This window comes from Streptococcus parasanguinis, from assembly GCF_023109675.1.
Taxonomy (GTDB): Bacteria; Bacillota; Bacilli; order Lactobacillales; family Streptococcaceae; genus Streptococcus; species Streptococcus parasanguinis_I.
Genome location: NZ_JALDUR010000015.1, coordinates 1 through 41,610, shown reverse-complemented (window position 1 = coordinate 41,610; position 41,610 = coordinate 1). Strand labels below are relative to the sequence as shown.

Sequence of the window (41,610 nt, the reverse complement as noted above, 5' to 3'; positions counted from 1 at the left end):
GGACTTTTTGTGTACACTCAAAAAGCTCTATAATCTCTACAGTGGTTTTTACCCACTACAGAAATTATAGAGCCATTAATAATTGAGCATCTTTATCTGAGATGGAATAGTTATCCAAATCAATCTCTATATTAAACCAATTGTTATCAACTAAAAACTGACTAATTTTTCCTTTATACTGTGTATCGTTTTTTCCGAGTTCACTTAACAGATTTTCGATTAAAGATTTAATTGAATAAGTCATACATTACCTTTCTAACTTATCACCAAAAAGTTCATTTGCTCGCCAATTCATATAGTCAAAAACACCATTATTAACTTGACCATATTGTTTTGCGATTTCTCCTTTGTTTTGTAGATAAACCCAAGCACTCTCAGGCGATTTATCACCTCTTGCTGACATAAGCTCACTGATTTCAGAAACCCCAGATAATACTAACTGTGTCGTGTACCAGTGTCTGAAAATATGTGGGGAAATATTATGCTCCTGCAAAAGCTGCCCAAAAAAGACAACCTCTGCATCATCAGATTTTAAGAAGATTGGGATCATTTCGTCGCGAATAATCTTACGAAATCGTTGATAGTATACATCGTATGATAATGCTTTTCCTCGTCTGTTAAGATTTAAAGGTCCATAATCCTTCTCATACTTCTTACCTTCCAGATAAGTCATATAGTCATTATAAGTGTCTAAAAAGACCTCCAGAAAGATATAAGGTACTGCTTGAAGTCTTTCCTTTTTAATCCGTCCAGTTGGCTTTAAATCGCTTCGGAGAGGTATTTCTTTTCGTAGATCGATCTCAATCTTAAATACTTGCCCATCACTTTGGTGAAACAAAATACCTGGCCCTAGAGGACTATCTTCACGTCTTACATTGCATGCTTCTGATGGTCTTAAGCCAACAAAGGCTCCCAAGGCCACAACCATGAGTAAATCTTTATGATAGTGTGCTATGTGAGAAAATAACATCTCAAAAGCACTATTTGGCATATCACGAAAAATAGCTTTCTCAGTGTTGCTATCATCTACGTATATTTCAAAATTTGGTTCTTTACGTTTTATAACCCGTCCTCTACTATTCGTAAAAGTTGTCGTAGCATACAATTCTTCTGCTTTTAACTTAGCCTTTCCCTCTCGCTCACTTAAATAAAGAGTTAAGAAGTCAAGAACTGCATTTACGCATTTTTCAACGGTGCTTTTCTTTCTTTTTCCTCTATCTCCTGGTAACTGAGATAATCCATAAAGCGTAAAAAATTCTCTAACCATTTCAAGTGTAAGTTGATCTATACTTTTAAGTCCAGAAGTACCAAATATAAAATTTAGAAACTTAACAACGTAAGAAAAGCGTTTATTCCCATCATCTGAAATCGACTTGATTCTTGAAGTAGATTTAACATAACGATGAAAATCAGTAAATTGTAAGTTGCCGTCATCGTGCTTCAGAACGATAAATTGCTTTGTCACGATGTTGTTATCACCTAAAACCAGTGAATGTTTATATACAACAAATCTCATGTTATCTCCTTGTTTAATATGACTGAAGGTTCTGACTGGATTTTAGGATGTCAATACACAAAAAAACGATCAAATCAGTACCATTTTCCTTTGTGCTCTAAACTGCATAAAGGGAATATCGATGAGTACTTTCATTGATCGTTATTATTATTTAAATTAATTCAATAACAAAAGTAACTTCATCTAAGTAATCAGAGCAATTAATTAGCTCAGCAACAACGATAACCACAGCAACTCCTTCTAAACGATGAAAGGAATATCCGCCGTGGCTATCTATTTACTTTTTTTCTTTTACTTTTGTAAGTTACTTTTGTTATTTTTACTTTTTCTGTATTATATCATATTTTGATTAAATTGTCATCTGAGATAGTGATTTTAAAAAAACTGGAAATTTTTTCAATTGTATATTTTGACAATAAAAAACACTTTTATATCAATTTAATGATTTTAGAGCGTTTTTAGCTTATTTGATTTTAAAGTTGTCGTCTATTCCTCAGGATTACTTGAAGAACAGGAAAAATTCGACAACAAAGTAGTCGATCTATTCAGTTATAAAACCTATGAAGGTCTTTCTGCTGGAACTGGCCACTCCTACTTTGGAGATGTAGATTATACTCTTACTTATTCAACTGAGAATATCCCTCATGATTTCTTCTCAGGTGGTGCTAGCAAGCTTATATATTATAGCACGAAAAGGATAGAGTGTTTTATAAAATTATACTATAAAATGAAAGAGAATTACACACTCAACTCAAACAACTTATAAAACTCACCTCTCCTATCCATCAAATCACTGAAAGAACCATCTTCAACAATAACGCCATCTTTCATAAAGAGAATTCTATCGTATTTTTTCAAAATGTTCTCATTCAACTTGTGGGTTACTACAAGTGCAGTCAAATTTTGAATATCCAAGATTGAACTTTCAATTTCAGTAGTTACTTGATTATCCAAAGATGAAGTAGCCTCATCCAATAATAAGATTGGTGTTTTTCGAATCAAGGCACGCGCAATACTAAGTCTTTGTTTTTGTCCTCCAGATAGATTTGAGCCATTCTCTCCACATAAAGCTTGTAGACCAGATTCATTTTCTAAAACATAACTTTCTAAACCTGACTGCTGTACAGCTTGCTTTATTTCCTCATCGGTGAAGAATTGATTAAGAGTAATATTTGCTCTTAAAGTATCATCAAAGATATAAACGTCTTGTTGAACAATTGTCATTAAGTTATAAAGACTCTCTGCTGAAATAGCTTGTATATCTTGATTATCAATTGAAATATGCCCTCTTGTTACATCATAAAAACGCAACAATAGATTGAGCAAAGTTGATTTCCCACTCCCTGACATTCCTACAATTGCAATTTTTTCCCCTTTTTGAATCTTCAAAGATAAATGATTAAAAATCTTTTCTTCAGTATTAGGATAAGAAAAATCTATATTTGAAAAAGAAATAACATCATCGAAATATTCTTTCGTTTTACCAGTTTGAAGTTCGATTACATCTTTTACCTCAAATGCATCTAGTGTTGCCTGACCTTCACGGAATTTACTCATTCCCATACCAACTTCATTTAGTGGCATTACTACAAAATTGACCAGTTGAACAATAGCTGTTACACTTCCAATTGTGGTATAGCCATTAAAAACAAGATACATTCCTCCACCAAAGGCTACTAAAAAAACAATCATCCCCGAAAGCTGCGAAATAACATTAGCTAAGACATCAAATTTTCCTTTCATAAAATATATCTCATCCAATTTTTCGCTTTCATTTCTGTAATCTTGACGGATAGCCTCTTTCACATTAAAACTTTTTATAACTAGAAACCCTGCTAAAATATCTTTAACCTTAGCTAAATACTTCTGATCGGCAATCATGGCACTCTTTTGAAGATAAGCTGATTTTTGTCCAATGAATCCAGAAATCATCATTGGAATAATGCTAGCAATGATAACCAATAAGGTCAAATACCAATTACCTATAAACATAGCTAGGAGCGAAAAAATCATTAAGGAAATGTTTTTTGAAATATTAAAATACTGTTGTAGATAATCTTGCTCAATTTTCCTCATATTTTCGGTTAATACAGAAATAAATTTCCCTGATTTTTCTTTAGAAAAGTCTCTATAATCCCTATCTAAAATAGATTGGAACACCTTATTTTTGTATCTTGACATGATTTGCCTAACAAGTTTATTTTTCAATCGAAGAGATATAAAGTTGAGCCCTGCATATATGAAAATAACAATAGCTCCTACTAGTACCGCTTGAGTTAAGGCTTCTTTATTTTGAGACATGCCACTATCAATAATACCTTTAATAGCATAAGCAAAAGCAATATTAGTTAAAGGGACCAGTATATTAAATATCATGAAAGCATAAAAAGCCTTCTGATGGTTCTTTATCAATTGTTTCATCCTTAATCTACCTCATAATTCTTAATTTCATTTAGAAAATGTGACATAAAATATTCTTCTAAGTCAATATTCTCTCTCCTAATCTCTTTCATAGAAACCTGTTCTACCATTTCTCCATTTTTGATAAAACCAATTTTATCTGCTATCTGTGAAATTTCCGATAATATATGACTCGATATTAGAATAGTAATTCCATGCTCCTTAGAAAGCGACAACAAAAGATTTCGAATTTCTTGAATTCCTATTGGATCTAAACCATTGATTGGCTCATCTAAAATTAACAATTTAGGTTTTGTTAGAAAGGCACGAGCTAAACCAAGCCTTTGCCTCATTCCTAACGAAAAATCTTTTACTTTTTTAGTCGTATTTTTTAATCCGACCATTCTTAAGGCTCTTATTATATCTGATTCAATAATATTTTTCCCCATATACTGAGCGTGAATTTCCAAAATTTCTTTTGCAGTGCAATTATCATAAAAAATTGGTGATTCAATAATACTTCCAATCTGACTTAGGATTTCTTCTCTGTGTTCTTGTAGATTTTTCCCAAAAATTTCAATACTACCTGATGTAATTGTTGATAAGGATAACATACATTTCATTAACGTTGTTTTTCCAGCTCCATTCGGTCCTAAAAGACCATAGATTTCTCCTTCAGCAATTTGAAGGTTGATACCACTTAAAATTTCTTCTTTATCAATTGTTTTAAAAACTTCTTTTATTTCAACAATATTTCTCATTTCTATCTCTCTTTCTATATCTGGCTTTAAATACAAGAATTTTTCTCCCGGAGAATAAATACTAATTTATACAGTCTCTTTTTTTATAGAAATCATTAAGGAATTATCACTTTCCTTCAATTAAACTCGGGTATGCTACTTGATACTAATATCTTGTCTTGAAATATCAAAAATTGAAAATGAAGTAATCATTAAACTTATGAAACTTGCAAATATCAAAAAGAATAGGTTATCAGCAATATTATTAGATAAACTTCCTGGACTGGCATTCGAAAGTAATGCTGCTAAACCAAGTCCAGTAAGCATTGTTATAGCTGTCGAATGCTTAATCATACCTAAAACAAATGGTAGTAACCCTATTAGTACTGTTGCAAACGTTATTCCAGCTAAGTTAAATAATTGACTAGCTACAGGGATATAACTAGATTCAGTTACAACAGCCATGAATCTAATGAATAATTGAATCACAAAATGTGCAAAAAAATGGGCAATAAATGCTATTAGAATGACTGAAATAATTTTTCCCCATAGTAACTTTATTTTAGAAATAGGGTAAGAAAACAACTGAAAAATTGTTCTTCGTTTGAATTCATCAATAATAATCGTAGATAATAAATAAGATTCGAAAATCAAAAATGCTGATTTTGTAAATAAAGATGAAAACAATGATGCTACAATTGCCCAACCTTCCCATTTCCCAGTAATTCTAATAAGATTAGAATCCTGTCCAGTGAATTCTCCTAGTTTATTGTCAGTACCTAACCCCATAATAATGATTGCTGTAATACCTAACACTATAAATATAGTACACAACCAGGCTAAAAATAATTTAGATTTAGAAACTTTATTTAATTCAATTTTAATAAGCGACAACATAGATTCTTTCCTCCGAAGTGTAAATAAAGAATAAACTATTCAAACTAATCTCAACAAATATTTAAAAATAAGCTTATTTTTAAAACAATATCACTATACATACTATCGGTATGTATATACTAAAAAACAAACATACCTGTGGTATGTATAATAGATTTTTAATAACACACTTAAAGTATGTTATTTTTTAATTATCAATTATGTAAGATAATTTATTCAATTAATAATACATAAATAGAAATTAGTATTAACAAGAATGTCATAGGACTACTTATTTACTATTTTTTAAGTGATCAAATAAGTTGAAAATAACCTCCATCATTTCATCAGAAATTAACTGTACCCCTAGACCTTCAAAAGTAAGTTTAATGAAATTCATTTTACGCTTTAATTCCTCTACTGAAAAAACGGAAATTTGAAAACCAATCCAAATATTTAGAGTCAAAACAATTAAATCTGCTAGCTCTTCTGGATAGTCTGTTTTAATAGACCCATCTTCAACACCTTCGTAAACTTTTTCTCTAATTTCCGGTAAAAAATCAGAAAATAGACCTAGATACTGCTCTCCTAACAAACGTGGACTTCTTAGCATAATTGAAGCAGAGTAAACGAGCCTTTGGTGTTCAAAATTAGAGAAAGAGTCCATCAAAGAATTTTGTATCTTTTCTAATCCAGTATTTCCTCTCCAATTATAATTTAAAATTTCTTGATTATTTTCGCTAATGATTGTTTGTAGGATATCATATTTAGACTCAAAATGATGATAGATAACACCTTTCGTCAATCCACCTAAGCCATCAATGATATCTTGTATTGACGTATTATCAAATCCTTTTTCTAAAAATAAATTTTTGGAGACCTCTAGTATTTTTTTTCTAGTTTCATGTGAGTTTCTATTCCTTGCCATTTTAGTCCCTTTCTATCATACTGATGGTATGTAATTCTATTGTAGTGGAAGTAACTAATAATGTCAAGTTCTTTATTGGAAAATGAAAAAAGCCTTAAAATCAAGGCTTTTCTATACTTTCACAAATAATCCTAATAAAATTCCATTCAACTTCTTCTAAGCATCTTTTCTAAAAAATAAATTGACAATCTCATCTTCTGAAAAGCCTAGCTCACCAAGTTTTTCAAACAAAATTTTAACTAGCTTGTTAGATTCTTGATATCTTATCTCTTTTATTTCTTGCTCGCTTGCTATGACAAAATATCCTAATGTTCCACAGCTAGTAACCAAATTCTGTTCTTCGAGAACTTTCATTGCTTTTTGGACAGTTGCCGGATTACACTTCTCGTTTTCTGCTAATCTCCTTATTGAAGGAATTTGTTGTTCAGGTGCATAATCACCTCTTAAAATAGTCGTTCTTAATTTTGATGCAATTTGTAAATATAGATGGTGTTTCATTTAATCTTTTTATTATTACTTTCCCTAACAAACTTCCAATATGCAGAATAAGGGATGGCTGTAGCTAGTAGAAGATAGTATTTATTTGCAAACATATCTGCTACTCCTTTTGCATTGAAATGAATAGGAACTTTCTCAGGGAGAAATCCACAAATAATGACTATGATGACCATCATTCCCAACAAAACCAAAATATCTTTTAACAGTCTATTTTTCATCTTATTTTCCTCCTTTAACTAGATAAAATTTAACTTGGTCATTTTTATATAAACTCTAAACGAAATAGCCAGTAAAATTACTGATACTGCTTGCAAAACAAATATAATCGGAAGATTAAAAAACCAATTAAGCAAAATAGGCGTAATAAGCGTAATCATACTAATAATTCCAGTTACAATAACAGGAAGACTTTGTTTGACAACTATCATCTCACTGTCCCAATCATAGTTAGGATATTTTTTATTTAATGAAATTCCGATTACCATTATAAAAAGGGAGTAACATATGGGAACAATAACTAGATTCATAACTTGAATAGGATTCATATCAAGTTTCAGCATAAATACAGATACAGAAATCATATATCCAATCAAATGAAGTGTAAGGTTGACAGCTATCTTAGCATTTAAAATCGTTTTCACTTCAACTGGAGAACTTTTCAAAATCCAAATATTTTTACCTTCTAAAGATATAGATGAAGCTGCTGGACAACTGAGTGAAAGCATAGATGCAATAAAGACGGGAGCTAAGTTTGAAAGATACTCATTTATATTTTCAATTCCTGCAGAATTTCCTATTTGACCTACAGAATTAAAAAGGAAACATATACTAAAGACACATAAAAGAATTACTCCAAGCCCAGCATTCAAGACTGCCATATAAGAACTTAAAAATCGTCCAAGCTCTTTTTGATACAAGGAAAAAAATACCGATTTTCTTTCATAAGATACTTTGTCATTAGCATAACTTGATTTTGTATTGGCAAGTGTATTAAGTAGTCCATACTTCAACGAAGCAATTTTGACAAATAGATAAAAGACGACTATTGAAAGAACTATATAAAATCCCATCCCATAGTACATTGGAAAATTGTAGTATGACATAAATAGTCTAGAAATTGGATACAGTCTAGTAATTTGCTTAGCCAGAGTAACCCCAATACTACTTTCATCACCTGATTGCAAAGCTGATAATGCAAAATATCCAATTATACCTAGCATCGCAAATGAAAAAATAAGAGAGATAACATTTTTTCTTTTAAAAAAAGATGAAGCGAAAACAATAACGAGTCCCATGCATGCCGCTATACACATGGGAATCAAAGGGACAAAAATTATAGAAGTAAAATACAATATAATCTGTAGGAGGTTTAAACTTCCGTTCAAGCTCCATACAATTCCACCCGGGAGCATAAATATCAAGCCTATTAAAAAATTCAATAAGTACATAAACATAAACTTGCTGGTGATAATATACGAACTTTTAACAGGTAAGGATTGGAGAATTTCCATATCTCGACTGCCAAATAAAATGCCATTCGAATAAAATACTGTAAAAAATAATATTGAAAAACTTGAGACAGAGACCATATATGCTGGAATCAAGTTCTGCTGTCCGACGTGTACCAATGTTTTCGCTGTTATTATATTATAAACAAAGCAAAATAAGGAAAGAGTTATTATGCCAAAACTCGCAATAGCCATTGAACTTTGTTTTTTATTTCGTGAATCTCTAATCTCATTAATAGGAAAGAAATTAATCAATTGCGCTTTAAGCAGTATCCAAATGTTACTCATTGTTCTGCACCTCCATGAAAAATGCCTCCAATGATTCATCACCTTTGACGTCTCCCGTATTGCCACTTGCAATTAACTTTCCATTTTTGATAATGGCAATCTTATTACATAATTTTTCCGCAACATCCAATACATGGGTTGAAAAGAAAATAGCACCTCCATCTGAAACACACTCATGCATAATTTTCTTTAGTAGGAAAGTTGCTTTGGGATCTAGCCCAACAAAAGGTTCATCTAAAATCAACAGTTTGGGAGAATGTACAAGTGCAGAAATAATGGCTGTTCGTTGCTTCATTCCATGTGAATATGAAGAAATAATCCCCGAAAGATGCTCAGTCATATCAAATAAATCACCGTATTTTTGTATTCTCTCCTTGCGTATTTTTGTAGGAATTTCAAACAAGTCAGCAATAAAATTAATATATTGAAGTCCTGTCATATGTTCATACAAATCTGGATTATCTGGGATATACGCCATCATTTTTTTACAAATAACAGGTTCTTCTTTAATAGAATGACCGTTGATAATTATACTTCCTTCTTCAAAATCATGGATACCGACAACTGCCTTTATCGTTGATGTTTTTCCCGCACCATTTGCTCCAATAAAACCATAAATATCTCCAGGCTGTACTGAAATAGACAGGTTATCCACAACCTTCTTATCCCCATAACTTTTACTAAAATTCTTTATCTCTAACATATTTTCGTCTCCATTGACAATTTGTCAGTCATATTTTGAAATAATACCGATAGCTTGTTTTGATTTAGCTATCGGTACATAGTTCTCTTTACAAACATTCTATCTTTTTTTAATTGCTAAAGAGTTCTTTTGTATTTAGATTTTGTTCCAGCATTATCTTAAATGCATTCAAGTAATCTTTGACAGTTTCTTTCTTTGAAGTTTTTATACCTATGTTATTTGAAACAAAAACATAGGCTGTCATCAGAAATTCTGCTGTTTCTGATGGATATTTTACAGAAAATACTTTTTCTGAGATGCCTTGATTTATTATCCTCTCAAAATATATAGTCAGTTTTTCAATGAGCTTATGAGATAACTTATCTAACATATAACGATTTTCTTCAAGATCAACCGTCTTTTGTAACTCAGTTCCTTCCGCTGAAACGTTATCTGTAGAGATTATTGTGGCATCTATAAAGGCTCTTGTTTTTTCAATAGCAGTTTTGTCATCATCATAGACAATCACGTGAATATCACTCAATAATTTCTCTGAATATCGTTCCACGAGACAATACAGAATATCTTCTTTATTCTTAAAGTGATAGTATAGCAAACCTCGTGATATATTTACCTTATCGACTATATCCTGAGTTGTTGTGTTCGCATATCCTTTCTCCATAAAGAGGAGCATAGCAGCGTCCATAATCTCAGCCCGTCGAATTTCCGGATCTTTTACATCTCGCATTTTATTCCTCCTGCTTATAAATTATACTACTCTACTGACAAATTGTCAATTATAAAATTACCTTTTTGAGGATACCAAAAAAACCTTGACACTAAGGCTTTTTCGTTAACATTTTTTCTAAGCTCGTACAAGCAGTGATGCTGCCTCAACATGGGTTTTAGAGGACTAAATGGAGTCTGAATTGCCTGATAGAGATGTAGTATTGATTAAGCAATCAACAAAAAATGTACAAAACAAAAATAAAGTACACTGCTTAATGAGTGTACTTTATCCTTCTAATTCGGTTTTATCAATAGTTTAGCTCTAGTTAAGTCGATTAGTTAAATGAATTTAGACTATTGCTTTTTATAACGACTATAAATTGTATGTTCAATACTATAATTTATCTTTCGAATCTACTTCTTCATAATTTATCGGAATTAAAGCTACTTCACTGCTTAGAGTAGATTGTTTTTCATTTTCACTTATTTGAATGGCATTTTTGAGTGAAAAAATAACTTCTCTTACAAGATTTAATAAATCTAATGCAAACTCTTGAAGTTCAGATTCAGTTAGATACAGTCTCGTTTCATTATTATCTTCACTTCCATCAAAAATATTCAATGTTATATTAGTAAACCTGTGCTCTAAATAATTTCTAATAATTTTCAATCGCTTTGAGTTTGGATTAGCTGTTAAAGAATTATCACCATTATCAAAATCTTTCGCTATCCAAAATATAGATGACAGGCCAATGTTCTTATTCAAAAATTTATTTAAATCGCTATTAGACATCCAAATTGAATGAAAATTTACTTGTCTAGTCTTAATTTTAAGAGAATAATATTCATTTATAAACATTGCAACTTTGTCTAATAATGAATAGAGTGTTTTAAAAGCCGCTTTTAATCCTTCAAGTCTGATAGAGTATTGTACGTAGTCTAGACAATCAATAAGATTAACATTCTCGTCAGCATAATGAACCGAATCAACCTCAATGCTATTAAAACAGAGATAACGGGCATAAACATATTCTTGCTTAATTTGATTAAACATAGAAATGTATTTGTTTAAATCTTTATCCGATTGAAACAATAAACTTGGTAGTAAAAGATTGTCATCATATCTATTTATATCGTCAGCTTGTAAGTCATTAAGTGGATTAAGATACAGCCCGTTGTTCCAACACCATTCACGATACTTTTGTGAATTAGGATTATAATCAATGTTTTTACAAGAGCATTCATCTAAAACTTTATAATCAAGATATTGTTCGTAAAGTTTAATAAATTGCTTTTCTGCGTTTTTAACTCTGTTTGGATCTGAAACAGTTATACTTGTTTCTATTAAATTTTTAATTTTTTTAATAAAGTGAAGATGTTCGTTATCATTCAAAAAATTACGATAATGATGTAGACAAATAGCCAAGTTACCACTAGCCATTGTGAATCTTGGATTGATTTGTATACATTTACAATACATCTTAATAGCTAACTGTTTTCTACCACAAGCATCTAATAGATTCGCGTAATTGGTGTATAGTGAACATAATAATGGGTGAATAAAGCTATTGTTCTCAGGATTTATATCAATATTATTTGAAATTTCGATAGCTTTTCTAAAGTAATAAATTTGTTGAACTGTACAATCGGTATCTATGTTGAATACTAGGTTATCACTTAGTTCAAATATATCACCATATGCTGTCCCAATAGAATAAAGTAAATGAATTTTGGAAATATCATCAATAGTATTTTCCATATTTTTACCAATTTCTATTAGTCTATAAATCTCATCTATATCTTTATTTTTAAAAGCATTGTCGAAATCCATTGACAATTTAAGTACACTATGGTTAATTAGATTATTCGTTAACATCTTCATCCCAAACTAAATATTTCGATTTTAAATTTGATTTTCCTTTATTTTCTTGTTCTTCAACTAACATATCAGATAAAAACTCTTTTATCATTTCCCAATTAAAATTCTCTTTAAAACCTCTACTACCATCAGAAGGAACATTTAATGAAAATGTTGCAAATACAGTTTCACAAGTTCTTCTTGGAAATTTTGCTAAGTAAGAATCAAAAAATGAATTTGAATACCTATAATAATGGCTATGAATAAAGTCTTTCCATGTATTTAGCATAGTCTCTTCGTCTACAATATCTATTACGGAAACTTCTTCAAGTGGTCGGTCTTCAATATTTCCCCATGCTTTTTTCATTAAATTAACAGCATCTACATCGCTCTTAGGAGCACTGTATCCAAAAATAGTTAACATATATGAATGATCGACAAAGTAATCTAATGCTTTCCAACACCAATTTATGTATCCATCGGAAGAATAGTCTTTGTTTTTTACGGGATACAATAATTTTGTTGGATTTAATTTTTTATAACATGTTGGGCAATAGTAATCTACTGTTCCAAACTCAGTATGTTCTTCACAAAAACCGATAGCTACATTCCCATGTAAACAAAGAATTTGTGGCAGGTTCCGAGTAATTTTTGAACAGCGAACATAAGCTTGTATAAGTAAAGGGTCCCAATTAAACGTAGCTATGCAATCTTTATTAGTTAAACTTAATATTAAAAGATCATAAATTGTTGGTTCATCAGGTAACTCCAACGAAGCAAAATAATCATAGAGTCTTTCTTCTAGCTTTCTAACTATTTCAGAGCACTCTTCTCTCTCAAATAATTCTGAATAGATATCTTCTAAATTTTCGCTCTTTGTCTGTAATTCAACACCAGCAAGAATTTCTTCTAAATTAAGTTTTTTTAGCAATCCATTCATAACTGAAGAGCTTTTCCCATTTTTATCACCATCTGGAATTGCTGCAATAGTAGCACCAGCGCCTAGAATAACTGTATGCGATCTCATCTCATTTCTCCTGAAAGTCTTTTGACACTATTATACCACTGTATCTACTTTATCTATGCTTCAAATACTATTAATATAGCCATAAATATTTTAAATAAAGTGTACAATTGAACCGTCACTCCTTCTACTGTTACTTGAGTAAAAAATGTACAAATCAATTTCTTAGATTTGAGGATGTTATGTACTAGAAAACATACAAAATACCACCCCAGAATAATGTACAAAATAAAAATAAAGTACACTTTTTAAAGAATGTACTTTATGCTTCTAATTCAGCTATAGCAATGGTTTAAGTCTTGTTTAGTCAATTGTACATAAACTTTTAGTTTTCCTATCTATACTAGATCCCTTTTAACCACAATAAAATCAGCAAATCTCATGGATTTACTGATTGTTTTCTTCTGTAACTTATTTTTCTACATATCGAAATGAAATCTTACTACCACAGAGCCAATTATAGACTCGATCATTGACTTGAACGTTCATAGCTTCATGAGCATATTCTGGCATGATTAAATGCTCTTTTGGACATTCTAAGCGATTATAAATAGCAAACTGCGTTTCAGGATAACAGACATCATCATCTAGCCCGGTAATCATGTGAACTTGTCCTTTGATGCGATGAGCGAAATTTTTCACATCAATATAGGCTAAAGTCTGCATCAAACGATCTTCCGTTTCATGGAATGGATCATGGAACTTGAAATAACGGAAAAGCTCGTCATAGGCCTCACTGGTATTTCCGATCTCTAATACCCGTCTGAAATCTGATAAGAATGGGTAAATGGCGACTGTTCGTTGAATCCGTTGATTCAATCCAGCAGCAACCAGAGCAAGGGCACCGCCTTGAGATGCTCCGTAGCTGGCAAGTTTGCTGTCGTCTACTTGAGGGAGGCTGGCTACAATTTCAATTAACTGGTAAAGATCTAAATAGACATCCTTATAAAAGAGCTCATCCGGACCTTCCACGGCTCCGCGGATAATCTGTCCTTTAACCGTATTTCCAAGTGGTGAGCGATCTCCGTCGGTTGAATAGCCTGACTGCCCTCTCACGTCCATAGACACAACACCATTGCCGGCTACTGTATAAGCTAACATATCAGCCCAATCCCAACAACGTCCCATATAGCCATGAAAATGGAAAATAACGGGAACTTTTTGATCCGTTTTTGGGAGAACAACCCGCGCATAAACAAGTCCATCTCGTGTTCCTTTAAAGGTTAATTCATAACAAATCTCATTTGGAATGCTGAAATCTCGTTCTTCGAGCTTGTATTCAGGCAGTTCAGTAATTTTTGCTAGGACTTGATCCCAAAAAGCATCAAAATCTGCGGGAACCTCATCCCGCCCCTTGTAATCTTTCATTGTTTCTAATAATTTGGGATCTTTCATAAAATCCTCCTTAAGTATATGTAATCGTTACCAAAAATGTACCATATTTACTTAAGGATTGCAAGAGACAAATAAAAATTACATAACCGAAATTATGTAATTTAATTATAGATTCAAAAACAGACTTAATTGTTTTACTAGATCTGGATTAGTGGGTAAAGCTGAATGATGAGCCTTACGACCATTTAAATTCACTTCTGTATAGGCCTGATTGTCAAAAATAGATTGTGCTGCTTGTGCGCTAGAAAGAGGGACGATGCCATCTGATTTTCCAGCAAAGCTACCGATAAAATTAAGGACTTCTACTTCTTTTCCCAGGCGATGCTTCCATTTTTGAAAATCGTCAAACATTTCTTGATTGAATTGGTAAGGACTGCCAATAATAGCTAACTTGCTGACGGTTACCTTCTTTTTCTCTAAAAAGCCACTTTCCAATAAACCAGTCAAAACCAGTCCACCATTAGAATGCCCGACTGCCTTGAACTCTGTAAAATGATAGTGATCAAGAAGGTAGGTTAGAGCTATCTTAAGGGATTCAACTTGCTGCTTGATATTGCTGTAGCCATCTCGATTGTTCTCAAAGCCAATCACAATCATAGGATTCGGCTCTTTCGTATTCAGTCTTCCTTCCATCTCTATAGACTCATCTTTGTTGACTTTTATTTTTAAGAGACTCTGTTTTTTTCTAGAAAAGCGATGGAGCATACGGATGGTTCCGTTGAATCGCTGGATACTGGCTGAACTCCCAGGTACAAAGATGATTGGTCTAATCGGTGGTTTCTTCGACCCTTTAGGAAATTCAAAGGCCTTTCTGTGCGAAGAAAACAATCTTGCAAAGAAACGAATGACTTGTTGAAATAGTTTTTTTAACATCTTTCCTCTAGTAGTAGTTTCTAAAAGAACCCAGAACAGTGTGTTCCAGGCCCTTATTAGAAACGATTATTTCCGTTTTTTCTTATTTTTGCGCATTTGTTTGGCCATCTTGTTCATCGCCCGTTTCATCATAAATTCACCGGCTTTTCCTTTGAGACCACCGCCAAACATTTGGCTCATATCAGGCATTCCAGCGCCTCCACCAAGAGCTGACAAGTCAGGCATGCCACCTTGTCCCATCAAGCCTTCGAGGGCAGACATATCAGGCATTCCACCAGGCATATTCTTCGGCATGTTATTTGGATTGAGCCCCATTTGTTTCATCATCTTATTCATATCGCCAGAGAGGACGCCTTGCATCATCTGTTTGGCTTGGTTAAAGTCCTTGATGAATTTATTGACTTCGACAAAGCTATTTCCTGAACCAGCAGCAATCCGACGACGACGGCTTGGATTTAACAAATCTGGATTTTCTCGTTCAGCTGGGGTCATGGATGATACAATTGCACGTTTGCGAGCAATTTCTCGTTCATCAACCTTAAGGTTCTTCATAGCTGGATTGTTGGCCATCCCTGGAAGCATTTTGAGCAGATCTTCCATTGGTCCCATGTTTTGAACTTGGTCTAACTGATCGATGAAATCGTTGAAGTCAAAGGTGTTTTCCCGCATCTTCTCAGCGAGTTCAAGAGAGCGTTTCTCATCGTATTCTTGAGAAGCCTTCTCGATCAGTGTCAGCATATCCCCCATACCGAGGATCCGGCCAGACATACGGTCTGGGTGGAAGGTTTCGATATCCGTGATTTTTTCACCAGTACCAGTAAACTTGATTGGTTTCCCAGTAATCTGACGGACAGAAAGGGCTGCACCACCACGGGTATCCCCATCGATCTTGGTCAAGATGACCCCAGTCACTTCGAGTTGTTCATTGAACTCACGCGCCACATTGGCCGCTTCTTGACCGATCATGGCATCGACAACCAAGAGGATTTCGTTTGGCTCGGCAAGGGCTTTGACATCGCGCAATTCGCCCATGAGTTTTTCATCGATTTGCAGACGACCGGCTGTATCGATCAAGACATAGTCATTGTGATTGGCTCTCGCCTGCTCCAAACCTTGACGTACGATCTCCACTGCAGGGACTTCAGTACCAAGTGAGAAGACAGGGACATTGATCTGCTGACCAAGCGTCTTCAACTGGTCAATGGCTGCTGGTCGATAGATATCGGCCGCAATCATCAAAGGACGCGCATTTTCTTCCTTGACCAATTTGTTGGCCAATTTCCCAGCAAAGGTTGTTTTACCAGCCCCCTGAAGACCGACCATCATGATAATGGTTGGAATCTTTGGAGATTTGATAATTTCTGCTGTTTCTGAACCCAAAATGGCTGTCAATTCTTCATCGACAATCTTCACGATTTGTTGGGCAGGGTTCAAAGTTTCAATGACCTCATGACCAACAGCCCGCTCGCGGACGCGTTTGATGAAGTCTTTTACAACAGGAAGGGCAACGTCAGCCTCTAAGAGGGCTAGACGAATCTCTTTGGTTGCCTCTTGGACATCCGCTTCAGAGATTTTCCCTTTCTTACGAAGATTTTTAAAGACGTTTTGTAAACGTTCGGTTAAACTTTCAAATGCCATTATTTTCTCCTATTTTTTCAATTCAGTGGAAATCGTCCAAAATGTTGCAAACATTCTAGTTCTTCGGGTGTGACTTCTTTCATGATTTCATTTGGATATCCCCAACAGCTAAAACCTATTTGCATAGCTTTGGAGATATCATTGGGCGAGATAATCTGTAGTCGAGTAGGAAATTCTTCCTCTGCGACTAATAGTTTGCAAGGTATTCCTTGATAAATGACGAGACTGCCCATAATCACTCCCGATTGTCAATGCTTGATAAAATTTCAACCTGCTCTTGTAGAAAAGTATCTTCCGGATAGCGTTCTAAAATCTGATCAAAAATCTGGCTGCGTACAATGTAATCGGAATACATATGGAGTTTCATTTCGTAATCTTCCAAAATCTTTTCTGTACGTTTAATATTGTCATAGACCGCTTGACGGCTCACTCCAAACTCTTCTGCAATCTCAGCCAAGCTGTAGTCATCTGCGTAGTAGAGCTCGATGTAGTTCATCTGCTTGTCCGTCAAGAGCGCTGCATAAAACTCAAAGAGCGCATTCATTCGGTTGGTTTTCTCAATTTCCATACCTTTCATTATATCAAAAAATCCCGCTAAAGACTAGCGGGACTTGATGCTTTTTGAGCTTGAAGTAAGAGGATTCATCATTAAAGTTTCAGTGCCAACATATTGACCGTCATCCCTGCTGCAGTTCCCATCAAGAAGATGGTATCTCCTTCCTTCACATAGCCATGATCCAATGCATAGGCTAGGCCGAAAGGCACGGCTACCGAAACCATATTTCCATAATCACTGACAATATTGAGGTACTTGTCTTTGCCGACGCCCAATTTGTCCATGACGAGTGGTAAGGCGCGACTTGCTTGGTGAGGAATAATATAGTCTACAGCATCTTTAGAAATGCCTGATTTCTCTTGGAATTCTTGGAACATTTCTGGAATAACACGGGCAGAAAGCAAAAGGATCTTCTTCCCTTTCATGTCAAACATGAAATCGGTCTTGGTTGCTTCAGAGTATAATTTCGGATGATACGCTGTCAAACCACCACGAATCTCGGTATCATGAGCTCCCTCAGACCAGGTACGTTGCATGCTAGCAATGATTCCTTTATCTTCCTTTGTTGCTTCAAAGATAAAAGCTGCAGCGCCATCGCTAAACAGTTCAAAGCTTTCTTTTTGTTTAGGATTAAGCCCTAGGCTCCCTACTTCACTAGATACAATCAGAACCCGACGGTATTCGCCACCTTCAATCAGATAAGAAACAGTGCTCAAAGCTGATACAAAACTGGTACAAGTTGTATTGATATCCATAGCAGGAATCGTTAGTCCCTTGGCCACGCGCTCATGGATCAAAGCAGCTGTACAAGGGATGGGCTGAACGCCAACCGCACTAGCCGAAACCAGGCAGTCGATGTCTGCCATTTCAAGACCCGCATGGTTTAAAGCAGCTTCGATCGCACGGGCTGCAAGATCAATCTGTGTTTCTTCTCCTTCTTTCACGCGGTAACGAGTCTGGTCTTTGAAAGTCACTGTATGAACTGGAAGCGCTGTTCCATAGCCTTTAATTTGCAAATGTCTTTTTACAGTAGTCATAGGATTCTCCTTTTATTGAAGTCGTTGAACACGTTTTAATTTACGTGTTGGGTCCCATTGGTAATCGATAAATTGAATACTTGGGAGAATGAATTGTTTCTGCTGAGCTAAGAGTTCAAATTGAGCAAAGATTGCTTGCTCCATAGACTCTGTCCGGTGACTCAAGGCAATGGTAATGGATCCATCTGCCAACTGAGTTACTTGATAGTCCAGAATATTTTCGACGAATAAAATGCACCGGCGAATAAAATCCGGATAGATCATCTGGCTGCTGCCATCTTCTTTTTTGAAATAGAAGATATCGTCCGATCGTCCTTCAATCTTTGCGATTCGAGTAAAGACGGAACCACAAGGGCAAGGGGACTTTTCTTCCACCAAAATATCATTGAGGCGGTAGCGATAGATGGGTTGGCTCGTTCGTTTGAAATCCGTAATAATCGGATAAAAGCGGCTATCATCTAGATACTCTTTTTCGACATACAAAATATCTTCGTTGAGATGTAGATTGCCTTCTGAACAGGTACAAGCTAAAAACCCTTCTGTCGCTTGGTAGACCTGATCAACCTTGTCTAGTTGAAAAGCTTTGGCGATGGTCTGTGCATCTCGATCTTCTAGGATCTCTGCGACAGAGACAACCTTGACGGGTTGGATCGCAAGTTGCAGATTGCTGACATAGTTAGCTAACTCAATCAAGGTCGAAGCTGGTGCAACCACAATGGTTGGTTGATAGTCTTTGAGACGCTCTAAATGCTCCTTGCTATCCTTGAAAATATCAAAATATTCCAAGCGAATCAGGCCTGAATTAATGGTTTGATAGAGTTCATTGTCCGCTCGTAAGAAAAAGGCAATGCAATGACCAAAGAGTTTTCCTTTCGGTAGCATCTTGGCTAGAATCGCTGCAGCCCACATACTTCTTTCTTTTTCTGTGGTGACAAAGACTCCTCGGTGGCCGGAAGTCCCCGAAGACAAGCCCACTGCTACTTCTCCATTCATCTCAGTAAAATCTCGTGTTTGTTCTCCGCGAATCGCCATCTCTAAAGCCTGATCTCGATCCACTCCCAGGGTATTGAGTTCATTGAAATGTGTCATCATGAAGGTTTTATCCATGGTTCCAAAGGATTCGGGAGAATGGGTTTGAAAATAGGGGGATTGAGAAGTGATAAATGCAAGGTAGCGTGCCAATTGTTTATCTTGGTATCGCTTCAAGGCCTCCTTAGAACGGAATCGATGGCACCATCTGGTTTCAATAAAGGTTTTCAGAAAGACTGTTTTTTTCATTTAAAATCCTTTCAATCCGATCTTGCGGGTCGTGGCTGACCACAACTTGAATGCCATCTTGCAAGAGTGTTTCCAGCAAATCAGCTCCTTTTAAATAAGCCTTCTTATCATCCTGAACCAAGGAAGGAATCAGTCGCATTTGCCCTGTGTAAGGCAAGAGGTCTACTCCCCAAGAAAGATCTGCTCCGATGAAGAGTTTAAGCTCATCCAGATAAAGACAGCCTTGCCCTCTCGCATGTCCATCGATAGATGATATAAGAATGCTCCCATCACCAAAAAGATCCGCAGTCGGGCGATATGGGAAAGTAGGATGCCTTTGATCTGCTTTGAGACAAGTCACCCGATCTTTGAAATCAGCTGGCAAAAACTCTTTAAAAATCAGATCTTTAAATTTCGGTTTTTGGTACACCTCATAGACTTCCTGGGTAACAAAGAAATGAGCATTTGGAAAAAGTGCTGCTCCGCCAAGATGATCCGGGTGCAGATGCGAAAGAATCACATAAGTAATTTTTTCCGGATCAATTCCCCTCTCTTGCAATAAATAATCGATTTGGTCTTCTTTTTTCATTTGCATTGGGGTGGCTAGACGGTACCAGAAATATCGAGCTTTTTTCTTAATCTCGTAGTGATAACCGGTATCGTACAAAATATAGCCTTTTTCACGATGATGAATCAAAAAGACACCTGCTGGAAATTGCATTTTTTCATTCGGAATCCCTTTAAATAAGAGACCAGAATGACTGCTGCAATAGCCTGCTGGAAAATAATCAATGTGCTTGATCATGTTGGACATAGTTGTCAATCCCTTCTTCAATGGTCATTTTTGAATAGTAGCCAAGTTCGGTTTGAGCCTTTTGAATATCGAGGGTTTGGCTATATCGAAGGAGATAATAGGTATAGCGAGTCAATGGGGGTTCGGCTTTCAGATGAAAAAATCGATACACCCCTTCAAGGCTATAAGCCACACCTGCTACTAGACCTGCTGGAATTTTCCGATAGCGAATCGGTTCTCCCAATCCTTTTAGTGTGGTTTCGATCAAATACTTAAAGGTCTTTGGTTCCCCATTTGTAATATTATAAACTTGCCCGTGTGCTTCTTTTGCTTCCAATGCCAAACGAATGGCTAGAGCGACATTTTCCACACAGGTCATATCCATGAGCTGTTCTCCCCCTCGAATCAAAGGAATTCCAATTTTTCGACTGAGACGTAAGACACGAGGCAAAATGCTGGTATCTCCCACACCAAATAATCCTCTAGGTCGCAAGATGATACTTGGCACATCTGAATAGTCAGAAAAAAGTTTTTCAGACGCCAATTTACTTCGGATGTAATTGTTGAGGTGATTTTCTTTGGGAGCATCGCTTTCCTTAATGTTTAATTGGTCTTTTCCAGCTGCGTAAATACTGGGAGAAGATACGTAAACCAAGCGTTTTACCGCATATTCACGGCACAAGTCAAGGACATTTTGAGTACCAACTACATTAGCCTGATAGAAGGCCTTCCAAGGTCCCCAGGCAGTGGATAAAGCTCCAGCGTGAACCACAGCATCAACAGACTGAAAGGTTTGTCTTAATTCCTCAATAGCGCTCAAATCCCCTTTGATAAATTGGACGCGCTCACCTTCCAGAGCCTTCCCAATTTTTTCGTTTCGGCCAAAGGCTACAATGGAATAATCGTGAGCCAACAACTCATCGATCACATATTTTCCAAGGAAGCCAGTCGCACCTGTTACAAGAATTTTCATAGTTTACCATCCGTTCCACGTCTTAATAATCGTTGAATCTCAAACTCCAAGGTATCCAACGGCTTGTAGGTTTTTGAAAGTTTGTTTAGTCTTTCTAACTTTTCCCAAGATTCTTTTTCTAATAGAGCCTTAAAACCTGCTTGAATCTCTTCGGTGCGATTGCGATGTGCTTGAAAGGCAATTCCTGCTTCTACTCCTCGAATCGCATAGTCAAATTGGTCATAATCATGTGGCAAGATCAAGGCTGGTTTTTTAAATTCGATACACTGATAAAAGATTCCAGCTCCTCCATGGTGAATGACATAGTCCATCTGCGGAATATATTCTTTGTAGGGTAGATATGAGACGACCGTCACATTTGGCGCTACTTCTTCTTCAGAGAATTCCTTTGCTCCATCTCCTAAGGTGACGAAAAAGTGACATTCTGGATGCTCTTTGGCCAACTGCTTAGTTTGCTCTAGCAAGTTCTCCTTCGCCCAAGGCAACTGGGTTCCACATGTCACGAGTACCTTCGTCTTGTCCTCGTAAGGACTGAGATCTAAAGGATAATCTTCAGCTTTTTCAAGAGAAGTTCCCAAAGGGCCAAGCCACGCATATTGATGAGGGAAGTGTGTCTTCAACTCTAGCTCCATCATCCCAATTCCAAAGATGGCATAAGGAGAGTAGATGGTCTCCACTCCATTTTGATTGTACAACTTGAAATTGTAACGTTTTAAGCGTTTGCGTAAGAGGAAAGCCCCACAGTATTTTCCAATGCGCGTGAGTTTTCGGCATAGTGCTTGTACCTTCTCTTCCTTCTTTGTGCGCGCGACTCCCATCCCTCCGAAGAAGCAAGGAGGACCATAAGGAGTTTCGATGGCAAATTGTGTCGCCATGGTGGTAATCCAAGGAATTTCCAACTCTTCTGCCACAAACCCTGCTGATAGAGTGATAAAGTCAGCAATCACAATATCTGGACGATTGACGCGCCACTCCTCTAACAATTGATCCGATACATGATTAATCAAATCCAGACTCTTGGATAATTGCCGATAAGCTGAAAAAAGATTGAGTTTCTTATCGTTATTAGCCGCGCGTTCAAATTCTTCTACTTTGTCCTCTAGAATTGGAACGACAGTGAAGCCAAGACTTTCTGAAACGGCCTTTTTCTGAGGTCCTGTGAAAACCCGGATCTCCATCGAAGGATCATCTAACAAGGGTTTAACGAGATTTAAAGTTGGGTACAGATGCCCGCTCAAGGGAACAGCTACCACATCTATTTTAATTTTTTTCATTTTTTCCTGCCTTATATCTCTTATTAAGCTTTAAAACCTGCTTCTATCTATTAATTCGTAAAAAAATAAAAAATTGAAGAAAAAATAAAAATTTTTTTAAATTTTTTTAAAATATTTCCATTTTGCCTTTACTATCACTATTTAGAAAGAATGTCTTCAACCTAAAAAAGCTCCCAAATGCCAAAGAGAGAAAGTCTCCCAAACATTTGAAGAGTTTTTTTATTACTGTGAATTGCGAGCTTAGTTATTTTCCAAATAAAATTCGAACCGTTCACCGACATACTGACTTTTTACATACTCAAAAGCCGTCCCATCTTCAAAATAGGAAACCTGTGTCAGACCTAAAATAGCTTGCCCTTTTGAAATCTGTAAATAGTCCGCAATCTTATCCTTGGCCAATCGCGCATAGATGGTCTGGTGCGACTTTCCAATCTTATAGCCATGACGCTCCAGGGTTTGGAAGAAATGGCTGGTAACCTCTTCTCGATTGAAATTCTTAATAAATTTCTCTGGAATAGAGGCCACTTCATAAACAACAGGGATCCCATCAGCATACCGGACCCGTTCCATCCGAATAATGGTCTCTGTCTTATCAATGCCCAATTTGTCCACTTCTTGGAGGCTAGGAATGGTTTTCCTGTAAGAAATCACTTGGCTAGAAGGTTCCTTGCCTTGCGATTTCATAATTTCTGTAAAACTGGTTGTGCCCCGCATTTTTTCTTGAACGCGCGTGCTGGTGATAAAGGTACCACTTCCTACCCGTCTTTCAAGCACTCCTTCTTCAACCAGAAGGGTAATAGCCTGCCTAAGCGTCATCCGACTCACCTGAAATTTCTCAGCCAGATCGCGTTCGCTGGGAAGACGCTCCCCGATTTTCCATATTTTTTGATCAATCTCAGACTTAATCTGATCATGAATTTGAATGTAAGCTGGAATCATAACCTTGCTCTTTCTCTGTGTTATCTCTATTGTAGCGTAAAATTCCTAATTCTTCAATCAGAGATTGGTAAAGACAAGGCTTTTGTGTTAGAATAGAGGAAAGTAAATTTCTTTAAGAAGGGGATAAGATGACAAACCTATCAACTGATTTGCATGATGTTGAAAAAATCATCGTGCTTGACTACGGTAGCCAATACAATCAGCTTATTTCACGGCGTATTCGTGAAATTGGAGTCTTCTCAGAGTTGAAGAGCCACAAGATTTCTGCTGATGAAGTTCGTGCAATCAATCCAGTTGGGATCGTTCTTTCAGGTGGACCAAACTCTGTATACGAGGAAGGTTCTTTTGATATCGATCCTGAAATTTTTGAACTCGGTATTCCAATCCTTGGAATCTGTTACGGGATGCAATTGTTAACCCATAAATTGGGTGGGAAGGTCGTTCCTGCAGGTGATGCTGGTAACCGCGAATATGGTCAATCTGAACTGACTTTGACAGAATCTTCTGCTCTTTTTGCCGGCACACCAGACAAACAATTGGTCTTGATGAGCCACGGGGATGCTGTTACAGAAATTCCGGCTGACTTTATCCGCACTGGTACTTCTGCTGACTGTCCATTTGCATCGATTGAAAATCCAGACAAGAAAATCTACGGAATCCAATTCCACCCTGAGGTTCGTCACTCTGTTCACGGTTATGACATCTTGCGTAACTTTGCCTTGAACATCTGTGGGGCTAAAGGTGACTGGACCATGGACAACTTCATTGACATGCAGATCAAAAAAATCCGTGAAACCGTCGGAGACAAACGTGTCCTTCTTGGTCTTTCAGGTGGTGTTGACTCTTCCGTTGTTGGGGTTCTCCTTCAAAAAGCCATCGGCGATCAATTGATCTGTATCTTTGTAGACCACGGTCTTCTTCGTAAAGGCGAAGCTGATCAAGTGATGGATATGCTTGGTGGTAAGTTTGGTTTGAACATCGTTAAAGCAGATGCTGCAAAACGTTTCCTTGATAAGTTAGCTGGTGTATCTGATCCAGAACAAAAACGGAAGATCATCGGTAACGAGTTTGTTTATGTCTTTGATGACGAAGCAAGTAAGCTCAAAGATGTGAAATTCTTGGCACAAGGAACTCTCTACACTGACGTGATCGAGTCTGGTACGGATACTGCTCAAACCATCAAGTCTCACCACAACGTTGGTGGACTTCCAGAAGATATGCAGTTTGAACTGATCGAGCCACTGAACACTCTTTATAAAGATGAAGTTCGTGCGCTTGGTACTGAGCTTGGTATGCCAGACCACATCGTATGGCGCCAACCATTCCCAGGTCCAGGTCTTGCGATCCGTGTTATGGGGGAAATCACTGAAGAAAAACTCGAAACTGTTCGTGAGTCAGACGCTATCCTTCGTGAAGAAATCGCTAAAGCTGGTCTTGACCGCGATATCTGGCAATACTTCACTGTTAACACTGGCGTTCGTTCAGTAGGTGTTATGGGAGACGGCCGTACTTACGACTACACTATCGCTATCCGCGCTATCACTTCGATTGATGGAATGACAGCTGACTTCGCTAAAATTCCTTGGGAAGTTCTCCAAAAAATCTCAGTCCGTATCGTTAACGAAGTTGACCACGTTAACCGCATCGTCTATGATATCACAAGTAAACCACCTGCAACTGTAGAGTGGGAATGATTTATAAACATGATTTGAAGTGAAATGGTTGTTTTAACAGCACTTTAGGTTATTATAAAAGGTTAAAAATCAGTCAAAATTGATTGGTTCCCCACCAAAAGCCCCACCAGAATTTTTTTTGGTGAGGCTTTTTTATATTATGTGACTTTCAGTCCGTCTCGCTCCGTTAGGTGCGAGACGGACTAATAGTCACATAAATAAAAACGGGAGAACTGACGCATCAGTCCTCCTAGACATAAACAAGTACGCCCCATTTACAGAAGATATTAGATCATCATGCTACGCAACAAAATGTTGCCTGAAAATTCTTGAAATTTTATTTTATACGAGTATAATAATAACCAAATTAACATAAGGGAGACATACGCCTATGATTGGTGACTTTTTAAAACAGCGTAGATTATCAATGGGGTTTACTCAAGAATTTGTAGCAAATCAATTAAAACTAAGCCGACAGGCTATCTCAAACTGGGAAAATGGCTCTCGTGATATCAATGTTAAAGACTTAATAGCTTATGCAAAACTACTAGAAATATCCTTCGAAGATTTAGAAGTTAGTTTAAATCAACCAAGTTCTTTGACTAAAGAAAGCTTCTCTAAAACAGCAGATGACATTTTACCTAAGCACTTTAATATGAAATTGCAAAAGAAAAGTCAGGGTAAAAATTCTACCACTCTAAAAAATCACATCAAGATTGAAGGTGATAAAGTTATTGGTGTTCATATTCTATTGTCTAGCTTATTTCTGAATAAGCATAAATTAGTTATTAGAAATTGTCCCACTGCTTTTGACTTTTTAAATATTTTGTATGAACTAGGGAATAATCATTGGTCTGACTCATATACCTGTGAAGACACCATTGAAATCCAATCTACAAATACACCTAAAGACATCATCTCTCTTAATAAAATTAGTCGAGCCAGCATCGGTATTATCTCAGCTTTGACCTATCGCTATCATCGTCTGTTGTTCACATTCCCTGGAGGAGATGACTTTTGCTTTAGACCTATTGACTTACACCTTGACATTCTCTCCACCGTAGCGAACTACACCTATAACGAAGAGAATAAAATCTTTTATTCTGAGAAAAATGACTTACTAAATAAAAATATCACATTGAATTGTTACGCTGATGGGAGTAAAAGTGTTGGTGCTTTCTTCAATGCTATTAGTTTGGCATATGTTTATCCAAATGAAATTAGAATCAACGGACTTTCACCAGACCCTACTGTGTGCTACCTCATTACATTACTAGAATCAGCTACTAATCGAACTGTAGAATATTTAACATCTGATAAAATTTTAATCCCTAAAGTAGATTCTATTGATATAGTCAATACTGAAATAACCTTACCTCCTGATATGTCTATGCTTATATCCTATGTTTTACTATTCTGGGATGAGCTAGAAAATATCATTTTCGATAATATACTTATCAAAGATATTCCCCAAAGTTACATTGAACTTTTTACAAAATTAGGATTAAAAATTATTGAAGATAAACACACAATTCAATTCAAAAAAGTATTTCAAATAGAAACCGAGTATTTTGAATTTCTAAGATTAGGTGCTGCACCATTTATCACCACTGATTTAGGTCCCATTGTATCAGAATTTCTAGCATCTCATAATATATCTTCCATTCTATTTGATGAAGTTTTTATTCATAGAGCCAGTCATGTGGCTGAATTAGAGAAGCTAGGTATACGAATTAAAGTATTAGATAATGGTGCTTTAAAAACACTAGACAAATTATCACTCACGAATTATCAATCCAACACATACAATCTCAAAGATATGCGCGCTGGAATGGCGATATTGATGGGAATAGTACAATTAAATATTGAATCCGCTGTGCTATTAAACTTTGACCAAGTTATGCGTGGCTTCGGTAATATTCAAACCATATTAAATATTCTAGGATATGATGGTGAACTATATGGATAGCTTACATTTTTACTCATCAAATGAATCTAAATATTTTCTAACTTATCGTCCTGAAAAAATATGCTTCTTAGGAGCATGTACAGCACGAAATTTATCACTCGGTATTGACTATTTTTCCAACAGTCAAATTAAAACTTTTTCTCCTTACGAGACCATTTTTAATGCTCCTTCCTTGCTAAAGGATTTAGAAGTTATTGCACTTGAATTGGATCATCATATTTTAATAGATTCCAAACAAAAGGTGTTCTATGATGAAATTCGTTTTTGGAATAAGTCGGAAAGTTACGAAGCTGTTCTACATCAAAATTTAAACATTGACAATTATGTCAAAACAGCACTAACTGAGTCAGATTTATTAATACTATCTCTAGGTTCTGTTGAAATGTGGTCTAAAGTCAACCATATTATGAATAGACTTCCAAAGAATCAATTTCTCAATCCTGAAATTAAGAATGTCTATCTATCGTCCGACGATATACTTAATTTTGCTAAACAAATTATGCGAGTTGTACAACTTATTAACCCTAAAATTAAGATTCAATTTTCAATTCCCTATGTACTTCTTAAAGCTTCTGAAAAGTTTCATAATCTGCATTTGGCTACGACTGAAAATTATCGTATTATCAAAGAAGCCATTATGGAATTAGGGGACGACTATTACTTTCCTGAATATGAACTATTCAAATACTATGTCGAAAAAAATAATCATCCTTTCCAAGAAGATGGAAGACATCCCTCTGTCAAGCTAATTGCAGATATATCTAAACACATTGTAAAAGAAATTAACAAGGATTATCTATTAGATATACCCAACAAACCATTTGCAATCAACAAAGTCGATAGCCGAGGTAAAATCAATGGCAAAGAATACTTATAGTGACGATTTACAACGTATCTTTAAAGCTCAGACTCTCCCATCATCGCCTTTGATAAGAGAAGAAAAGAACTTATTTACTTTTTCACCCATTCAAGATGAGCTAGAGTATTTTAAAGAAAAGAAAGATGGTTTATATGTAAAAGAACAAGTTTGTTTCCGAAATGTCTACCCTGCTAACTTAGTAAACCCTATCTCTACCCCATGCCAAACTTTAATTAGTTTATTTTCCTTCCATGAAGAGAAATATGGACAAATTATTGAAACCTTTATCACAAAATTTTTAAATAAATGGATTCCTTTCGATAACATTTATATTATATGTCCAAAAATGACTGATATCCTTGGTCAACTGTACAACGTTACTAATCACATTATCGAAATTGATAAAAATCGACTTCAGTGTCATGTTCCTTTATCAGGGAATCATTACTACATTAAAATTTGTAGTAATTACCACGATGGTTTGGTAACATTAGCAAATTTTGTTCTAATCAATTTTCAAGGAGGATTTCAGTCTCAATTAGACAGTGTCTTCTTTCCTTTACGATTAGATATGATTCGTGAACAGGCTAAGTCTATTTACGAGTCACAAACTTTTCTGGCTACCTACAATAGGTTATATAGACTTTCTAATAGCCATGAACTAGCACATTTTTTCATCAGTCAACTAGAAGCATTAAACTTTTTATTCCCAGAAATTGGAAAATTTGGCAATCATAGACACAGCTATGCCCTAAAAAAGGTAGCTAGGGAAATTTTTTTAGAGTGTGATATTCACAACATCTCAGTAGAACTTATTTTTAATGAGTTTCCATCGATTAAAATCGAATTACTAAAACAATACAAGGAATACTCTCGAAATATCAATAAAGCGTTAAAGAAAGTCAAAAAGAATAGGGATACAATGGGGGCAGACTATGCCTATCAAACATTAGGGATCCCTTATAAACTCTACAAAAGTCAGATTGATCCCACTTACAAACTACCTGAATTGCCGAGCAACTTTGCTTATTATAGAGATTCGCATAAAAACCTCTATCAAAATCCAATAGAAAGTTATAAATAATCATGGCAAAATTACTTATCTTACACCCCTATCGTGAAACTTACACCGATATTTACTCTTGTCTTTCCAAAAATCATCACTATACACTCCTGATTGATGATAGCAAAGTAGAATCATTTGAAACGAATAAACCAACCAATGTCACTCTAGTTACTACCCAACATTATCCTGAAAAGAGAAAAGAAACCTCACAAGGAATCCTACAACGATCTCATTTCGATGCGATTGTTGCTTTAGATGAGTTTGATATGGTATTGGCTGCAGAATTACGAGAACAATTTCATATTAAAGGACAATCAGTCAGTCAAGCTAAAACTTTCCGTGATAAGAGTAAAATGACACAGAAAGTTAATGAACTAGGTTTTAAAATCCCCCATTCCCGGAAAATCTCATCTTATGAGGAATTGAAAAACTTTTTCAAAGAACATGAAGATATTATTCTAAAACCTTTGGATGGAGCTGGTTCTGTTGATACTTTTCATTTAAAGAGAGAGACTGATTTGGTTTCCTTTCATTCTGATCATTTTTGGAAAGATAAGACTGTCCTTGTTCAAGAATACATCTATGCAGATGTCTATCACATAGATGGCTTTGTTTATCAGGGGAATATCATCTACTGTGAACCTTCCCAATATATCTACAATCCCTTGCTCATTAAAAAAGGTATCTCAGCTGCAGCGGTTTCCTTAGACCATACTTCAGAACAGTTCAATAAGCTTGTTGACTATGCTTCTACACTAAGCCATGGACTTTATCCCAATGGAACATTTCTTTTTCACTTAGAGGTGTTTTACGATGGACACGAAATCATTTTTTTGGAAATTGCTTCACGCATTGGTGGTGCACGGATTCGTCAAAATCTACAATATAAACTGACCTACAATCCTCTTGAGCTTCTCTTGACAGCCATCTGTAGTGACACCTTACCCATACTTCCAACCGTATTTCCAGTTACTGGCTGGCTCCTAACTGCCAAAATGGAAGGAGTCATCCAACAACTCCCAGAACTAACGGAAACGATAAAAGAACAGTATTCTATCTTTGACTATATTACTTACACGCAAATTGGTAAACAGTTGCATTCTGCTTTTCACAGTGCAGATGCTGTTGTCGGTTTTTCTTGTCATGGTTCAACATTCCGAGAAACAAAAAACAATCTCTTAGGAGCTGAGACTTGGGTGTTAGAAAACACGAGGTATAAAAAATGAAATATTTTATTTATCGCTTTTCTCCTGCAAGTATTGGTATTAAAGCAAACGAAAATTTAGGTATTATCTGTCCTAGCAGACAAGAAAAAAATTATCTTTCAGTTGGATTTTTAAAGAACCAAATTTTTTGTATAGATGATTTTAGTCAAATTAATCTACTCTTTTTTTTCAAAGATATACAGAACATAGAGGATATTTTCACACTAGATGAAGGACTCATGCATATTGTCGGTATCTTAAAATCGCTTTTTACCTCCGATGAAGAGGCTTGGAAAATCGCTTATACTTATAAAGACAAGAAAATCATGCGCACTCAGCTGAGTGAACAAATCAGTCAGCCTCAACTATTGAACCCAAATGATATTCTTCCTAATACCTTTCTGATTAAACCTAGATGTGAAGCTTCTGGCAAAGATATTCATATTATCTCTCAAATACCAGAGTATTATACAGCTGAGAATTTTCTTTTAGAAAGTCAGGAACAATTTGATACCATGTTTACTTGTGATGGTATAGCTATTAATGGAAAAATCCAATACTTTTTTACACATGAATATATAGGAAATATCCTAGATATTAAAACAACCTTCATCAATATCGTCCGTACAAACTCTCACTATAATAATCCCCTCTTCATTCAACGATTAAAAACTGAGACCCAAAAAGTATTGGACAGTTTAGGAACTGAGAAAATACATCCTTTCCATGCAGAGTTCTTTTATAACTCCACTACTGATGAGGTAAGCTTTTGTGAAATTGGAAAGCGGTTTGGTGGAGGAAATATTCCTTTGCTTATCAAATGTGCATTTCAAATTGATATCCTAGATACTTACTGGAACCTTATAAATAGTGTTTCTATACCAGCAGAGATTCCAACATCGCCCAGTAAAATTGCACTGACTTTAGCTATTTTTCAGAATGGCCATCATCAAGCTCCTCCAAAGCTCCCTATCCCTATCGAATTTTTTAGAGAATATCCTGAAAAGATAAACTGCCCTGCTCATTCACTAGATGATTTACGCTATCTCATCACTACTAGTGTAAAGAATGAGAAGGAATTTACACTCATAAACGAGCTACTTGAGGAATATAAGTATGAACAAAGAGAATAAAAATATCCTACTACTGATTATCAGGGGACAAACAACAAACTTGGGTAATATTATTTTTGATTATGCCAATAAATTATTAATCGCAAACCTTACCGTTCAATCCTCATTCTTTATGATGCTTTATCAGTCTAGCGAATCCATTGTTCGCTTACTATTTAATCTATTTGCAGGATATGTTGCTGATTTTAGCGATAGAAAACGCATGCTCATTCTAACAGATGTGATTGCTGCAATTGCAACTTTCTTACTATTTTTATTTTATAATCCGCAAAATATCTGGATATTGGTTGTTGTCAATATATTACTGGCTATTTTATTTAGTTTTAACGGCCCAGCTTATAAGGCTATTATAAAAGACCTTCTTTCCAGCGATGGAATCTTTACCTATAACTCTATTTCTAAAATAGTGGCTGAGATTGTTGGAGTTGGAGCACCGCTAGCTTCCGTCTTTGTTATCCATCAATTTGGATTTAGATATGGTATGCTGATTAACTCTTTCTCTTTTATTATTTCAGCTTTGTGTGAATATCGTTTTCACATTTTACATCACCATAATACTATCCAATCAAAATTTTTTACTGGATTAAAAGAAGGTTTTACCTACCTCTATGAAGACAAAACACTCCTAACCATTTTAATTTCTTCCGCTTTTCTAAACTTCTTAGATGCGATCTATTCCTTCTATCTTCCATTCACAGCAACGTTTTCTCAATTTCATCAAATTTTTGCCTATATTCTCGTTTCTCAATCTATCGGAAGTATCATAGGAGCTCTTATCATCAGTCTAAACAAGAAAAAAATTGAACCGAGATACTTTCTTCATTTCTTATTGCCAGGTGCAGTCTCCTTAATACTTATTAATCTTTTTCAGTCCTCGCAAATTATCTTATTGATTTTATTTTCTCTGTTCTCTACAACTGTTTCAATGTTCAATGTGAATTTAATGTCACATCTCCAAGTTTCTATAGATTCCAATTTCTTAGGACGCATTTTTAGCATCATATTCACTATTAGTGGTATCTTTGCTCCTTTCGGAACTATGTTTGCATCATGGATTGATTTTAAAAATTGGCAAATATTTCAATATATAGGTATTGTTCAACTGTTGATTTATATAATCAGTTTACTAGCACTTAATAAGAGTTACCAAAAAAGTTAAATCATCCAGCTACGCAGCACAAAATTAGGAAGATTATTCAATTCCAAATTGAAAATCTTTTTGAAATAAGCTATAATAAATTTAAGTAGTGATAGGAGATAGGATAGTGCCTACAATCAGTTTAACACGTGATATAAAGCTAACAAATGAAGATTCTTTAAAGATTTTCAACAATCAACCATCTGAAAAATTATAAGAATTATTGAAATCTATTTAATCATAAGATACTACCACTCTAACGGAAAATAAACTCATTTCAAAATATTTATAACTCATCGCTCTTATAATCATGACCACCCGTCTAACGGGTGGTTTGTCCCAGAGCTATAAGCCCAAATTACCAGCCAGCGCCTAAAGTCGCTGGCTTTCACGTTGTTCAAGCCTTATTGCTCTTGACTCGTCACTTGCCTCTCAAAGAGGCGGCTTTAGTATTACTTACCACTATCCCTAAAGGGATCCTCATATTCTTTTACACTTAATTTATCTAGTGCTATATCATGCTTTTCCTGTTCTTGAATATATTTCTTAATTGTGGCTTCATTAAGCCCTACTGTACTCACATAATAACCTTCCGCCCAGAAATGCCGATTCCCAAACTTGTACTTGAGGTTGGTATGCCTGTCCAACATCCTAAGTGTACTTTTACCTTTTAAATAACCCATGAAACTCGAAACACTTATCCTCGGTGGAATACTTCCTAACATTGGCTTGAACACCTTTATTGTATCGAGTTCGGAGTTTTTTTGGCATAACATTCGACGCGCACTCGCATAGCGAGTGATTTTTTTGTCTCGCACCTAGCGGAGCGAGTCGGACTAATAGTCACATAATAAAACGCATAATTTCAAGTTTTTCAACACCTGAGACTATGCGTTTTTTAGTTCTAAAAAATTTTCGCCCACCTTGAACAACTAACAAAAGTTATAAGTAGACTATATTTTTAAACTCAAGATCTAACAACCATTTCGATTAGTTAAATCTTTCAATCTTTCTTCTCCAGTTTTAAGCATCTCTTTCTCTACCTGACTCCACTCCCCAAACAGTAACTCTTGAAGAACTTCTGCTGCTGAAGTTGTATTTTCTCCTGAATCATATACACAACTTCTATCTCGTTGATAAATTTGAATTCTTTCAAAGATAGCCAGTTCTTCCAATTGTCGTGTATTATCAACTAGATGATTTACAATGAAATCATGATGTTCTTTTGGAGTTGCGCGTGCTTGATTTGGATTGATAGCGTACAATTCTTCGTATCGGATAAGGGTGCTCAGATAGAACAATTCGGGCTTTGTCGCAATTATTGCTAATTGTACTTCATATCCCCTACTTTTCAAGAGTTGTGCTGTTTTCTTTGGAACGTCAATCGTTCGTAAAGTTCCCTCTATCAAAAGATTGTATCCCAAATGACTCAATTCTGTTACTAAAGACTCTACCATTTTACCTGCAAAATATTTGGTGTATTCTACACTATCTTTGCCATATTCTTGCTGAAGTTCTAAATAGTGTGGATGCTGAGAACGAAAACTATCGCCATCTGTGATAACAATATTTCCTTGAAAATCTTTCTGTTTAATACGATGAATTGTAGTCTTGCTAGCACCACTTTGCCCTCCAAGCAAAATCGCTATAGGGGTTGCTTACTGGACTTTTTTCCTCTTGTCAGAGAACGAAGATTCCGTGCTAAAGCGTGTTTGAATTCACTATCAGTATAATCTTGAATTTCCATTAGGCTACCATCCGTTTTTCAGATATCTCTAACATACGTTCAATTCCATCGAAATAGCCGCTATACCTCTCTATTTCATCAAAATTTTCTACTAAATAGATATTCGTATGAATCAAGTCAGATAGATCATCACTCATTAAAATCCAAGGGTTAGATTCATCATCAATGCTAATCCCCTGACTATCTTGATAACGATAGAGTCGAGATAATAGATTAACACCTCTTTCTTTCACAATTTCAATTTTTAAAGTCAATTCATAATCTTCAACAGGATTTAGCATTTTATCTTCTCCTACAATATCTACATAAGATACATTAAACTTTTGACAAATGATGTCTATATTAGCTCCGTAGAGACTGAATTAGTTCCATTTTCATAACGACTCAAGCTATTTCGAGAAATTCCTATAATTCGAGCAAATTCGGGTTGTGTTAAGTCATGAGTTTTACGTAAGGACTTTATGTTCTTTCCAATCATGGCAAACTCCTTTATTTTTAAACTTTCATTATAGCATAAAAAAGCAGAACGCACCAATTTTGGTGCGTTGTTTCTTGTTTTTCTAGCCTAAACTTTACTTCTAAAAAAGCCACCTTAAAGAGTAATTCCTTTTGCGGTGGCTTTTCAAAATACTATACATTAAAATACTCTTGTTTAATTTTTGTAAGCAGATTGTTAGCAACCGAAGTTACACCAACATGCATCAGTTCAGGATCAGAATAATCTAGTTTACGAGCATAGCCTTCTGCAACAATCTGAGCAATACGCTCATCCAATTTATAATTAGAGGCTTTTAATAGTGCTTGAAATAATTCTGAACTATATAGTTTAATATTATTTTCCAATGATACTACTGCCATTTTTGTAACTCCTCTCCTGTTTTTGATTGATAAACCTTCTCTATTTTCATTATATCACAAAAAGATTGGTTGTGGATGGATAATTGTTTAAAAGAATATGGTTTTCTAAATTCAGCAAGCATTTCTTCTTTTGTAATTTCATTCTGACGAAAACGAGCTAAAGCTTGGGTTGGATTGTCATCAGTCTGAACACCATAGATAAAATCAAAATGGTGTTGTAATGAATCTGGATTTTCCCGATTTTGAAAGACAAATTCCGCAAAATCTAAATCTGACTCTGACTTTTTATGTTTTGCAAAATAGTGACAATGATAGTCAGGGTTCTTAAAAATTTCTATAAAATTTGAAATACGAAATTCTACTATAATTCCTACTTCTTCTTCTGAGTCAAAAATATTATTATTAGAGGTGCTTCGATTTAATACTTCAACTTGCTTGTTAATAAATTTTCTAGCTTGTTCAAAGTCAGGCGTGATATAGAAGCCAGGACCAAAATCTAGCTCACTCCCTAAGTTAAATTGAACATTGATACCTTTTTTTAAGGATTCTAAATGTCTCAATAATGTAGCATGAAACCACTGCGTCTGACCTAGTTGCTTTTCCTGCTTGGTAGTCAACTCCAAAATATTTACTTCCTTCTCTAGTCTATACTAAAAGTATAACACAAGACTTTATTCAAGTAAAAGAAAATTTTATGAAACTATTCACTTTCTTCCGTCTTTCCTAAACCTCTCTAAATTCTTCTCCAATTGTTCCTTATAAAGTTGATTCTTATCTTCCTTTAATGTGTCGTCCAAAGTTTCTTCTCTATAAGTTGATTCTGTTTTTATCTGTTCTGATCCTTGATCTGGAGTAAAAATGATATCTAGCAGTCGGTCTATTTTTTCAAGATCTTGGACAGACATATCAGATAGTCTATGAATCAGCTTTTTAAATACATCACTATTGTCGTGATTTTTCTTAAAAAATGTTGTAAACATCTATAACCTCTCAAAAAAAGCAGCCTATCAGGACTGCTTAGTGTAATTCGGAAATCGCATCATAAATTGACTGCAATTTCTTATTGTCTTTATTCTTTGTGTCAATCAACGTATGTAGCTCTTCAATTTTCTTTTGACTGCTTTGAATATCGCTATTGTTATCCGCAATAAGTCTTTTAAGATGTTGCTGATAACTTGTAGTGATATCTGTCTCTTTTCCTGTTCTAACCTCTGTAACTTTGGGTTTAGAACTAGAATTTGATTTCGTCATAGGTGCTTGTTTGCGCTTTTGAAAAGCTGCTTCATAATTTACATCATTACCTCCTTGATGATTTCCAAATAAGGCCGCAATTTTATCTGGATCTTCTTGATTTTCTGATTTACTTTCTAATGGTTGATTAAAATTCCAATCTTTTGTCATTCACTCATTTCATCCTTTCTAAATTCAGAATCATCGAATTGTCTTTCTCTACCGAAGGCATGGTCAAGAGCTTCTTCAAAACTCATGTGACTAATGCTTTGACGCCTTTTGAACGTTGCAAACATCGCTGTCTCCAGTTGCTCTTTGTAAGCAGCGAGTTTTTCTGTCTCTCTTGCTACCTTGCTTTCTTGCCTAGTGACCTTTTCTTCTAAGCGTTCAATAATGGTCATATACGATCCTCCTTCATTCTAATATTAGCTAAAACATCTTGATTTTGTTATCACAATTCTAAACATTGAGAGGTTAGTCTTACTGATTGATTCCTCAATGTCTCTTTTGCATTCTCGATCATCAATTGTAAATCTGATTTCTTTTCTCTAAGGACATCATTCCAGTCTACTTTTTCTTTCCCAGATTCATTATCAGGGAAATCCAGGAAAACAGGAAATCCTGATTGATATAACTTATCAGAAAAATCTTTTCCTGCATCATCACAATCTACCGCAAGTGTCAATAAATTTGGATGATTATCAAAATAGCTGGTGGTATCACGAATTGTATTGATCAAAGGCAATAACTTTGAAGGTATTACTGTATCTAAAAATTCCAACTTCTGATTTTCTTCAGCTATCAGTCGTAAAGTTTGATAAGCAACAACAGACCTTTTTAATCCCTCCATAGATACCAAACGAACATCAGATAGATTTTGTTGATGAAGTTCGTAATAGCTCATCAAGTCGATGAACGATTCACAAAAGACCAGTCTATTTGGTTTACCAATGTCAAAGGATATTCCAACATGTCCATGGCTTCCTTTTAAAATCGTTTTTAACCTTTCTCTAGGAAGAGAGTGATTCTTATAAATCCCTTGTAAGCTTGCTGCCTGCAGTTTGTGACGATGATCAAAACTTTTAAAAACAATAACAGGTTCAACAGTTTCATTTGTTTTCCAACTGGCTTGTGCTATCAAACCTTGTTGAATCATCTTTTGTACGATTTCTTCTGAGATTCCTCTACATTCTGTTAAATAATATCTAGCCAGACTACAGCTAGAATCTTCTATTCTCTTTAAAGGATAATAAAATGGTCTATCTCTATTTTCTTGAACAGCTTCTTTTTGAAAAGGTTCTTCAGAAAGAAAAGTTAGAGCTTCTTTAAAGGAAGTTCCCTTAACAAGTCGAACAAAATCAATGACATCACCTTGAATATCTCTTGAAAACCATTTAAAAGTATTGGTATTCGAAAAAATTCGGAATGAATCGTGTTCAGGATGTTCATAGACACTGCTCGAAACTTGTTTAAAGGAGATACCTAAACGATTGGCTACATCAAGAATTGAAATTTGCTTACATTCTTCTATTTCCATGCAATATCATCATTTTGTTGTAGTATTTGGCAGTGATGGAACAGATGAGGATTCTTCTAAAGTTTTGGGAGTGGCCTTATCCAAATCATCTAACCCAGATTTCCAAACCTGCACTTGATTGACCAATAACTTACCTGGTAGTTTAGAATAGGATAACTTAACTGTTCTTGTTTCTGTCTGATTAGTCTTTAATTGGTTGGCATTCTTTAAATCAGATACATAGGTTACATTATAAGAGACCATGGCAATAGCTTGATTCGTAGTCTGATTGACAAGATATCTGCTTTTTCAAAATGATAATCCAAAATATAATCCTTATACACTTGGTTCATGGCATCATTTTGACTTGACAATTCTTGAAAATAAGCCGATTCATTCATATAAGGTTGAATGCGTGTATTATTTTCTCCGAGCTTTTCTTTCGTATAGTACTGAGTCAAAAATTCTTTTACAGTATCCGATGACAAAATTCTGGCTTTATCTTCTGCTTGTTTGTCCTCTACAAGTTTAGCTGCAGTCAATTCGATTTCTTTGCGACTTTGTTTAGCAGTGGAATGTTGACCAACAGTATATCCCATCATGAGAATAAAGCTAGTTGCGGCTACTGCTCCAACACTAATTAAGGCTTTAGTTTTGACTTTATTTAACATCTTAGACCTTCTTTCTATAAAAACTAGGTCAAGCATACCAGATAAATCTTGAAAAAGTATCACAATAGAAAAAGGACTCTACATTGAAAAAAGATCCTTAATTTTTTATAATACTATCAAATAATTGTCTCAAATTCACCGAGCTTACCACGGGAAAAACGAGGCCTGAGTAAAACAAGCGCACGGTATTTATACCCCCAAAAAAACCGAAATGTGTTGAAAGCGTATGATCAGTTTTATCATGACTAGATAATAGATGATGAAAATCAGGAATAGCCAAAATCTTATTCTTATGAAAACTCTTTTGAACTTGTGAAAAACTTATGTTAGTCATGTTTTAGAACTCTTTTCACGACAACCAACTCCCTATCCTTGATTTCCCAAATCTGATCAAAGCGTGATAGCATCTTTTCTTGACGGTGAAGTGTAAGGACGACAGCACTTGATAAGCTAAGTACCTTGTCTAATTCCTTTTGAAATTGGCTGGCATCCAAAGCAGAAAAAGGCTCATCCATGATAATTAGCGGACTATGACGATTTTTCTACCGATTGAGATACATGTGCTGTTGCTGACCACCTGACAGGGACTGGGGTGGTATCTTTTCAAACTTTTCATCCCTAAAATTAGCCTCAAAAGTCTTGAAAATAGTGACATTATTTTCATAAGATGAGATAAAGGTGTGCTCCTGTTGCAAAATCATACCAAATTTTCCCCAGAGTTGATGAACAGGGAGATGATCAAGTGAGATTTCACCTTGAAAATCTCGGTCAGTCCCGTTTAAAATATTGAGCAGACTACTCTTTCCAGAACCATTTTCGCCGATGAGGGCAATCTTGTCCCCCTTGCGAATTTCAACGTGGGGAATAGTCAAGCTAGACTCCCCCAGTCGCTTGGTGATATGGTTTAGCATCAGGGTCTCGAAAGACATCTGAGGTGCCTGAACAGCGGACGGACGGCTGACAATTGCTTGAAAACTTTGCACCACAGGTTTGACCGACTCCAGCATTTGCAAGTCGTATAGGATTTCCTGAATTGGCTCCGAAAAAGCAGTGATATAGCCAAAGCCATGTTTTCAGCTATCGAACAACTTTGTAGGCTATTTCCAAAAGAGGCTCTTAAAACCTTCACTTCAGACAGGGGAAAAGAGTTTGCCTGCTATCCTCTGGTGGAGAACTTAGGAATTTCCTTTTTCTTTGCGGACGCCTATTCATCCTGGCAGAGAGGAAGCAATGAAAACGCAAATGGCTTACTAAGAGAATATTTCCCAAAGAAAACAGATTTAGCCACTATCTCTGATGAGGCTTTGAACAAGGCCTTATATGATATCAATCACCGACCACGAAAATGTTTAGCTTACAGAACTGCTTGTGAAGCTCTAGAGGATGAGTTCAAGTATATGTTGCACTTATTCTTGCAATTTATCATTTATAAAAATATGTACTTTTCATTTATTAATCTACTATATTTTATCACAAAAACACACTGAGATACTCATCCCAGTGTGTTTATTTCATTTTAGGATAACTTCATCAGTAAACTTAAAGATTGATCATTTGTGAGTTCTGAAAGTAATAAAATTAATCTTTCATATCCAAGTTCTTTCTTCTGCTTGATTAAAGAATTCATAATCGCCACCAAATCCTCTGGCGTAAAACTTCTTAAGTAAAGTGTAACGTAACTTCTTTTTTTATTAGAATACAAGCTAACATGAATTGCATTATGTTCTTTTTGTCTAATTTTCATTTTTCCTGCAGACTCCCTAATATAGAACTCATACACTGTCTTTTTAGGATAGCAATCAAATGTGTTTTCGAATTCTCGACGATTTTTATAGAGAATATGACTAATGATGGTATAATTTTTAAGAAACATAGTTGTTTCCTCCTTAAATGTTATTATAATTAGAGTATGCCATTTTTTTATAATAATAAAAATAAAAGTTTTAAAAAAGATAAATGTATTGTTTTGCTTATTGAATCTTTTGTAGACTTATTTCTTTCTCACATTCCCCATTTTTTTGTGCTTCTAATTATCTGTGTGTTTAGCGTTGACAGAAACGTATGTGTAAGTCACGCTAAACACTCAGTCCGAAATAAAACCGTATAACACAAAAAAGAAAAAATTTGTTTTTTAGAAGTATCAATTTATGGCATACTATAGATATCTAAAGATTGATTAAGTAGAGACGTAACTAAATAGCTACGTTTTTTTTAATATTTAAAAGGAGGTAGCTATCGTGGAAATAGCAGGTTTAAGCTGAGTTAAGAAAGAACCAATTTTTGTATTTCACTAACTAAAAAAATAAATGTATAGATAATAAAAGTAATGTCAATAGCAGTAAAAAAATTTTTTGATCATAACAAAGGAAAGTATAAAAGTATAAGAACGAAAGTAAATAATAAAAGTCTAAAAATAGAATACAAAAAACTAGCTTAACTCAGTTGCTAAATTCAAAGCATTTAAACCTGAAAAAGAGTAAAAAGAAAAAACAACAGATTTTTATCTGTAAGGTGGAACTCTACATTTTATTTGAATTGAGTCAACTTGTCATGTTGTAAAATGGCCTGGTTATCTTCTTAGCCATAAATTAAGAAGCGCCCTTAGCAAAGGGAAGATACTAATCAGTGAATACAAGCTTTATGTCACTGCACTACTTCAACTTGAATTAAAAAAGACCTTAAGAATTTGTACTGACCCCAAAAAGTTAGACAAATAATTTAAGTTAAGGATTTAGTCCTGTATTGCACAGGACTAAGTCCTTT

General features: G+C 35.2%; 38 protein-coding genes and 6 pseudogenes. 8 read left to right on the top strand and 36 right to left on the bottom strand.

Annotation, left to right across the window (positions count from 1 at the left end; translation table 11 throughout):
• Positions 1-64: 64 nt before the first annotated feature.
• The 24 genes from M1G14_RS09440 to M1G14_RS09325 form a co-directional block, all read right to left on the bottom strand.
• Positions 65-244 carry a hypothetical protein gene (locus M1G14_RS09440; protein WP_247926537.1) on the bottom strand — a complete coding sequence of 60 codons (180 nt, stop codon included), beginning with the start codon at positions 242-244 and terminating at the stop codon, positions 65-67.
• A 3-nt stretch (positions 245-247) separates the two neighbouring features.
• Complete coding sequence (locus tag M1G14_RS09435; protein WP_075228594.1) at positions 248-1,516, bottom strand: site-specific integrase; 1,269 nt, start codon at positions 1,514-1,516, stop codon at positions 248-250.
• A gap of 738 nt (positions 1,517-2,254) precedes the next feature.
• Positions 2,255-3,937, bottom strand: a complete 1,683-nt coding sequence (locus tag M1G14_RS09430) for an ABC transporter ATP-binding protein (protein WP_247926536.1) — start codon at positions 3,935-3,937, stop codon at positions 2,255-2,257.
• Between the two features lie 2 nt (positions 3,938-3,939).
• Positions 3,940-4,677, bottom strand: coding sequence for an ABC transporter ATP-binding protein (locus tag M1G14_RS09425; RefSeq protein ID WP_201037127.1), 738 nt, complete (start codon positions 4,675-4,677; stop codon positions 3,940-3,942).
• A 135-nt stretch (positions 4,678-4,812) separates the two neighbouring features.
• On the bottom strand, positions 4,813-5,553 hold the full coding sequence (locus tag M1G14_RS09420) for an ABC transporter permease (protein ID WP_247926535.1): 741 nt from the start codon (positions 5,551-5,553) through the stop codon (positions 4,813-4,815).
• 271 nt (positions 5,554-5,824) lie between these two features.
• A complete protein-coding gene (locus M1G14_RS09415; RefSeq protein ID WP_025197151.1) occupies positions 5,825-6,460 on the bottom strand; it encodes a TetR/AcrR family transcriptional regulator in 636 nt (211 codons plus the stop codon).
• Positions 6,461-6,616: 156 nt separating this feature from the next.
• Positions 6,617-6,958 (bottom strand): GntR family transcriptional regulator, encoded by a 342-nt coding sequence (locus M1G14_RS09410; protein ID WP_025197150.1) that lies wholly within the window; start codon positions 6,956-6,958, stop codon positions 6,617-6,619.
• Positions 6,955-7,176: a DUF1648 domain-containing protein gene (locus tag M1G14_RS09405; protein ID WP_025197149.1), complete on the bottom strand. Its 222-nt coding sequence runs from the start codon at positions 7,174-7,176 to the stop codon at positions 6,955-6,957. The genes M1G14_RS09410 and M1G14_RS09405 overlap by 4 nt, the downstream gene beginning before the upstream one ends.
• An 18-nt stretch (positions 7,177-7,194) precedes the next feature.
• Positions 7,195-8,754, bottom strand: a complete 1,560-nt coding sequence (locus M1G14_RS09400) for a putative ABC transporter permease subunit (protein ID WP_075228599.1) — start codon at positions 8,752-8,754, stop codon at positions 7,195-7,197.
• Entirely contained in the window at positions 8,747-9,457 is a 711-nt protein-coding gene (locus tag M1G14_RS09395; RefSeq protein WP_025197147.1) for an ABC transporter ATP-binding protein, read from the bottom strand. The genes M1G14_RS09400 and M1G14_RS09395 overlap by 8 nt, the downstream gene beginning before the upstream one ends.
• A gap of 109 nt (positions 9,458-9,566) precedes the next feature.
• On the bottom strand, positions 9,567-10,184 hold the full coding sequence (locus M1G14_RS09390) for a TetR/AcrR family transcriptional regulator (RefSeq protein WP_025197146.1): 618 nt from the start codon (positions 10,182-10,184) through the stop codon (positions 9,567-9,569).
• 375 nt (positions 10,185-10,559) lie between these two features.
• Positions 10,560-12,041 carry an LA2681 family HEPN domain-containing protein gene (locus M1G14_RS09385; protein ID WP_247926534.1) on the bottom strand — a complete coding sequence of 494 codons (1,482 nt, stop codon included), beginning with the start codon at positions 12,039-12,041 and terminating at the stop codon, positions 10,560-10,562.
• Positions 12,028-13,050, bottom strand: coding sequence for a hypothetical protein (locus M1G14_RS09380; protein WP_247926533.1), 1,023 nt, complete (start codon positions 13,048-13,050; stop codon positions 12,028-12,030). Before M1G14_RS09380 ends, M1G14_RS09385 begins: the two co-directional genes overlap by 14 nt.
• 408 nt (positions 13,051-13,458) lie before the next feature.
• On the bottom strand, positions 13,459-14,442 hold the full coding sequence (locus M1G14_RS09375) for an acetylxylan esterase (RefSeq protein ID WP_247926532.1): 984 nt from the start codon (positions 14,440-14,442) through the stop codon (positions 13,459-13,461).
• A gap of 105 nt (positions 14,443-14,547) precedes the next feature.
• Positions 14,548-15,315: an alpha/beta hydrolase gene (locus tag M1G14_RS09370; protein WP_247926531.1), complete on the bottom strand. Its 768-nt coding sequence runs from the start codon at positions 15,313-15,315 to the stop codon at positions 14,548-14,550.
• Positions 15,316-15,381: 66 nt separating this feature from the next.
• Positions 15,382-16,953, bottom strand: coding sequence for a signal recognition particle protein (gene ffh, locus M1G14_RS09365; RefSeq protein WP_070465910.1), 1,572 nt, complete (start codon positions 16,951-16,953; stop codon positions 15,382-15,384).
• Positions 16,954-16,970: 17 nt separating this feature from the next.
• A complete protein-coding gene (locus tag M1G14_RS09360; protein ID WP_129299261.1) occupies positions 16,971-17,186 on the bottom strand; it encodes a 2-oxoglutarate:acceptor oxidoreductase in 216 nt (71 codons plus the stop codon).
• 2 nt (positions 17,187-17,188) lie between these two features.
• The gene (locus M1G14_RS09355; RefSeq protein WP_003001435.1) at positions 17,189-17,521 is read right to left on the bottom strand and encodes a putative DNA-binding protein; all 333 of its coding nucleotides are present in this window, start codon (positions 17,519-17,521) and stop codon (positions 17,189-17,191) included.
• A gap of 80 nt (positions 17,522-17,601) precedes the next feature.
• The gene (locus M1G14_RS09350) at positions 17,602-18,546 is read right to left on the bottom strand and encodes a 3-oxoacyl-[acyl-carrier-protein] synthase III C-terminal domain-containing protein (RefSeq protein WP_031573266.1); all 945 of its coding nucleotides are present in this window, start codon (positions 18,544-18,546) and stop codon (positions 17,602-17,604) included.
• A 12-nt stretch (positions 18,547-18,558) separates the two neighbouring features.
• Entirely contained in the window at positions 18,559-19,824 is a 1,266-nt protein-coding gene (locus M1G14_RS09345) for a F390 synthetase-related protein (RefSeq protein ID WP_247926530.1), read from the bottom strand.
• Positions 19,790-20,617: an MBL fold metallo-hydrolase gene (locus M1G14_RS09340; protein WP_070465908.1), complete on the bottom strand. Its 828-nt coding sequence runs from the start codon at positions 20,615-20,617 to the stop codon at positions 19,790-19,792. Before M1G14_RS09340 ends, M1G14_RS09345 begins: the two co-directional genes overlap by 35 nt.
• Positions 20,592-21,569 (bottom strand): NAD-dependent epimerase/dehydratase family protein, encoded by a 978-nt coding sequence (locus M1G14_RS09335; protein WP_070465906.1) that lies wholly within the window; start codon positions 21,567-21,569, stop codon positions 20,592-20,594. Before M1G14_RS09335 ends, M1G14_RS09340 begins: the two co-directional genes overlap by 26 nt.
• On the bottom strand, positions 21,566-22,843 hold the full coding sequence (locus M1G14_RS09330) for a glycosyltransferase (protein WP_070465902.1): 1,278 nt from the start codon (positions 22,841-22,843) through the stop codon (positions 21,566-21,568). The genes M1G14_RS09335 and M1G14_RS09330 overlap by 4 nt, the downstream gene beginning before the upstream one ends.
• A gap of 240 nt (positions 22,844-23,083) precedes the next feature.
• On the bottom strand, positions 23,084-23,782 hold the full coding sequence (locus M1G14_RS09325) for a GntR family transcriptional regulator (protein WP_003016564.1): 699 nt from the start codon (positions 23,780-23,782) through the stop codon (positions 23,084-23,086).
• Between the two features lie 128 nt (positions 23,783-23,910).
• Between M1G14_RS09325 and guaA the strand changes: the two genes are divergently transcribed.
• The 7 genes from guaA to M1G14_RS09290 all read left to right on the top strand — a co-directional run bounded on the left by guaA (position 23,911) and on the right by M1G14_RS09290 (position 32,846).
• Positions 23,911-25,476 (top strand): glutamine-hydrolyzing GMP synthase, encoded by a 1,566-nt coding sequence (guaA, locus tag M1G14_RS09320; protein ID WP_049485834.1) that lies wholly within the window; start codon positions 23,911-23,913, stop codon positions 25,474-25,476.
• A 370-nt stretch (positions 25,477-25,846) separates the two neighbouring features.
• Complete coding sequence (locus tag M1G14_RS09315) at positions 25,847-27,424, top strand: helix-turn-helix domain-containing protein (RefSeq protein WP_247926529.1); 1,578 nt, start codon at positions 25,847-25,849, stop codon at positions 27,422-27,424.
• Complete coding sequence (locus M1G14_RS09310; RefSeq protein WP_007521758.1) at positions 27,417-28,301, top strand: GSCFA domain-containing protein; 885 nt, start codon at positions 27,417-27,419, stop codon at positions 28,299-28,301. Before M1G14_RS09315 ends, M1G14_RS09310 begins: the two co-directional genes overlap by 8 nt.
• Positions 28,282-29,367, top strand: coding sequence for a hypothetical protein (locus tag M1G14_RS09305; protein ID WP_007521756.1), 1,086 nt, complete (start codon positions 28,282-28,284; stop codon positions 29,365-29,367). The genes M1G14_RS09310 and M1G14_RS09305 overlap by 20 nt, the downstream gene beginning before the upstream one ends.
• A 2-nt stretch (positions 29,368-29,369) precedes the next feature.
• Positions 29,370-30,575 (top strand): ATP-grasp domain-containing protein, encoded by a 1,206-nt coding sequence (locus M1G14_RS09300; RefSeq protein WP_007521754.1) that lies wholly within the window; start codon positions 29,370-29,372, stop codon positions 30,573-30,575.
• Entirely contained in the window at positions 30,572-31,687 is a 1,116-nt protein-coding gene (locus M1G14_RS09295; protein WP_007521752.1) for an ATP-grasp domain-containing protein, read from the top strand. Before M1G14_RS09300 ends, M1G14_RS09295 begins: the two co-directional genes overlap by 4 nt.
• Entirely contained in the window at positions 31,671-32,846 is a 1,176-nt protein-coding gene (locus M1G14_RS09290) for an MFS transporter (protein ID WP_007521749.1), read from the top strand. The genes M1G14_RS09295 and M1G14_RS09290 overlap by 17 nt, the downstream gene beginning before the upstream one ends.
• A 431-nt stretch (positions 32,847-33,277) precedes the next feature.
• On the opposite strand, the pseudogene tnpA reads toward M1G14_RS09290, so the two are convergent.
• The 11 genes and pseudogenes from tnpA to M1G14_RS09235 form a co-directional block, all read right to left on the bottom strand.
• Positions 33,278-33,550, bottom strand: a pseudogene (tnpA, locus tag M1G14_RS09285) (IS200/IS605 family transposase); the annotation flags it as partial.
• Between the two features lie 249 nt (positions 33,551-33,799).
• Positions 33,800-34,572 (bottom strand): annotated as a pseudogene (gene pezT, locus M1G14_RS09280) (type II toxin-antitoxin system toxin PezT).
• Positions 34,572-35,050, bottom strand: a pseudogene (gene pezA, locus M1G14_RS09275) (type II toxin-antitoxin system antitoxin PezA). The pseudogenes pezT and pezA overlap by 1 nt, the downstream one beginning before the upstream one ends.
• Before the next feature lie 152 nt (positions 35,051-35,202).
• Positions 35,203-35,430 (bottom strand): hypothetical protein, encoded by a 228-nt coding sequence (locus tag M1G14_RS09270; protein WP_007521736.1) that lies wholly within the window; start codon positions 35,428-35,430, stop codon positions 35,203-35,205.
• Entirely contained in the window at positions 35,421-36,053 is a 633-nt protein-coding gene (locus M1G14_RS09265; protein ID WP_007521733.1) for a DUF3990 domain-containing protein, read from the bottom strand. The genes M1G14_RS09270 and M1G14_RS09265 overlap by 10 nt, the downstream gene beginning before the upstream one ends.
• Before the next feature lie 81 nt (positions 36,054-36,134).
• A complete protein-coding gene (locus tag M1G14_RS09260) occupies positions 36,135-36,410 on the bottom strand; it encodes a hypothetical protein (RefSeq protein WP_007521731.1) in 276 nt (91 codons plus the stop codon).
• A 37-nt stretch (positions 36,411-36,447) separates the two neighbouring features.
• Positions 36,448-36,831, bottom strand: a complete 384-nt coding sequence (locus M1G14_RS09255) for a DUF5945 family protein (protein ID WP_007521728.1) — start codon at positions 36,829-36,831, stop codon at positions 36,448-36,450.
• A complete protein-coding gene (locus M1G14_RS09250; RefSeq protein WP_000152422.1) occupies positions 36,828-37,061 on the bottom strand; it encodes a DUF5965 family protein in 234 nt (77 codons plus the stop codon). The genes M1G14_RS09255 and M1G14_RS09250 overlap by 4 nt, the downstream gene beginning before the upstream one ends.
• Before the next feature lie 50 nt (positions 37,062-37,111).
• Complete coding sequence (locus M1G14_RS09245) at positions 37,112-38,197, bottom strand: toprim domain-containing protein (protein ID WP_007521724.1); 1,086 nt, start codon at positions 38,195-38,197, stop codon at positions 37,112-37,114.
• Between the two features lie 9 nt (positions 38,198-38,206).
• Positions 38,207-38,847 (bottom strand): annotated as a pseudogene (locus tag M1G14_RS09240) (peptidylprolyl isomerase).
• Between the two features lie 326 nt (positions 38,848-39,173).
• Positions 39,174-39,911: pseudogene (locus M1G14_RS09235) on the bottom strand (ATP-binding cassette domain-containing protein); the annotation flags it as partial.
• Here M1G14_RS09235 and M1G14_RS09230 point away from each other — a divergent pair.
• Positions 39,906-40,238 (top strand): annotated as a pseudogene (locus M1G14_RS09230) (IS30 family transposase); the annotation flags it as partial. The pseudogenes M1G14_RS09235 and M1G14_RS09230 overlap by 6 nt on opposite strands.
• Positions 40,239-40,363: 125 nt before the next feature.
• Here M1G14_RS09230 and M1G14_RS09225 read toward each other — a convergent pair.
• Entirely contained in the window at positions 40,364-40,720 is a 357-nt protein-coding gene (locus tag M1G14_RS09225) for a hypothetical protein (RefSeq protein WP_049485837.1), read from the bottom strand.
• Positions 40,721-41,610: the final 890 nt, after the last annotated feature.

Bases quoted from the DNA above. Each gene is read 5' to 3' on its own strand.
- M1G14_RS09440 (WP_247926537.1), bottom strand. From the start codon at position 244: ATGACTTATTCAATTAAATCTTTAATCGAAAATCTGTTAAGTGAACTC.
- M1G14_RS09435 (WP_075228594.1), bottom strand. From the start codon at position 1,516: ATGAGATTTGTTGTATATAAACATTCACTGGTTTTAGGTGATAACAAC.
- M1G14_RS09430 (WP_247926536.1), bottom strand. From the start codon at position 3,937: ATGAAACAATTGATAAAGAACCATCAGAAGGCTTTTTATGCTTTCATG.
- M1G14_RS09425 (WP_201037127.1), bottom strand. From the start codon at position 4,677: ATGAGAAATATTGTTGAAATAAAAGAAGTTTTTAAAACAATTGATAAA.
- M1G14_RS09420 (WP_247926535.1), bottom strand. From the start codon at position 5,553: ATGTTGTCGCTTATTAAAATTGAATTAAATAAAGTTTCTAAATCTAAA.
- M1G14_RS09415 (WP_025197151.1), bottom strand. From the start codon at position 6,460: ATGGCAAGGAATAGAAACTCACATGAAACTAGAAAAAAAATACTAGAG.
- M1G14_RS09410 (WP_025197150.1), bottom strand. From the start codon at position 6,958: ATGAAACACCATCTATATTTACAAATTGCATCAAAATTAAGAACGACT.
- M1G14_RS09405 (WP_025197149.1), bottom strand. From the start codon at position 7,176: ATGAAAAATAGACTGTTAAAAGATATTTTGGTTTTGTTGGGAATGATG.
- M1G14_RS09400 (WP_075228599.1), bottom strand. From the start codon at position 8,754: ATGAGTAACATTTGGATACTGCTTAAAGCGCAATTGATTAATTTCTTT.
- M1G14_RS09395 (WP_025197147.1), bottom strand. From the start codon at position 9,457: ATGTTAGAGATAAAGAATTTTAGTAAAAGTTATGGGGATAAGAAGGTT.
- M1G14_RS09390 (WP_025197146.1), bottom strand. From the start codon at position 10,184: ATGCGAGATGTAAAAGATCCGGAAATTCGACGGGCTGAGATTATGGAC.
- M1G14_RS09385 (WP_247926534.1), bottom strand. From the start codon at position 12,041: ATGTTAACGAATAATCTAATTAACCATAGTGTACTTAAATTGTCAATG.
- M1G14_RS09380 (WP_247926533.1), bottom strand. From the start codon at position 13,050: ATGAGATCGCATACAGTTATTCTAGGCGCTGGTGCTACTATTGCAGCA.
- M1G14_RS09375 (WP_247926532.1), bottom strand. From the start codon at position 14,442: ATGAAAGATCCCAAATTATTAGAAACAATGAAAGATTACAAGGGGCGG.
- M1G14_RS09370 (WP_247926531.1), bottom strand. From the start codon at position 15,315: ATGTTAAAAAAACTATTTCAACAAGTCATTCGTTTCTTTGCAAGATTG.
- ffh (WP_070465910.1), bottom strand. From the start codon at position 16,953: ATGGCATTTGAAAGTTTAACCGAACGTTTACAAAACGTCTTTAAAAAT.
- M1G14_RS09360 (WP_129299261.1), bottom strand. From the start codon at position 17,186: ATGGGCAGTCTCGTCATTTATCAAGGAATACCTTGCAAACTATTAGTC.
- M1G14_RS09355 (WP_003001435.1), bottom strand. From the start codon at position 17,521: ATGGAAATTGAGAAAACCAACCGAATGAATGCGCTCTTTGAGTTTTAT.
- M1G14_RS09350 (WP_031573266.1), bottom strand. From the start codon at position 18,546: ATGACTACTGTAAAAAGACATTTGCAAATTAAAGGCTATGGAACAGCG.
- M1G14_RS09345 (WP_247926530.1), bottom strand. From the start codon at position 19,824: ATGAAAAAAACAGTCTTTCTGAAAACCTTTATTGAAACCAGATGGTGC.
- M1G14_RS09340 (WP_070465908.1), bottom strand. From the start codon at position 20,617: ATGTCCAACATGATCAAGCACATTGATTATTTTCCAGCAGGCTATTGC.
- M1G14_RS09335 (WP_070465906.1), bottom strand. From the start codon at position 21,569: ATGAAAATTCTTGTAACAGGTGCGACTGGCTTCCTTGGAAAATATGTG.
- M1G14_RS09330 (WP_070465902.1), bottom strand. From the start codon at position 22,843: ATGAAAAAAATTAAAATAGATGTGGTAGCTGTTCCCTTGAGCGGGCAT.
- M1G14_RS09325 (WP_003016564.1), bottom strand. From the start codon at position 23,782: ATGATTCCAGCTTACATTCAAATTCATGATCAGATTAAGTCTGAGATT.
- guaA (WP_049485834.1), top strand. From the start codon at position 23,911: ATGACAAACCTATCAACTGATTTGCATGATGTTGAAAAAATCATCGTG.
- M1G14_RS09315 (WP_247926529.1), top strand. From the start codon at position 25,847: ATGATTGGTGACTTTTTAAAACAGCGTAGATTATCAATGGGGTTTACT.
- M1G14_RS09310 (WP_007521758.1), top strand. From the start codon at position 27,417: ATGGATAGCTTACATTTTTACTCATCAAATGAATCTAAATATTTTCTA.
- M1G14_RS09305 (WP_007521756.1), top strand. From the start codon at position 28,282: ATGGCAAAGAATACTTATAGTGACGATTTACAACGTATCTTTAAAGCT.
- M1G14_RS09300 (WP_007521754.1), top strand. From the start codon at position 29,370: ATGGCAAAATTACTTATCTTACACCCCTATCGTGAAACTTACACCGAT.
- M1G14_RS09295 (WP_007521752.1), top strand. From the start codon at position 30,572: ATGAAATATTTTATTTATCGCTTTTCTCCTGCAAGTATTGGTATTAAA.
- M1G14_RS09290 (WP_007521749.1), top strand. From the start codon at position 31,671: ATGAACAAAGAGAATAAAAATATCCTACTACTGATTATCAGGGGACAA.
- M1G14_RS09270 (WP_007521736.1), bottom strand. From the start codon at position 35,430: ATGGCAGTAGTATCATTGGAAAATAATATTAAACTATATAGTTCAGAA.
- M1G14_RS09260 (WP_007521731.1), bottom strand. From the start codon at position 36,410: ATGTTTACAACATTTTTTAAGAAAAATCACGACAATAGTGATGTATTT.
- M1G14_RS09255 (WP_007521728.1), bottom strand. From the start codon at position 36,831: ATGACAAAAGATTGGAATTTTAATCAACCATTAGAAAGTAAATCAGAA.
- M1G14_RS09250 (WP_000152422.1), bottom strand. From the start codon at position 37,061: ATGACCATTATTGAACGCTTAGAAGAAAAGGTCACTAGGCAAGAAAGC.
- M1G14_RS09245 (WP_007521724.1), bottom strand. From the start codon at position 38,197: ATGGAAATAGAAGAATGTAAGCAAATTTCAATTCTTGATGTAGCCAAT.
- M1G14_RS09225 (WP_049485837.1), bottom strand. From the start codon at position 40,720: ATGTTTCTTAAAAATTATACCATCATTAGTCATATTCTCTATAAAAAT.